The 57,671-nt window shown below is 38.4% G+C and carries 52 protein-coding genes and 2 riboswitches (2 of these 54 running past the window's edge); of the genes, 8 read left to right on the top strand and 44 right to left on the bottom strand.

Annotation, left to right across the window (positions count from 1 at the left end):
- The 4 genes from ZA05_RS12750 to gldB all read right to left on the bottom strand — a co-directional run.
- A protein-coding gene (locus ZA05_RS12750; RefSeq protein WP_053992069.1) for a TetR/AcrR family transcriptional regulator crosses the window boundary here: on the bottom strand, positions 1–30 show its beginning. The gene continues 543 nt to the left of window position 1, outside the view; only the first 30 of its 573 coding nucleotides appear in the window; it begins with the start codon at positions 28–30; the stop codon falls past the left edge of the window.
- Positions 31–63: 33 nt separating this feature from the next.
- Complete coding sequence (locus ZA05_RS12745; protein ID WP_053992068.1) at positions 64–684, bottom strand: DUF4230 domain-containing protein; 621 nt, start codon at positions 682–684, stop codon at positions 64–66.
- 158 nt (positions 685–842) lie between these two features.
- On the bottom strand, positions 843–1,181 hold the full coding sequence (gene gldC, locus ZA05_RS12740; protein ID WP_053978442.1) for a gliding motility protein GldC: 339 nt from the start codon (positions 1,179–1,181) through the stop codon (positions 843–845).
- Positions 1,181–2,140 (bottom strand): gliding motility lipoprotein GldB, encoded by a 960-nt coding sequence (gldB, locus tag ZA05_RS12735; protein WP_053992067.1) that lies wholly within the window; start codon positions 2,138–2,140, stop codon positions 1,181–1,183. The genes gldC and gldB overlap by 1 nt, the downstream gene beginning before the upstream one ends.
- 91 nt (positions 2,141–2,231) lie before the next feature.
- Here gldB and nadE point away from each other — a divergent pair, with 91 nt between their 5' ends.
- Positions 2,232–3,020 (top strand): NAD(+) synthase, encoded by a 789-nt coding sequence (gene nadE / locus ZA05_RS12730; RefSeq protein WP_053992066.1) that lies wholly within the window; start codon positions 2,232–2,234, stop codon positions 3,018–3,020.
- A 148-nt stretch (positions 3,021–3,168) separates the two neighbouring features.
- The gene (locus tag ZA05_RS12725) at positions 3,169–3,804 is read left to right on the top strand and encodes a response regulator transcription factor (protein ID WP_053992065.1); all 636 of its coding nucleotides are present in this window, start codon (positions 3,169–3,171) and stop codon (positions 3,802–3,804) included.
- Here ZA05_RS12725 and dnaG read toward each other — a convergent pair.
- From dnaG to ZA05_RS12630, 19 genes are all read right to left on the bottom strand, one after another.
- Positions 3,801–5,762, bottom strand: a complete 1,962-nt coding sequence (dnaG, locus tag ZA05_RS12720; RefSeq protein WP_053992112.1) for a DNA primase — start codon at positions 5,760–5,762, stop codon at positions 3,801–3,803. The two genes, ZA05_RS12725 and dnaG, sit on opposite strands and share 4 nt — an antisense overlap.
- 98 nt (positions 5,763–5,860) lie before the next feature.
- On the bottom strand, positions 5,861–6,955 hold the full coding sequence (locus tag ZA05_RS12715) for a hypothetical protein (protein ID WP_053992064.1): 1,095 nt from the start codon (positions 6,953–6,955) through the stop codon (positions 5,861–5,863).
- Between the two features lie 83 nt (positions 6,956–7,038).
- Entirely contained in the window at positions 7,039–7,842 is an 804-nt protein-coding gene (locus ZA05_RS12710) for a hypothetical protein (protein WP_053992063.1), read from the bottom strand.
- On the bottom strand, positions 7,829–8,392 hold the full coding sequence (locus tag ZA05_RS12705) for an RNA polymerase sigma factor (RefSeq protein WP_053992062.1): 564 nt from the start codon (positions 8,390–8,392) through the stop codon (positions 7,829–7,831). Before ZA05_RS12705 ends, ZA05_RS12710 begins: the two co-directional genes overlap by 14 nt.
- A 73-nt stretch (positions 8,393–8,465) precedes the next feature.
- A complete protein-coding gene (locus ZA05_RS12700; RefSeq protein WP_053992061.1) occupies positions 8,466–9,443 on the bottom strand; it encodes a polyprenyl synthetase family protein in 978 nt (325 codons plus the stop codon).
- Positions 9,444–9,530: 87 nt separating this feature from the next.
- Positions 9,531–10,571, bottom strand: coding sequence for a 23S rRNA (adenine(2503)-C(2))-methyltransferase RlmN (rlmN, locus tag ZA05_RS12695; protein ID WP_053992060.1), 1,041 nt, complete (start codon positions 10,569–10,571; stop codon positions 9,531–9,533).
- Between the two features lie 144 nt (positions 10,572–10,715).
- Positions 10,716–11,765 (bottom strand): tRNA preQ1(34) S-adenosylmethionine ribosyltransferase-isomerase QueA, encoded by a 1,050-nt coding sequence (queA, locus tag ZA05_RS12690; protein ID WP_053992059.1) that lies wholly within the window; start codon positions 11,763–11,765, stop codon positions 10,716–10,718.
- Positions 11,766–11,835: 70 nt separating this feature from the next.
- A complete protein-coding gene (locus tag ZA05_RS12685; protein ID WP_053992058.1) occupies positions 11,836–13,059 on the bottom strand; it encodes a 3-phosphoshikimate 1-carboxyvinyltransferase in 1,224 nt (407 codons plus the stop codon).
- 33 nt (positions 13,060–13,092) lie between these two features.
- Entirely contained in the window at positions 13,093–13,419 is a 327-nt protein-coding gene (locus ZA05_RS12680) for a nucleotide pyrophosphohydrolase (protein WP_053992057.1), read from the bottom strand.
- Positions 13,419–15,452 (bottom strand): DUF3857 domain-containing protein, encoded by a 2,034-nt coding sequence (locus tag ZA05_RS12675; RefSeq protein ID WP_082333771.1) that lies wholly within the window; start codon positions 15,450–15,452, stop codon positions 13,419–13,421. Before ZA05_RS12675 ends, ZA05_RS12680 begins: the two co-directional genes overlap by 1 nt.
- 117 nt (positions 15,453–15,569) lie before the next feature.
- Complete coding sequence (locus ZA05_RS12670; RefSeq protein ID WP_082333770.1) at positions 15,570–17,594, bottom strand: DUF3857 domain-containing protein; 2,025 nt, start codon at positions 17,592–17,594, stop codon at positions 15,570–15,572.
- 6 nt (positions 17,595–17,600) lie between these two features.
- The gene (locus tag ZA05_RS12665; RefSeq protein WP_082333769.1) at positions 17,601–19,502 is read right to left on the bottom strand and encodes a DUF3857 domain-containing protein; all 1,902 of its coding nucleotides are present in this window, start codon (positions 19,500–19,502) and stop codon (positions 17,601–17,603) included.
- Positions 19,503–19,645: 143 nt separating this feature from the next.
- A complete protein-coding gene (locus ZA05_RS12660; protein WP_231632495.1) occupies positions 19,646–20,080 on the bottom strand; it encodes a metal-dependent hydrolase in 435 nt (144 codons plus the stop codon).
- Positions 20,080–20,532, bottom strand: coding sequence for a D-aminoacyl-tRNA deacylase (gene dtd / locus ZA05_RS12655; protein WP_053992054.1), 453 nt, complete (start codon positions 20,530–20,532; stop codon positions 20,080–20,082). Before dtd ends, ZA05_RS12660 begins: the two co-directional genes overlap by 1 nt.
- An 11-nt stretch (positions 20,533–20,543) precedes the next feature.
- Positions 20,544–21,494, bottom strand: a complete 951-nt coding sequence (gene rsgA / locus ZA05_RS12650) for a ribosome small subunit-dependent GTPase A (RefSeq protein ID WP_053992053.1) — start codon at positions 21,492–21,494, stop codon at positions 20,544–20,546.
- Positions 21,495–21,596: 102 nt separating this feature from the next.
- Positions 21,597–22,679: a bifunctional 3-deoxy-7-phosphoheptulonate synthase/chorismate mutase type II gene (locus ZA05_RS12645; RefSeq protein WP_053992052.1), complete on the bottom strand. Its 1,083-nt coding sequence runs from the start codon at positions 22,677–22,679 to the stop codon at positions 21,597–21,599.
- An 11-nt stretch (positions 22,680–22,690) separates the two neighbouring features.
- Positions 22,691–23,542 (bottom strand): prephenate dehydrogenase, encoded by an 852-nt coding sequence (locus ZA05_RS12640; RefSeq protein WP_053992051.1) that lies wholly within the window; start codon positions 23,540–23,542, stop codon positions 22,691–22,693.
- Position 23,543: 1 nt separating this feature from the next.
- The gene (locus tag ZA05_RS12635; RefSeq protein ID WP_053992050.1) at positions 23,544–24,689 is read right to left on the bottom strand and encodes a pyridoxal phosphate-dependent aminotransferase; all 1,146 of its coding nucleotides are present in this window, start codon (positions 24,687–24,689) and stop codon (positions 23,544–23,546) included.
- Positions 24,686–25,513 (bottom strand): prephenate dehydratase, encoded by an 828-nt coding sequence (locus ZA05_RS12630; protein ID WP_053992049.1) that lies wholly within the window; start codon positions 25,511–25,513, stop codon positions 24,686–24,688. The genes ZA05_RS12635 and ZA05_RS12630 overlap by 4 nt, the downstream gene beginning before the upstream one ends.
- A gap of 285 nt (positions 25,514–25,798) precedes the next feature.
- On the opposite strand from ZA05_RS12630, the gene gldA reads away from it, so the two are divergent.
- A complete protein-coding gene (gldA, locus tag ZA05_RS12625; RefSeq protein ID WP_053992048.1) occupies positions 25,799–26,695 on the top strand; it encodes a gliding motility-associated ABC transporter ATP-binding subunit GldA in 897 nt (298 codons plus the stop codon).
- Positions 26,696–26,707: 12 nt separating this feature from the next.
- On the opposite strand, the gene ZA05_RS12620 is transcribed toward gldA, so the two are convergent.
- From ZA05_RS12620 to ZA05_RS12550, 15 genes are all read right to left on the bottom strand, one after another.
- Complete coding sequence (locus tag ZA05_RS12620) at positions 26,708–27,454, bottom strand: head GIN domain-containing protein (protein WP_053992047.1); 747 nt, start codon at positions 27,452–27,454, stop codon at positions 26,708–26,710.
- A 2-nt stretch (positions 27,455–27,456) separates the two neighbouring features.
- Positions 27,457–28,551 carry an acyloxyacyl hydrolase gene (locus ZA05_RS12615; protein WP_053992046.1) on the bottom strand — a complete coding sequence of 365 codons (1,095 nt, stop codon included), beginning with the start codon at positions 28,549–28,551 and terminating at the stop codon, positions 27,457–27,459.
- Between the two features lie 33 nt (positions 28,552–28,584).
- Complete coding sequence (gene metF, locus ZA05_RS12610; protein WP_053992045.1) at positions 28,585–29,538, bottom strand: methylenetetrahydrofolate reductase [NAD(P)H]; 954 nt, start codon at positions 29,536–29,538, stop codon at positions 28,585–28,587.
- Positions 29,539–29,603: 65 nt separating this feature from the next.
- The gene (gene metH / locus ZA05_RS12605) at positions 29,604–32,282 is read right to left on the bottom strand and encodes a methionine synthase (protein WP_053992044.1); all 2,679 of its coding nucleotides are present in this window, start codon (positions 32,280–32,282) and stop codon (positions 29,604–29,606) included.
- A gap of 22 nt (positions 32,283–32,304) precedes the next feature.
- Entirely contained in the window at positions 32,305–33,306 is a 1,002-nt protein-coding gene (locus tag ZA05_RS12600; protein ID WP_053992043.1) for a homocysteine S-methyltransferase family protein, read from the bottom strand.
- 51 nt (positions 33,307–33,357) lie between these two features.
- Positions 33,358–33,471: riboswitch (SAM riboswitch) on the bottom strand.
- Between the two features lie 58 nt (positions 33,472–33,529).
- Entirely contained in the window at positions 33,530–34,420 is an 891-nt protein-coding gene (cysM, locus tag ZA05_RS12595) for a cysteine synthase CysM (protein WP_369793860.1), read from the bottom strand.
- On the bottom strand, positions 34,417–35,148 hold the full coding sequence (gene epsC, locus ZA05_RS12590) for a serine O-acetyltransferase EpsC (RefSeq protein ID WP_231632494.1): 732 nt from the start codon (positions 35,146–35,148) through the stop codon (positions 34,417–34,419). The genes cysM and epsC overlap by 4 nt, the downstream gene beginning before the upstream one ends.
- Before the next feature lie 61 nt (positions 35,149–35,209).
- On the bottom strand, positions 35,210–36,259 hold the full coding sequence (locus tag ZA05_RS12585) for an NAD(P)/FAD-dependent oxidoreductase (RefSeq protein WP_053992041.1): 1,050 nt from the start codon (positions 36,257–36,259) through the stop codon (positions 35,210–35,212).
- Positions 36,260–36,338: 79 nt separating this feature from the next.
- Positions 36,339–37,103 (bottom strand): uroporphyrinogen-III C-methyltransferase, encoded by a 765-nt coding sequence (gene cobA / locus ZA05_RS12580; RefSeq protein WP_053992040.1) that lies wholly within the window; start codon positions 37,101–37,103, stop codon positions 36,339–36,341.
- 19 nt (positions 37,104–37,122) lie between these two features.
- Positions 37,123–39,216, bottom strand: a complete 2,094-nt coding sequence (locus ZA05_RS12575) for a HEPN domain-containing protein (RefSeq protein WP_053992039.1) — start codon at positions 39,214–39,216, stop codon at positions 37,123–37,125.
- 15 nt (positions 39,217–39,231) lie between these two features.
- Positions 39,232–39,858: a phosphoadenosine phosphosulfate reductase family protein gene (locus ZA05_RS12570; RefSeq protein ID WP_053992038.1), complete on the bottom strand. Its 627-nt coding sequence runs from the start codon at positions 39,856–39,858 to the stop codon at positions 39,232–39,234.
- A 100-nt stretch (positions 39,859–39,958) separates the two neighbouring features.
- Positions 39,959–40,366: an Rrf2 family transcriptional regulator gene (locus tag ZA05_RS12565; RefSeq protein WP_053978473.1), complete on the bottom strand. Its 408-nt coding sequence runs from the start codon at positions 40,364–40,366 to the stop codon at positions 39,959–39,961.
- Between the two features lie 26 nt (positions 40,367–40,392).
- Positions 40,393–41,559: an O-succinylhomoserine sulfhydrylase gene (locus ZA05_RS12560; RefSeq protein WP_053992037.1), complete on the bottom strand. Its 1,167-nt coding sequence runs from the start codon at positions 41,557–41,559 to the stop codon at positions 40,393–40,395.
- 51 nt (positions 41,560–41,610) lie between these two features.
- Positions 41,611–45,006 (bottom strand): bifunctional aspartate kinase/homoserine dehydrogenase I, encoded by a 3,396-nt coding sequence (thrA, locus tag ZA05_RS12555; protein WP_053992036.1) that lies wholly within the window; start codon positions 45,004–45,006, stop codon positions 41,611–41,613.
- A 105-nt stretch (positions 45,007–45,111) separates the two neighbouring features.
- Positions 45,112–45,222, bottom strand: a riboswitch (SAM riboswitch).
- Between the two features lie 97 nt (positions 45,223–45,319).
- Positions 45,320–46,864 carry a hypothetical protein gene (locus ZA05_RS12550; protein WP_053992035.1) on the bottom strand — a complete coding sequence of 515 codons (1,545 nt, stop codon included), beginning with the start codon at positions 46,862–46,864 and terminating at the stop codon, positions 45,320–45,322.
- A gap of 147 nt (positions 46,865–47,011) precedes the next feature.
- Here ZA05_RS12550 and ZA05_RS12545 point away from each other — a divergent pair, with 147 nt between their 5' ends.
- From ZA05_RS12545 to ppgK, 5 genes are all read left to right on the top strand, one after another.
- Entirely contained in the window at positions 47,012–48,187 is a 1,176-nt protein-coding gene (locus ZA05_RS12545) for a 2-isopropylmalate synthase (RefSeq protein WP_082333768.1), read from the top strand.
- The gene (gene leuC / locus ZA05_RS12540) at positions 48,187–49,596 is read left to right on the top strand and encodes a 3-isopropylmalate dehydratase large subunit (RefSeq protein ID WP_053992034.1); all 1,410 of its coding nucleotides are present in this window, start codon (positions 48,187–48,189) and stop codon (positions 49,594–49,596) included. Before ZA05_RS12545 ends, leuC begins: the two co-directional genes overlap by 1 nt.
- A gap of 25 nt (positions 49,597–49,621) precedes the next feature.
- Positions 49,622–50,212: a 3-isopropylmalate dehydratase small subunit gene (gene leuD / locus ZA05_RS12535; protein WP_053992033.1), complete on the top strand. Its 591-nt coding sequence runs from the start codon at positions 49,622–49,624 to the stop codon at positions 50,210–50,212.
- A 39-nt stretch (positions 50,213–50,251) separates the two neighbouring features.
- Positions 50,252–51,370, top strand: a complete 1,119-nt coding sequence (gene leuB / locus ZA05_RS12530) for a 3-isopropylmalate dehydrogenase (protein WP_053992032.1) — start codon at positions 50,252–50,254, stop codon at positions 51,368–51,370.
- A 162-nt stretch (positions 51,371–51,532) separates the two neighbouring features.
- Positions 51,533–52,285: a polyphosphate--glucose phosphotransferase gene (gene ppgK, locus ZA05_RS12525; protein WP_053992031.1), complete on the top strand. Its 753-nt coding sequence runs from the start codon at positions 51,533–51,535 to the stop codon at positions 52,283–52,285.
- Between the two features lies 1 nt (position 52,286).
- On the opposite strand, the gene argH is transcribed toward ppgK, so the two are convergent.
- The 6 genes in view from argH to proC are tightly spaced (each overlapping or abutting the next) and all read right to left on the bottom strand, a layout consistent with a single transcriptional unit that may run on beyond the window.
- The gene (gene argH / locus ZA05_RS12520) at positions 52,287–53,561 is read right to left on the bottom strand and encodes an argininosuccinate lyase (protein ID WP_053992030.1); all 1,275 of its coding nucleotides are present in this window, start codon (positions 53,559–53,561) and stop codon (positions 52,287–52,289) included.
- Entirely contained in the window at positions 53,558–54,619 is a 1,062-nt protein-coding gene (locus ZA05_RS12515; protein ID WP_053992029.1) for a M20 family metallo-hydrolase, read from the bottom strand. The genes argH and ZA05_RS12515 overlap by 4 nt, the downstream gene beginning before the upstream one ends.
- Entirely contained in the window at positions 54,616–55,392 is a 777-nt protein-coding gene (argB, locus tag ZA05_RS12510; RefSeq protein WP_053992028.1) for an acetylglutamate kinase, read from the bottom strand. Before argB ends, ZA05_RS12515 begins: the two co-directional genes overlap by 4 nt.
- Complete coding sequence (locus ZA05_RS12505; RefSeq protein ID WP_053992027.1) at positions 55,392–56,330, bottom strand: acetylornithine carbamoyltransferase; 939 nt, start codon at positions 56,328–56,330, stop codon at positions 55,392–55,394. The genes argB and ZA05_RS12505 overlap by 1 nt, the downstream gene beginning before the upstream one ends.
- On the bottom strand, positions 56,331–57,455 hold the full coding sequence (locus ZA05_RS12500) for an aspartate aminotransferase family protein (RefSeq protein ID WP_053992026.1): 1,125 nt from the start codon (positions 57,453–57,455) through the stop codon (positions 56,331–56,333).
- Positions 57,452–57,671, bottom strand: the end of a protein-coding gene (gene proC / locus ZA05_RS12495; protein ID WP_053992025.1) for a pyrroline-5-carboxylate reductase. It continues 581 nt past the right edge of the window; the window shows 220 of its 801 coding nt (coding positions 582–801); its start codon lies off the right edge, out of view; the stop codon is at positions 57,452–57,454. Before proC ends, ZA05_RS12500 begins: the two co-directional genes overlap by 4 nt.

The following is a 57,671-nucleotide window of genomic DNA, read 5'->3' as shown; positions in this document are numbered from 1 at the left end:
GTCTTTACGGGTATTTACAGGAGTACTCAATTTTTAGAAGTTTAAATTGCCTAGGGAAGGCTGTTAATTTTGAAGATTTATTTGTTGCAACTCGTCCAGCACATAAATAGGCGTTTCGTTGTATTCCAGAGTCCAACCCAATGAATTAGTGAGGATATAAAATTTAGACAGTTCACTAATCAAACGATCTTTGGCATTGGCCTTCATTTGAGAATCTTCCAACTTTTTTGCCAAGGAAGCTTTTACTTTTTGATTGATGATGTTGTAGTCTTTGGCTTCGAATGGGTTAAAGAAATCTGATTGTACATCGTAGTATTCCAAATCTGGACTTATCTTAATTTCTTCTTTGGGGATGCTTTTTATTCTCAGGATTTTGTTGGTTTCATCCACTTCGTATTCAATCTTACTTAAATCGTATGAAATGGTCACCTCTGCATTCACCACTACCAAAGCTTTTTTATCTGAAGTAAAGTAAGAACCGAAGAGCTCTTTGGAATTTTTATAGTTGAACACTTCGCTAAAATGTCCCTCGGTTACAACCAATTTTCCAACGTTCCGAATCTGCTCCTGAATCAATGCAGAACTCTCCAAAAGCACTGCTTCGTCTTTCTTTTGATCAGCACAATATTTGAAGACAAAAAGTGCCACAAGGGTTATTAAAATTCCTAAGAGGATTTTTCGCATAAGGCTAATTTAAACAAAAAAAACATTAGTTGCCTTCTCCTGTGAAAGCCTAACTAATGTTTTTAAATAATTGATTAATAGCCTTGTAAAAATAAAAATAACCCAGCCCAGATGTGTTACTAAAAAGTTACCTAATTATTAAGCTAAAAATCAGCCGATTATTTCTTTTTCAGCTCCAACTTCTCTGCAAAATAATCGCAGAAATCCTTCATTGTTGCCGTCATCTTTTCATCTTGGGTAGCACGGTGAAAAGTGTCGCTCATAGCCACTAAGGTTTGATGGAAAAATAATTTCATTTCATCAACCGGCATGTCTTTGGTCCATAAATCGATACGCAAAGTTTCCTGTGCCTTACTGTCCCAAACCGACAATAACATAGCCTTTGCCTCCTCATTTTCAATACCGCCATCCTGCGCCGTCCAACTTAAGTTTTCAGGAATGCGGTTTTCGTCCAATTCTACATTTAATGTAATTGTTGATTTTATATTCTCTGCCATTATTTACGTGGTTTATATTTTGAATTATTAAAAATTTCGGACGCTTCCATTTGAAGCATCTCCATAAAATCTACGTCGTTGTGCTCCATATAGGAACGCACAATTTGCCATCCGATAAATTGTCCCAATCGTCCAGGGGATTCCCTATCCAATTCCAAATAAAATTTTGAAAACGGTGCAGGCGCAATAAACCTACCTGCCATACCTGTATCGGTGCTGTACAGCATTTCTTTGTCTATAAAATACCTCCAGATATAGCTTTCGTTGTCTTGAGCCCAAGCCAATTGTTCCGGCAAATACCCAATTTTTTCAGCATCCGTTTTAAACGGAATCATCTTATCCTTAAAATACAGCAACTTCCCATAGTACACCATTTCATCCAACAAGGTTTTACGCTGCGATTGGAAGCTGTATTTTTCAGCATAACTGTTGGCCAAATCAGGTACAATTTGGGATTTGGTCATATTCTGGACAATGTATTTTTGAATTCCAGAATAGAACTCATGGTCTGCTCCCAAATAAGTATCCAAAGCAATTAATGCAATGGTGTCGGTTACAATGGTTTTGTTGCGGTAATCTACATCCGAAGTCAAGGTAATCACTCTTGGGGCAGTAAAGGTTTTATCGTAGTATTTTAAATGCTGAAACAATTTTTCGATATCCAATTCCACATCACCAAAATCGTGATACACCTTATCTACTTCTTCAAACAACTGTTGCTGCAAAGTGTCCTGCATACGATTGATCCAAACAGAATCACTAATTCTTTTTGAAAACAAGAAAGGATAGTTAGCTTTTAGTTTTGGCAAGTCTTCTGGAGTCGCTTTTGCAAATTCGGCATCAAACCGCTCCACCTTAAAAGGAATGTCGATCTTTGAAATTTCCTGCTCTTTTTTTGAGGTTTTATCGCATGATGACACCGCAATAAGAACTGCAAAAAGTAAAATTAGTTGCTTCATAAAACTTAAACTATGTTTATTTTTATTCCTAGCCCGTTTAGTTTATTTTTGTTTGCAAAGGTACTATTCTTAGATTTAAATCGTAATTAAAATGCAAACAGAAAAAATTGTTGACCACATCGTAAATTGGCTAAAAGATTACGCTACCAATGCTAAAGTAAAAGGTTTTGTTATAGGGGTTTCCGGAGGCATTGACTCTGCCGTAACTTCTACTCTATGTGCCATGACTGGATTGGAACTGCTTTGCTTGGAAATGCCCATACATCAGGCTCCTTCGCAGGTAAGTCGCGCCTTAAACCATATAAAATGGATGCAATCCAAATTTGAAAAGGTGAGCATGACCCAAGTCAACCTTACACCAGTTTTCGACAGTTTGGTGGCTGCCCTTCCTTCTGTAGACAATGAAGAAGAGCGTTTTATGTCTTTGGCCAATACCAGAGCAAGGTTAAGAATGACTTCCCTGTACTATTTTGCAGCACTGGATAAATTGCTCGTTGCCGGAACTGGGAACAAAGTAGAAGACTTCGGAGTTGGCTTTTATACCAAATACGGTGATGGAGGTGTTGATTTAAGTCCAATTGCTGATTTATTGAAAACCGAAGTTTATGAGCTTGCCAAATACCTGGGCATTAACCAAGAAATCATTGAAGCAGCTCCAACTGATGGCTTGTGGGGAGATGACAGAACAGACGAAGACCAAATAGGCGCCTCTTACCCTGAATTGGAATGGGCTATGACGATGAAAGACGAGGGAAAAACAGCTCATGATTTTGAAGGCCGAGAAAAGGAGGTTTTCGAAATCTTTATGCGCTTCAACAAAGCTAACCAACACAAGATGAACCCTATACCTGTCTGCACTATTCCGGATAATTTAAGATAATTCTTATTAATTTTCGAACACAAATCTTTAAACCTGTTATTTTTTTCATTACATTTACAAAAAGAACTACCCCATATACCTCTTAATCTTATCTGAGTTTCATCTCTGATTAATAGCATATTAACTTAATTACTAATTTTTTCCTATTATGATTAAAGTATTAGTCGTTGACAACCATCCGATTGTTCGAACAGGGTTACAGTTGCTATTTGAATCTAGTCCTGAAATACAGGTTATTGGCAGTGTAGGTAGCGGTATCGAAATCTTTGAATTCATTAGGCGACACTCTGTAGATGTCGTAGTTTCAGAAATTGATCTCCCAGAATTAAATGGAATTACCGCTTTAAGAGCCATCAAAAAAGAACATCAAAACTTAAAGGTGCTCTTTTTTAGTCACCATCCTGAAGAAATCTATGCCATTAGTGTTTTAAAGGCTGGTGCATCTGGTTACCTTTCCAAAACCGAAGATACGGACACTATCAAAGAAGCTATTTTAAAGGTGTACAATGGCGGCATTTACTTAAGCAATAACATGTCCAAACACCTTAACTATAACGACACTAAAAAGTCTCCTAGTAAGATGTACAAGCGTTTATCAACTAGAGAGGTTGAAGTGTTGAAACTGCTATCATCTGGCAAAAAGAACAAGGAAATTGCACAGGAATTGGATATCAACGAAAAAACTGTGAGCACCTATAAAGCAAGGTTATTCAAAAAATTACACGTTACCAATCTTGTAGATTTAATACATCAAGCAAAACACTTGGAGTTAACCAACGGTTAACCAACCACTTTTCCAAGTTTTCTAGATAACAGCATTTTTAGACCGAGGTAGTCTTTGACATCCTCTATGATAGCCATTTTATCGACATCTTCCCGCAAGGTGTCGTTTTTGTATTCCGCCACTTTTTTATCGATCAAAAAGCAGCGCAGACTTAAAATGGTTTGGTTTACCAACTGTGCAATCGATTCACTCTTTTGTTTAGGCACAATCAAATTGCGTTCCCAATCGTGAAGTGCGTAGCGCTCATCTTCCATAAGTATACTAGTAACTTCACTGGCCATTTCCTGATCCAATTTATTTACAAATTCCCTAGTGGAAAATGGTTTATCACTGTGAAGCTCTTCCATAATAGAATTGTAGATATTATGAAAATTAGGATTAGCAAACTGCATTTCGTCTTCCTGCAAATCAAGGAAAATTTTATCGAAAACTTTAGTAGTATTGATTACGGGTTCCAGTTTTAAGTCTCCTGTTTTTTCGTCCTCTTTCAACACCAAATCATCAAAATCTTCGGTTTCACTTCCGTATAGGAGCAAGATTTCAATGATTTTCCGCTCCAATTCATATTGCAAATCGATTTTCTGCTTAGGCTCTTCCTTTTTCACCACCTGAAAAGCCTTTTGCTCAGGACGCTCATTCTTGCCTGCGTCTTGAAGTTCCTTTTTACCCATTTGAGCCAAGGTGGTAAAAAGCACTTCCTCACTAATATCCATAATACGGGAACACTCCTGAATATACACTTCCCTCTTTATATTATCTGGGATTTTGGCAATACTGTTGACAATATCCCTAATAGTTTCCGCTTTTTTAATAGGATCATTATTGGCGTCTTCCACCAAAACAGAAGCCTTAAACTGGATAAAGTCCTTGGCATTGGCATCTAAATACTCCTTAAGTTCTTCAAGTGTATTTTGTCGCGCAAAACTATCTGGATCTTCTCCCTCAGGGAAGCTACACACCCTAACATTCATGCCCTGCTCAAGGATTAAGTCAATCCCCCGCAAAGAGGCTCTCATTCCTGCCGCATCACCATCAAATAGCACCGTAATATTTTTGGAGAGGCGATTGATCAGTCTAATCTGCTCAGAAGTTAAAGCGGTTCCCGACGAAGCCACCACATTTTTAATGCCTCTTTGGTGAAATTGAATCACATCGGTATACCCTTCTACCAAATAGCAATTATCTTCCTTGGCAATGCTTTGCTTGGCGTGGTAAATACCATAGAGAACCTTGCTTTTATGATAAACCTCACTCTCCGGGGAATTTAAGTATTTGGCAGCCTTTTTATCGGTCACTAAAATCCTTCCACCAAAACCAAGAACACGGCCACTCATACTTTGGATTGGGAACATTACCCGGCCTTTAAAACGATCGAAACGCTTGTCCTCCTTAACAATGGTTAACCCTGTTTTCTCCAAATAATCGATCTGATACCCTTTTTTCAAAGCCTCATCGGTAAAGGCTTGCCACTCATCAGGGGAGTACCCCAATTGAAAAGTTTTGATGGTCTCATTGGTAAAGCCACGCTCTTTAAAATAACTTAAACCAATGGCCTGACCTTTATCGCTTTTAAAAAGAATTTTCTGAAAATAATCTTTTGCAAACTCGTTGACCAAATACAAGCTCTCGCGCTCATTGGCTTCCTGTTTCTGCTCATTGGTTTGCTCGGTTTCTTCAATTTCAATATTGTATTTTTTCGCCAAATATTTAATGGCTTCAGGATAGGTAAAATGCTCGTGCTCCATTAAAAAAGTCACGGCATTCCCTCCTTTTCCACTAGAAAAATCCTTCCAAATTTGCTTTACGGGAGAGACCATAAAACTAGGCGAGCGCTCATCACTGAACGGACTCAACCCTTTATAATTGGTTCCAGATTTTTTTAATTGCACAAAATCTCCAATAACCTCCTCTACGCGAGCGGTTTCAAAGACTTGTTCTATAGAGGCTTTTGAAATCAAATCAATACATTTTTGAAAAGGTAAATTTAGGACATTATTGTATACAAAAAAAGCTCCGGCCAAAGCATCACCGAAGCTTTCAGGTATGTTTAATTTCTTTAATCCAAATCGAACCTAATCCCCAAGGAAATATTGTTTTGATCCATTGGTTGGTCTTTAAAAATTGGCGACAAATCATACTTTGCATATAACCCAACACTCCCAAAAGAAAGATAACCGCTCAAGCCATACACTAACTCGTTTACGTTGTAACCTTTATATTTATCCTTCTCTCGATCTCCATCAACTCTGTATTTCACTTTTTGTTTGGATTCTAAATTAAAACCTGCATAGCCTCCAATTCCAATTTTGAACTTTTTATAAGTAGAATATCTAAAATAAGTATCCCTTTCAATTTTTTTGGATGGCCCAAATTCAAAATGAACAGGAAACACCAAATTGGTCACTCTAAATTTTGATTTTCTAACATCTTCAGGAAACTCAGTTAACTCCACTACATCATTAGTTTCAGTGAAGTACATATTGTGTCTAATATTCAATTTGTTCCACTGAAATGAAAACCCGTATTTAAGCCTTAGCGCATTAGAGTTTTTAAAAACTCTAGTTTTCCAAGCGTACCCCAATTCGACAAATCGAGAGTATCCAAAATGATAAGGGGAATCCCAAAAGTTTTCACCTTCAATAACCGCATTGTTAAGCCCTGTAGCAAACACCAAATAACTAGTTGTGCGTTTATCATAAATAGTAGGCTTTAATTTGTAATCTGCCCTTTCTCCAATATAAATCACACCACGATCATATTCATCTGCCTCTTCCAATTTACCTATTTCAAATACAAAGCTAGAACCATCTTCTCCCAAATAAAACCACTCCTCATTTCGCTCTAAAAGAGCAATTTTATTGTCAATGATTGCTAATCGATTTTCAATATTTAAAGCATGCTTTTGCGCTGCTTTCTTCTTGAGTTGATTTGCTTCTTCCTGTGTAATTTCGCCCTTATCGAGACGCTGATTAATTCGTTCGACTTCGGCTTTCAAAAGTCCTTTTTCTTGGTTTTGAATTTCTACTTTTTCCTTCTTTAAAGCTTCTATCTTATCACTATTAATTTGCTTAGGAATTGAATCCTGTGCATAAACGTTGCCTAAACTTAGACATAGGATTAGCAGCACTACATGTTTTGTAATGGTATTCATAACTGTTTGTTTTTTAATTGATGTTTAATTTATGTAATCTCCATATGCTTGGCCTAGGCATATTTCAATTTCCTCACGGATATTTATTGATTACGTTGGGTGACTGCAGTTTTCACGGTAACGTAACTTTCTTTTAAGGCTTTAAATACTTTATCTCTAAAGGAGTGTTCTAAATCCATTTCCACACTCTCCAAGAGTGCATTGGCATCCACAGTTCTTGTGGATTCATTATATAATCTTTTTTGCTGAATTTCCATTTCCGCCAGTTGTAACAAAGAGTCTATTTCTCGATCGGTTACCTCTGTATTTTGAGCTACCAATTCGGTAATTTGAGTCACTACATCCTGAACCTTTAACTCTAGCGGCTCCAAATTTTCAGAACCTTCTTCATGGTCTTTTACGGCGACATTTTGTTCTATAGGCGATTCATTTAGAGGCAAGGAATTATCCAATTTACTCTTTTCATAAGAAGGCTCACTTTTCACAACCTTAGCCACAGTTTCTGATTTTGATATTTCAGATTTGATCAAATCTTTAATAGTCTCTTCTTCCCCATTGTTTACTGATACATTTTCATCCGCTTCAGGTTCCATGACAACAACCTTGGTTTCTTCTTTATGCTTCGGTGAGGTTTCTTGTTCAACCTCAACAACCGTAGGCGTATCAATTTTTATTCTATCCTTTTTAAAGAAAAGACTGCTTACCAAAAAGATCCCAACCAAACTGGCGGCAATGCCCATCCACCAAAATCTTTTGTTGCGATATTTATGTTTAGCTGTTTCTGCATCCAAACGATTGGACAGTTTGTCCCAAGACGCTGGCGACGGCTGAATGGCACGTTTCTCCAAGGTCTCCTTTATGTCATTTTCAAACTTAATTGGCGCCATAACTCGTGTTATTTAATCTGTTCAATTTTTCCTGAAGCATCTGTCTAGCCTTGAATAACTGCGATTTTGATGTACCTTCAGAAATCTCCAATTCCTTAGCTATTTCGTGGTGCTTATACCCTTCAATAGCATACATTACAAAGACCATTCTATACCCTTCCGGAAGTTCATCTATGAGCTGCTGAATGTCGTTTACCTCAAGTCCTGAAGTTGTATTGTACACATGTTCTTGAGGAATGCTTTGTTCCTCTGTAGGAAACTCCAAGGATTTTCGTTTTCTCAGGAAGGAAATTGCTTCCCTCACCATAATCCTCCGAAGCCACCCTTCAAAACTTCCTTCATTTTTAAAGGATTTAATGTTGGTGAAAGCTTTGAAAAATCCATTCAGCATGACCTCTTCCGCATCTTGTACATCCTTGATATAATACCGGCAAACACTTAACATTTTCGGCGCATGAATTTCATAAAGCACATGTTGCGCCTCGCGATTATCCTTCGTCGCTTTTGTGATAAGCTCTTTGGTATTCTTATGCAGTTGAATGACTTTCAAAATCTACAAGATGTTGGTCTTTATAAACAAAGACGCAATTATTGAACCAATGGTTGCCTGTAGGTTGAAAAAATTATTTTTTTCTATCAATAACATAGTTCACCATAAGCTCCAGTGAACTTTTAAATTCAGATTCGGGGTAAGTTTCAAGTAATTTAAGAGCTTCTTTTTGAAACTCTTTCATTTTATCGGTAGCGTAATCCAGACCGCCATGATCTTTAACAAAAGTAATGACTTCCTTAACCCGCTTTTTGTCTTTATTGTGATTTTTAATGGAGTTGATTAACCACTTTTTGTCCTTCTTATCACATTTATTGAGCACATGAATCAACGGAAGGGTCATTTTTTGTTCTTTGATATCGATACCTGTAGGTTTGCCTATAGCATCTTCTCCATAATCAAACAAATCATCCTTAATCTGGAAGGCCATCCCAATCAGTTCACCAAATTTGCGCATGGTTTCCACCTCTGGTGAATTTGGTTTTACCGAAGCTGCCCCCAAACTACAGCAGGCCGCAATTAAGGTTGCTGTTTTCTGACGGATGATTTCATAATACACGGCTTCGGTGATATCCAATCGGCGGGCTTTTTCAATTTGTAACAACTCTCCTTCACTCATCTCCCGAACGGCTACGGAAATAATTTTCAACAAATCGAAATCATTGTTATCGATGGAAAGCAACAAACCTTTAGATAACAGAAAATCCCCAATCAACACAGCAATCTTGTTTTTCCAAAGGGCATTTACGGAGAAAAATCCCCGTCGTCTGTTACTATCGTCCACCACATCATCATGAACCAAAGTTGCGGTATGGATCAATTCAATAACCGAAGCACCTCGATACGTACGTTCACTGATTTCGCCATTGTTGACCATTTTCGCCACCAAAAAGACAAACATTGGGCGCATTTGCTTCCCTTTTCTGTTAACGATGTAAGTAGTAATTCTGTTGAGCAATGCCACTTTTGAAGACATGGACAATTGAAACTTTTGTTCAAAAAGGTCCATTTCGTAAGCGATGGGCTGCTTTATTTGCTCTACTATTTTCAACAGAAAAATTTAGTCATTTAGGTAATGACAAACCTACTAAAAAAGCTTGTAAAATACTATTTCAAGTTTCTTTGGAAAGAAAAATCTTTAACTCTTATTTGCCAATTGTCCACAGGCTGCGTCAATATCCTTACCTCTAGAACGTCTCACAGTAACCGTTATATGATTAGCCTCCAATAGGGATACATACATATCAATAGCTTTAGGATTGGCCTGTTGGAACTCACCGTCATCGATAGGGTTATACTCTATGAGGTTGACCTTGCTTGGGGCGAATTTACAGAACTGCACCAAAGCCTCAGCATCCTTTCTAGTATCATTGATTCCTTCCCAAATTACATACTCATAGGTAATTCTGTTTTTGGTTTTGGAATACCAATATTCAAGGGCTTCACGTAAATCCTTTAAAGGAAATGTGGCGTTAAAGGGCATTATAGAAGTGCGTACTTCATCTATGGCGGAGTGCAGAGATACGGCCAATTTGAACTTCACCCCATCATCGGCCATTTTTTTGATCATTTTAGGCACTCCCGATGTAGAAACGGTAATCCGTTTTGGGGACATTCCCAATCCTTCTGGAGACGTGATTTTATCAATCGCCTTCAGCACGTTATTGTAATTCATGAGCGGTTCTCCCATTCCCATAAACACAATATTACTCAAAGGCCTATCAAAATAAAGCTTGCTTTCATTATCTATGGCTACTACCTGATCAAAAATCTCATCTGGATTCAAGTTACGCATACGCTTTAATCTTGCCGTAGCACAAAACCTGCAATCCAAACTACAACCCACTTGTGAAGAAACACAGGCCGTGGTTCTGGTTGCAGTAGGAATTAACACCGACTCTACTACCAAACTGTCATGCAGTCTTACTGCATTTTTTATGGTTCCATCCGAACTACGTTGCATTTGATCCACCTTCACATGGTTGATTACAAAATTTTCATGTAACATGGCACGGGTATCCCTGGAAATATTGGTCATATCCTCAAAGGTATGAGCGCCTTTATTCCACAGCCATTCATACACTTGGTTCCCTCTAAATGCCTTATCCCCATGCCCGACAAAAAAATCACGCAATTGTTCTTTGGTGAGTGCTCGTATGTCTTTCTTCTTTACTTCCATAGATGCTGCAAAAATAGTGAAAGGATTATCGAATTTCGATTTTTCGATTTAGTTTTATAGAATTCTTAGGATTTCCTAAAAAAACAAAGCCTTGTAGATTTACAAGGCTTTGTTAGAATAACTTTATTTGGATTTACTTTTTGATTACAAAATCAACATAGCATCTCCGTAGGTATAGAACTTGTATTCTTCTTTTACTGCCTCTTCATAAGCTTTCTTAATGAAATCATGACCCGCAAAGGCAGATACCATCATCAACAAGGTAGATTTTGGCGTATGGAAGTTAGTAATCATACAGTTGGCAATACTGAAATCGTATGGAGGAAATATGAATTTGTTAGTCCAGCCAGCAAATTCGTTTAAGGTTCCATTGGATGACACAGAACTTTCAATGGCTCTCATGGACGTAGTCCCAACAGCACATACACGTTTTTTGTCATGGATTCCCTTATTAATGATATCAACAGCAGTTTTATCAATAATCACCTCTTCGCTATCCATTTTATGCTTAGACAAGTCTTCTACCTCAACAGGGTTAAAAGTTCCCAAGCCGACGTGAAGTGTAATTTCTGGCAACTCTATACCTTTAATTTCTAGACGCTTCAACAAGTGCTTAGAGAAGTGTAATCCGGCCGTTGGAGCTGCTACAGCACCTTCATTTTTTGCGAAAATGGTTTGGTAACGCTCCTCATCTTCAGGTTCAACGTCTCTTTTGATGTATTTAGGAAGTGGTGTTTCTCCCAACTCGGTAAGCTTATTTCTAAATTCGGCATAGGATCCATCATAAAGGAAACGCAAGGTTCTACCTCTAGAGGTAGTATTGTCAATAACCTCTGCTACCAACGTTTCATCCTCACCAAAATACAGCTTGTTACCAATTCTTATTTTTCTTGCAGGGTCTACCAAAACATCCCAAAGACGTTGCTCTTCATTCAATTCCCTTAAAAGGAATACTTCAATTCTTGCTCCTGTTTTTTCTTTATTTCCATACAATCTAGCAGGGAACACTTTGGTATTATTAAGAATCATTACATCACCTTCATCGAAGTAATCAATAATATCCTTAAACAATTTGTGCTCAATGGTTTGTTCCTTCCTGTTCAAAACCATTAATCGTGCCTCGTCTCTAATGTCTGAAGGACGGTCTGCTAATAATTCATCTGGAAGTTTAAAGTTAAAATTTGATAATTTCATTTGTTATATTTTATGGAAAGTGGCAAATATACAATCTCAACATAGGGGTTGTCAAGTAAATGACAGATTATTATTGGTTTATTTGAAATCCAATAGCCGCCAAGTCCTCCCAAAAGGTTGGAAAGGACTTTGAAACCACCATAGCGTCTTCTACCTGCAACGCTGTTTTTAGGGCCAAAGGTGCAAAAGCCATGGCCATTCTATGATCATTATAAGTAGCCACTGTAGGGTTTGATTTTAAATTTGAAACTGGAACTAATTTCAAAGAATCATTAGTGATTTCCACCTCTGCGCCAAATTTTTTCATTTCGTTTTTAAGTGCTACCAAACGATCGGTTTCTTTTATTTTTAAGGTGTGAAGCCCGGTTAGCTCACATCCAATTCCTAAACCTAAACAGGTTACCGCAATAGTTTGTGCAATATCGGGTGCATTGACTAGATTGAATTGTTTTGGCTCTAGGTTTTCAGATTCTTTTTTTAGAATAATCTGGTTTTCTTCATAGGCCGTAGTTACTCCAAACTGAGAATAGATGTCTGCTAATACAGAATCCCCTTGAAGGGAATGGGCTTTATAGGAAGACAAACTAATTTCAGTGCCAATGCCACTCAAGGCCACAATGCTGTAAAAATAGGAGGCCGATGACCAATCGGATTCCACGGTCAACTTTGTTGTTTTTAAGGGTAATTTTTTAGGAGCAACAGAAATAAGGTTTCCTTCAAATTTGGTGTCTACCCCAATTTGATTTAGTAAGTCCAAGGTCATTTTTATGTAAGGCACCGAAGTAATGGTTCCTTCCAATGTCAACTCTAGACCGTTTTCCAATTGTGGGGCAATGAGCAATAAGGCCGAAATATATTGACTGCTGACATTGGCCTTTAAACTCACTTTGGATTTAGTTAGCTTTTGGCCTTTTATTTTTAAAGGAGGACAGCCCTCTGTTTCCAAATAAGTAATATCGGCACCAAGTGCATTCAAGGCTTCCACCAATACCTGAATGGGACGTTCCTTCATTCTTGAAGAACCCGTCAACACCACTTCACTGCCTTCCTTAATTGCAAAATATGCCGTGAGAAACCGCATGGCAGTACCGGCATGATGGATATCAATAATATTGGAATGAGATTCCAAGGCTTTTTGCATCACCTTGGAATCATCAGACTCCGATAAATTTTCAATGTTTATTTCAGGAAATAAGGCCTGCAATAACAGCAGCCTATTGGATTCGCTCTTGGACCCTGTAATTGTAACACTCGACGTTTGCTCAACAACCGATTTACGGAGTTGGATATTCATAGCAATGATTTGTAAATTACTTATTTGAGCAATTTACTTTAATTTTTCATTATTATGGTGCCTGTCGTGGTCGCGTTTGGTTTTTTTGTCCATTTTTTTGTCGAAAGCAGCCTGCAAGTCAATACCTGTTTGATTAGCTAAACACAGCACCACGAACACCACATCGGCCAACTCTTCACCCAAATCTTTGTCCTTGTCACTTTCCTTTTCACTCTGCTCCCCATAACGTCTTGCAATAATACGGGCCACTTCCCCTACTTCCTCGGTAAGCTGCGCCATATTGGTGAGCTCATTAAAATATCTTACCCCGTGCTCTTGGATCCAATTATCAACTGCCTTTTGGGCATTTTCAATATTCATTATATTATTTTTTTAAGTACAATCTTTTCATTATGCTTTTCTACATAAGCCCCAATAAAGTCCTTGAAATATTCATAATCTTCTGGAAGCACTAAAGTAGTATTTAAATCAAAATTTACAAGTAACTGAAGATAATTCCCCATACGATTTATTGCATAAACAAATTTTGCCTCCCCATTATTAAACTCACTTCCTCCGTTTCCAGGCATTGATTCAAGTTCATAGCCATCAGGAAGTAATATAGTGACCATATATTTACTTCTTATAGGGAAATCCAAAGTAATTGGATAGCTTCTCTCTTCTTGTTTAAATAGATTTTCCGATTCTGCAAAGAACAACAATGGATTAAGCAATATTGTTTCACCTATCACCTCAATTTCTCCTTGCGTTTGATAATTATAAGAAATTTGCAATGGCTTACCTGTGTTTGAGAGCTCTCTAAACTGTATATTTTCAATGACAACATCCCCCCTATCCATTTCAAACTCCTTCACCAACTCATCATCTTTTGAATCAGCAAATCTATCCCGATAATCCATAGCCATATAGTTGGTTAGAATTTGCCTCACCTCGCCTGAAATGCTTAAATCTGGTTGTATTTGAACTTTCATTGAAGTAGTCTCCTCCGACATCACTTTGCTTTTTAATTGCACCCAATTAGAACTTCCATTTTTCCTGACAATTCTTCCTTGCCAATGCAAAGCTCTAGATGGCAAAACATTAATAGCTCCATTAGAACTAGAAGCATCCATCAAAACCTTACCTTCATCATTTTCAACCACACAAATAACATAGTTGAACCCTTGTCGGGTTGGAAACAATGGGATACCGTTATTTTTAGTGCTTACCAATACTGGATTAGCCATAATACCTATTTCCCTTAACATGGCTACCAAAATTAAATTGATATCTGCAACATTACCTACTCCTTCTTTATAGGCTTTTCTAACTCCATTTTCTGCAGCAACACCATAATTGCCATTCCATTTCACTTTGGACTTAACGTAATTATAGATGAGATTGATTTTTTTAAATTCACTTGTTTCATCTTTAAGCAAATCGGCTATATCCTCTTTAAAATAGCCGCTTTTATTTAATTGCCCACCAAACTTATCAAGGTCATAGATATTTTTAGTTACATCTTCCCATGTAGAAGCAAAATACTCTATTGGTTCTCCAGGATATTCAATACTCTTTAGCTCCAAAATTAATTTTGCTCTATAATTATAAATATTATCGAGCATAGGCTCTTCTTTTAAGGCTGGAATATTTACCTCCCTTGCCATTATCACATTATTGATATAATCTAGTTTTGAGTATTGATAGTTGGTAAAAGCAGGCCTTGTACTCCACTTCCTGTTTCTATCATCCTTGCTATTAAGATTTAGCATGCCATTTGAGGTTGAATACTCTAACTCAGGAACGTATTTTGACTCGGGATTAAAACGTTTATTATAATTAAAATACTGAGGAGTGCTCACTTTTAAATCGTATTTTAACATTGGAATAGTGTACTGAAATTGAATATCTCCAATTTGCATATATGGCGACCTTATTCTATAGGTATACTCAATTACACTTCCTTCCTTTACATTGGGCATTGTAAAAGACTCATACTTCCAATATTCGTTGGCCAATTCTTGAAATACGCCTTCTTTTTTTAACTTGTCCCTAACTAACCTCCCATCAACTACATTAAATGTATAGCCTTTTAAAGACGTTAAAACCTCACTATTCTCGATTGATCTATTATATAATATGACTCTTCTCGTTGCCCAGTCATACCCTGCCTTATTATAAATCTTAATACGCTCATGTACTTCCCGTATTTGCACAAAGCCTTCTTCTTGAGAATAAGTAAACCAAATTTTTTCATTTTTGTACAAAATAGCTGCGTTTGCAGAAGAGTCTTGAGGGCAGATTTTTTCTTCAACTTGTTGTTTAGAAACCTTTCCAAAATCGTAATCCTGCTCCTGGGCCATCGAAATATGGCTGACTAGAAATATTAAAAAGATTGCAACAATAGCTTTCATTATATCTGCTCAATACAATTTATTATTAATAATTCAAACTAAAACACAGATTACAGGACACAATAGTACTTTAAACTCCCTCCTTAACCGAACTAATCAGCTCTTTAAAATTGAGCATTATAGTATTTTTTTTAACACAACCTTTTCATTATGTTTTTCTACACTGGATTTAAAAAAGCTTTTAAAATTTTCGTAGTCTTCAGGCAATACCAAAGTAGTATTTACATCCAGGTTCACAAGAAGCTGAAGATATTGACCATTTTTTCTTACTATATAAGTTAACTTTGCGGCTCCATTATTAAAATCAACTGCACTGTTTTCCGGAAGCGTTTCTACCTCGTACCCTTCAGGAATCATAACATTTACCATATACTTTGAAAAAACTGGAAAATCCATTGTAATGGGATAATTTCTTTTGGTTTGTTTAAAAGGATTTTCAGATGTTGCCAAAAATAACATTGGTGAAAAATAAAGCTTCCCTGCAATCTCCTCAATACCATCATTAGATTGAAAATCATAGGTGATTTGCAGTGGCTTCTCAACATCTTTCAAATTATTCAGCTCTAGATTTTCAATAACAATCTCACCTTTGTTTTTCTCGTACATCTTAATTAAATCGTCATGGTTTACATGCGCGTATCTGTCCCTGTGTTGCATAGCGACATAATGCGTGAGATTTTCTCGAACTTTCCCCTCCAATGTTAAATCTGGATTTATGGAAATGTTCAAAAGCACGGTTTCCTCTGATTTCTCCTTAGGTTGTAAATCAATCCAAGCGGAACTTCCATTTTCGCGGATTACTCTTCCCTGCCAATTCAGTGCTCTAACGGGCAAGATATTGGCCGTGCTATAGGTATTTGTAGCATCTAATAAAACATTAAAATTCACATCTTCTATCATGCAAACAACATAATTAAAGCCTTGACGTGTTGGAAAAAGAGGAATCCCATGATTCTTGGTGCTAAGCAAAACAGGATTGGCCTTAATGTTGGCACTACGGAGCATAGAAACTAACATTAAATTTATATCGCCTACATTACCTGAGCCTTCCTTATAAGCTTTACGAACACCATTGTCTGTCCTATAACCATAATACCCATTCCACTTTACTTTTCTTTTCACATAATCATAGATGAGACTGATCTTTTTTGCATCATTTGTTTCGCCTCCTATCAGAGCTTCAATATCCTGTTCAAAGTATCCTGTTTTATCCAATTGCACTCCAAACTCGTCACTATCATAAATCCTTTTGGTCACTTTCTCCCAAGTAGAGGAAAATGATTCCAATGGTTGATTTGGATATTTTATGGCCGTTAACTCTAGGATTAGCTTTGCCTTGTAATTATTAATATTATCCACCAGAGGTTCTCTCTTTAATGCAGGAATATTCTCTTCATTTGAAGTTATGACGTTATCCAAATAATCGGTCTTGGATTGACTGAATTCTGTTTTAGTCGCTGACCATCCTCCATTAGCCACCCGCTCTTTACTATGAATTGTAAAGCTATTATTGACGGTTGTCAAATTAAGTTTTGGAATGTAAGTAGACTTAGGGTTAAGTAATTTATTATATATATAATATTCTGGAGTACTAATTTTTAAATCATACTTTACAATTGGAATGGTATACTGAAAGTCAATGTCATCAATTTGCAAATAAGGTGATTTAATTTTGTATGTATATTCAACTACACAACCCTCCTTTACATTGGGCATGGAAAAGGATTCATACTTCCAATACTTGTTGGCCAGCTCTTCAAAAACACCGTCTTTTTTAAGCTTCTCTTTTTCAACCTTACCGCCAATAAGGTTAAAAGTATAGCCTTTTAAGGAGGATAATGATTCCGAATTGGCTGCAGACCTATTGTACAGCCTTACCTTCTTTGTTGCCCAATTAAAACCATCTTTATTATAAATTTTAATTCGCTCATGAACTTCCCTATTCTGCATAAATCCTTCCCCTTGGATATACTCAAAACTTATTTTTTCACTTTTATACAAAACTACAGCATTAGCTGAAGAATCTTGAGAGCAGATTTTGCTTTCAAGTTCTTGTTTTGAAACCTTTCCAAAATCATAATCTTGAGCATATTGCGTAGTACTCAACAATAAAATCATTAATGTTACAACGACTTTTTTCATAACCTTTTAGAGTTTTAAAGTTAATGCTAGTTTAGCTTTATCATTTTTTACCACAGAAGCCTTAAAGTCTCTGAATTTGTCATATTCTTCTTTAGGATAATTTCCTTTGTTCAAGCTATAGGTACGCTGATAGAGTATCTCATGATCATTGAGCTTTGTTATTGAAAATTGATAGAACCCGTACTTAGTATCGATTGTTACAGCTTCTGGTATAGCCTCAAAACTAAGGGATTCATCAATTTCAATTATAAACTCATCAGTATCGACAAAACCCCTTTCAATCTCAAAATCTAAAGTTCTATTTCTATATCGTGTGGGTATATGGGTTACTCTATTGAATATATTTGGATTAACCAACAGAAGATTTCCTGTTTTAGAAGCATAATTTTGTGCGGATACCTTAATGTTTTCAGTAAAGAGAATACTGTCCTTATCATTCTCAAATTCCATTTCATCTATTGATAAATTATTGACATAATCCCAATAATTTTTAAAATATAAATCCTGATCTCTAGGATCTTTATTCTGAACCCCTTCATGCAAAGCATACTGATACCCCTGAGTTTCAATAGCTACCTCACCCTTCAAAGATCCATCATTGAATATTTTCACTTTAGCATTGGTAACCTGTTTACTTTCTTCTTTAGAGTATGCTGTTGTATGGATTATCTCTCCTCCTTCTGGGGTTACAATCAAGGCATCTCTATCGTCAGTAAAACCAGCAATAAATCCAAAAGGATTTGTTTGACTGGTACATTCCAACCAAATTCCACTATCATTATTTGGAATGTATAGTACAGCGTGATTACCTTGTTGTGCAGAAAATTCCCTGTCTATATTTAATATACCTCTGCCTCCATAGATAAGAGCATAGTAAGATTCAACACCTACCTCTTTTAAAAGCGATCTAGTATAATTGGACAAGCCTTTACAATCGCCATACCCCAAACGATCTACATCACTGGCTAACATAGGTTTCCAGCCTCCAATACCAACTTGCACACTTATATAACGCGTTTTGTCCTGCACATATTTATACACAATCTTAGCCTTCTCTATCTTGTCATCCACTCCATTAGTTAATGCTTTTATTTCCTGTTTCACATTTTCCGGCAAGGGGTCTGTACCTGTTAGTAACTTATCGTAAGTCCATTTACCAAACTCTAACCAATTATTATTAACACCTTTCACCCCAACCATATCAAACTCAACTAAAGCAGCCTTTAATACTGGAGCAAACGTTTTAAACCCCGGACTATAAGCTTCAGGTTTTAAAGACATTAACCCACTTGCTTTGTAATGAAAATCATTTAGCTTTATAATATTATAATTTTCAAAATTTTCAGTCTTTATTTTAATTTCAACTTCCGAAGAATTTACAATTTCATACTCACTGTTTTCAGTACTTACATAGTATCCTTCAATGGGCCTCCAACCTGGTAAAAATGCAGTTGAGTTATACTCTATTTCAACATCCAAAAGCACTGTATATGGATAACTCACCGGAGTATAGTCTAAATATTTTATGCGACTATCTGAATACAAAGTTCCTCCACTAACAGCACTTACATCTTGAAAATCCTTCTCCTTAATTTTTTTCAATTCTTTTCCATAAGCATCAAAAATCTTCACTTCTAAATTTTTAATTTCAACACCTCTTTCATAGTGAAATATTGCATCAACATCAGAATTTCCGGCTTTACTTAAAACAGTTACAATTCTTTTTTGAGTAAATAAAATTTCATTATAGGCTTTAACCTCAATTTTTTGATCATTATACCTTACAACAGCATTTGCCTTAGATTTCAATTCGGAAGGAATGCTTAAGGCTGAATAAAGTTCTTGCTGTGAATACACAATAGAGGCTATGAAGAACACCCCTAAAAAGGATAGTATCTTGGTAGTCATGGGTTGGTTTTTGGTCTTTAAATCTAATAAAATTCTCCAAATTAAAGGAGAAATCTATAAAGATTACGCCCGTTTATTCTTTAACCAATTGAACATCAAAACAATAAAGCAAGGCACAAAAATATAAAGCAACTCGCTCATTATCACTTTAGCACCCCATTTGAAAAAAAGCGTTCCACACCAATTGGTGATACTTGGATGACCTTCCAAGGAAAGAAATATCGATGATTGTCGAATGGAATAAAAAAGCCCACACCTTTGCCTCCAGTAGTAAAAGCATCCAAAAGACCATGAGACGAAGTGCTCAATAAAATTATGATGGCATAAATAGGCTTCTGCTTTTTACCAAAAGCCAAGGTTAGAAACAAGGTCCAAATAACTGCAAATACAATGGAATGTGTAAAACCACGGTGTCCCCAAGGTGACTCATATAGAACCCCCAACATAAATCCCAACACATCAGCGTCTGGAATTATGGCTGACAAAACTGCCAGAAATATTAAAGATTTTGACACTTTTTTGGAGGCAACTTTACCAATAGTAAAGGCTAGCATTCCATGGCCAAAGAGTGAAGCCATTACACTTTGTCTTTTGTATCGATAATAATAGTTACGGGGCCATCATTTACCAAAACGACTTTCATATCGGCACCAAACTCTCCCGTTTCAACGGTTTTACCTAAATCGGCTTCAAATTTAGCCACAAAAGCTTCGTACAATGGAATGGCAATATCTGTTTTCGCAGCATTAATATAACTAGGACGGTTTCCTTTTTTTGTACTGGCATGCAAAGTAAACTGGCTTACAACAATGGCATCTCCATCCACATCAATCAAAGATTTGTTCATCACCTCATTCTCATCTGGAAAAATTCGAAGGTTGGCAATCTTCTTGGAAAGCCAGTCTATGTCCTCTCGAGTATCCTCATCTACAATTCCCAATAATATCAAAAGGCCAGTTTTAATATTAGCTACTTGCTCACCATCAATATTGACACTGGATTGCGATACTCTTTGAATGACTGCTTTCATTAATTTGAATATTATTCTTTGGAGTAGTTATCGGTACGGTAAGATTCGTCTTCGCCTTCCAAAATTTGAAGGTAACTTCTATATCGAGAATAGGCAATTTCATCATTTTCCAAGGCTTCCTTCACGGCGCACTTTGGCTCATCTACATGGATACAATTATTGAATTTACAATGCTGTTTTAATTCAAAAAACTCAGGAAAATAGTCTCCAACTTCTTCTTTATCCATATCTACCACTCCAAACCCTTTGATTCCTGGAGTATCAATTATTTTGGCTCCAAACTCCAAATCGAACATTTCGGCAAAAGTTGTGGTATGCTGCCCCTGCATGTGCTGCATGGAAATTTCCTTGGTCTTTAAATCTAAAGTCGGCTCTATAGCGTTTACCAAAGTAGATTTCCCTACTCCAGAATGGCCTGCAAACATGCATACTTTGTCCTTCATTAATGACTTTACCTTATCGATATTTTTCCCAGTCGCTGCCGAAATACCAATACATTCGTACCCAATTTTTCTGTACACATGGGCCAAATACCGTACCTCGTTCAAAGTGTCTTCATCGTAAGTATCAATTTTATTGAACAGAAGAACCGTAGGCACCGAATAAGCTTCCGCAGTCACCAAAAAGCGATCGATAAAACTCGTAAACGTTGGTGGATTATCAATGGTTACCAACAAAAATACCACATCAACATTGGCAGCAATGACATGTGTTTGTTTTGAAAGGTTTACCGATTTCCTAACAATATAGTTTTTGCGATCCTTGATATGATGAATGACCCCAGTAGTTTCATCATTGTTGGTCTCCAATTCAAAGTCCACCACATCACCCACGGCAATAGGATTGGTACTCTTAATTCCCTTAATTCTAAACTTCCCTTTCATCCTACATTGATAGGATGCACCGAGCTCTGTTTTAACGGTGTACCAACTTCCTGTAGATTTATATACGATTCCTGTCATGCGGTACAAAGATGTGAATTATTCGCTTGTCAAACAACAAAAAAGACCACCTTTGGTGGTCTTTATAATTCATATTAAAAGAAGTATTTCACACAAAATCACTTAAGAATTTATAATCTTCTCTTGATGGTTAATGGACTCTTGGTGAATGGCTTTAAATACACGCAAAATAAATTCTTCGCTTAAATTTTTCTCCTCACCTTGAAGAATCATTTTACCTAAAATCTCATTCCATCGTTTAGACTGCAATACAGCTACGTTTTTAGATTTTTTAAGTGCTCCAATATCATCGGCAACCTTCATGCGTTTCCCCAAAATTTCAATTAACTGATGATCAATAAGGTCAATTTGCGTACGCATCATGTTAATTTTATTATTAAATTCGGCAGCATCATCAAACTCCTTTCTAATCTTCAAATCTTTGGTTATCTGAATCAAGGTCTTTGGTGTGATTTGTTGCGCGGCATCGCTCCAAGCATTATCTGGATCGTAATGGGTTTCTATCATCAAACCATCATAATTTAAATCCAAGGCAGTTTGGCAAAGATCAAAAATGATATCTCGCCTTCCAGCAATATGTGAAGGATCTAAAATAAGTGGCAAATCTGGAAAACGGTTTTGTAAATCAACGGCTATTTGCCATTCAGGATTGTTTCTGTAGTTAGTTTTTTCATAGGTTGAAAATCCTCTGTGGATCACCCCCAGGTTTTTAATATCTGCCGTATAGAATCGTTCAACAGCTCCTAACCATAAAGACAAATCTGGGTTTACAGGATTTTTCACCAATACCGTTTTATCCGTTCCCTTAAGCGCATCGGCAATATCCTGAACTATAAACGGACTCACCGTAGTTCTGGCGCCAATCCATAAAATATCTACATCATGCTCCAAGGCCAAATCCACGTGATGGGCATTGGCAACCTCGGTAGTGGTCAACATTCCTGTTTCTTCCTTTGCTTTTTGCAGCCATTTAAGTCCTAAAGCTCCCACACCTTCAAAGTTGCCAGGTCTTGTTCTTGGCTTCCAAATTCCCGCTCGCAATACCGTAGCATCACTATCTTTTAATTCATGTGCAATTTTCAACAACTGCTCCTCTGTTTCCGCACTACATGGCCCTGCAATTACCAACGGATGCTCCAATCCGAAGTTGTCTAACCACGATCTAAGTTCTTTCTTGTTTTCCATAATGCTCTGTTTTAAACGATTCCTTTTAATATGACTTTAATATGGTTGGTACTCTTCATTTCATTGTAAATTTCATCAAACTCGTCGGCCTTCATAAACTCCTTGAATCTTGTGAGGTTGTCTATATACTCTTCCAAGGTTTCAATGACATTGACTTTGTTCTGCTTAAAAATTGGAGTCCACATTTCTGGTGAACTTTTAGCCAAACGCACCGTACTCTCAAATCCACTTCCTGCCAAGTCAAAAATATCACGCTCATTTTTTTCCTTTTCAATCACGGTTTTCCCCAACATAAAGGAACTGATATGCGACAAATGCGATACATAGGCAATGTGTTTGTCATGCGCCTCTGGATTCATATACCGAATTCGCATGCCCATAATTTTGAAAATATTTAATGCTAACTCCTGCAGTTTGAAGGCCGTTTTTTCCACCTCGCAAATAATGTTGGTTTTCCCAACAAACAAGCCTTCAATAGCAGCCGAAGGCCCTGAAAACTCAGTTCCCGCAATGGGATGGGTGGCCAAAAAATTTCTTCGTTTTGGATGATTTTCCACCACTTTACAAATGTCATTTTTGGTGGAACCGGCATCAATTACCAAGGCATCGTCATGTACCAAATCCAAGACTTCAGGTAAAAGTTTTACAGTAGCATCCACAGGGACAGTCACTATAACAATATCTGCTTTAGACAATGTTTCCATGGTGGACTTTTCATCTATAATTCCCAATTCCTTGGCCTGTTCCAAATGTTTTGGATTATGGTCAATACCATAAATCACCGAATCCGGAGTCAAACGCTTAATATCTTTGGCAATGCTTCCGCCAATCAATCCAATTCCTATGATGTAAATATTTTTCATACTACTTAACTCTAGCTATCGCTTCTTCTATATCTTCTATTGGGGCACACAATGAAAACCGAATATAGCCTTCTCCATTACTTCCAAACACAGTTCCCGGAGCAATAAAAATGGAATTGTTCTTCAATAATACATCTATAAATTCTTCGGCCTTTACAAAATCAGGCAACTTTGCCCAGACGAACATTCCCGTGGCAGTTCTATCAAAAGTACAGTTTAATGCTTCGGCCAATTTCCAAACCAACTCCCGACGCTTTTCATAGACACTGTTAAGGCTTACATACCACATTTCAGAACATTTTAAGGCTTCAATGCTACCTTTTTGTATACCGTAAAACATACCAGAATCCATATTGCTTTTTACCTTGACGATGGCATTGATATAATCTGATTTTCCCAAAACCATTCCTACTCGCCAACCGGCCATGTTAAACGTTTTACTCAACGAATTCAATTCCAAACAGCAATCCTTCGCGCCTTTGTATTTCAAGATGCTTCTAGGATGTTCATTCAAAATAAAACTATATGGGTTGTCATTCACCAATAGAATGTTATTACGTTTGGCAAAAGCAATCACATCATCATAAAACTTGTTTGGCGCTACAGCTCCAGTTGGCATGTGCGGATAGCTTAGCCACATCAACTTCACCTTACTCAAATCCTGCTTTTCCAGTTCGATCAAGTCCGGCAACCATTTACCTTCTTCATTTAAATCGTAGAACACAGGCACACCTCCCACCAATTTGGTCACAGAAGTATAGGTTGGATATCCCGGATTGGGAATCAACACCTCATCGCCTTCATTTAAAAAAGCCATGGAAATATGCATGATGCCTTCCTTACTTCCCATAAGCGGCAACACTTCTGTTGTCGGGCTTAAAGCCACTTCAAACCTCTCTCGGTAAAACACCGTAATGGCTTCCCGCAGCTCTGGCAAACCATAGTAGCTTTGATATTTATGCGCCGAAGGATCAGACAGACTATCTGTAATAGCTGCCAACACTTTCATGGGTGGCTCCAAATCTGGGCTTCCAATTCCTAAATTGATAATAGGCTTGCCATGTGCCTTTAGCAATGCCACTTCCTTCAGTTTTTTCGAGAAATAATATTCCTCCACTGTATGTAACCTGTCAGCTACTGTAATCATAGTTTAGCGTTTTTATATTCGCCCAATATTTTTAGGTCCTGAGACATGATTTTTAAAATAGACTTCGCCTTGTCATAATCGGCATAGGCTTCAAAAGTGACATCCACAAAAAAGGCATACTTCCATGGCGTCTCTATTTTTGGCAAGGACTGTATTTTGGTTAAGTTCAATTTACAATCACTCATCACATTAAGCACTGTAGCTAAGCTACCACGTTTATGGTCCAATTCAAACTTCAAGGACGCTTTATTGATTTCTTCTTTAGGAATTTCAGAATTTTGCTTTTTCACAATCACAAAACGAGTCTCGTTATGAGAAATGGTTTGGATACTTTCCGCCAAGATTTGAAGCTCGAATAATTCCGCCGCCAACCTACTGGCAATGGCTGCCACATTTTTAAGCCCCTTGGTTTTGATTCGCTCCGCTACCTCAGCTGTATCCTTGTCTTCAATCAACTTGATGTGTGGATATTCTTTAAAAAACTCCTTACACTGCAGCAAGGCCATAGGATGTGAATACACCTCATGAATCTCTTCGATGGATTGATTTGGCAAGGCCATTAAATGATGCTGAATATCCAAATAGTGCTCCCCAATAACATGCAAGTTATGAGTATCGATTAAGGCGTAATTAGGAATTATAGAACCCGCAATGGAGTTTTCTATGGCCATAATTACCGCATCACTTTTACCGCTAAGTAAACTGTTTACCGAATTATCAAAAGACAAGCATTCATCAATGATGACATCATCATTAAAATATTGTTGACAGACTATATGATGAAAAGACCCCTTTATTCCCTGTATTGCAACTGACTTTATCATGTAAAAAAAAAGTCCCGATTTTCATCGAGACTTATATATTAAATTTATGGCTATAAATTATACATACAGAGTCTCGTTCCTTTTGCTAAAAAAGAAATAAAACCAATTAAAATATGTATAATTATTTGTGTTCATTGTATTTACGAATTGCTAAAGTAATTAATATTTCCACAAATCAAAGTACTCGCCTCTATTTTTTTATTCATTTCCATTTTTTTTCACGAATTTACTCCCATTGAAGGTTTAAACTATATAATTACTATTTTTGAACAAACAATTCTCTATATGTCAATAGCAGTTGCACACATATCCAAGGTTTACGGCACACAAAAGGCCTTGAACGATGTTTCTTTCCAAGTGAACAAAGGTGAAATTGTTGGTTTTTTAGGCCCCAATGGTGCTGGAAAATCAACCATGATGAAAATCTTGACCACTTATATCGAAGCCAGCAGCGGGGAAGCTAAAGTGTGTGATTTTGATGTGAACTCCGCTTCTAAAGAGGTACAGAAACATGTTGGCTATTTACCAGAACACAATCCGCTTTATTTGGAAATGTATGTTAAGGAATACCTCCATTTTAATGCAGGTGTCTACAATGTAGCCAAAGAGAGAATTGCCGAAGTCATTGAACTTACTGGATTAACACCCGAAGCCCACAAAAAAATTGGTCAGCTCTCAAAAGGATATCGTCAACGTGTTGGATTGGCCAATGCTCTCCTTCACAACCCAGATGTGTTGATTTTGGACGAACCTACCACAGGATTGGATCCCAACCAATTGGTTGACATCAGGCAACTGATTAAAAATGTTGGAAAGGAAAAAACCGTATTTTTATCTACACATATCATGCAAGAAGTGGAAGCCATGTGCGACCGAGTAATCATTATCAACAAGGGTGAAATAGTGGCAGACAAACGCCTTTCTGAACTTAGGGAAGGGAAAGACCAAACCGTGATTGTTGAATTTGATTACCGTGTAGAAGAAGCCTTTTTACAAAAATTGCCTCATGTAAAATCGGTAGTTAATGTTCATGATTTTGTATATGAAATCACGTTTTCCACATCAAAGGACATGCGCTCTCATGTGTTTGATTTTGCCCATGATAACGAACTCAAAATCCTTCAACTGAACCAAAAGAATGAAAGTTTGGAAAGTTTGTTCAGGGAATTGACCAATAAATAAAGGAATGCTCTTCTAGTTCTGGAAAATTAAATTTCCGGTATACAAGGTTTCCAAGGTAACCTCTGAAGGTTCGTTTAGAGAAATCACATCTCCAGGCCCTAAAATTTCTCCAGATAAAGATTGTTGGGGATTTACAATCATATCATTGCTCCCGCGGTGATAAATATCCACATGCTGAGCAATCAGGGCTTCACCTTCAAAACGTCCTGCTCCAGCATAAAAACCAACAAATAAATTTTCGGTTTGCCCTGTAATGTAGAAAGACGCCATATTGTTGGCTACAATTTTCACTTCAGAAGCATTGACATCCAACCTAAAATCTCCTGTAGTAAAACTATCAGGTGCATTGTAATCTTCAGACAGCAATTGAAGGATCGGAAAATTTAAGGTCCCTTTCGAAGAAATATCGTATTGTGTAGAACTTCTTATGGTTTTAATATTCGGTGCCGTTACATACATTTTGGTCACACCATAGTCCCGCACATAGTTACAAGTATTATTGTCGGCTAATTGCAACTCTCCATCCACTACTTTTACAGATACATCATTGATAAGGTTCTCACCTGTTTCAACCAAAACCTGAAAATCACCTTCAGCTAGAATCACTTCTATATCCCTGTTCACCAAAATCCGTTCAAATTCTTGCACTTCAAATTCCTGCTGAATGATGCTTCCTGAAGTTTGAAAACAATCATTGGCGTTCTCACTGTCGCAAGCAACTATCAATAATAAAACGAAAATGTAAATTAACTTTCTCATACCTATAATCGAATTCCAACTCCTAGTTCAACGGCTTCTGCTTTAGCTCCATGCGACTTCAATGTTAAAGCAGCAAAAACTTTATCTCCAAAATAACGTTTTAAACCTACTCTAAAATAGGTGCGCCCCTCAAAATCGAAAGGATAATATACATAGTATCCTACTTGGGTTACCACCGACATTTTATTGATGAACAATTCGTGACCTGCAAAAATCCCAACCCGCTTCCAATCTTCATCCCCAGAAACATTTTCCTCTGGAAAAGCCACCGATTGGTAGTAAATCAATTCCTTTAGAAATTTTGAGAAAAACGCATCAGCCCCCAACTGAATGGCACTTATATGCCCCAAACGTTTATCTGCATAGGCAGACAACACATAAAAGGGAAACCTTCCACTGTCTATGACGTCGCTTTCATTGATTCCTGTTCTAAACACCAAATTATATTTGATGGGTTCAGTAAATTTCTCCTTTGTTAAATCGTCGACATACTCAGGATCACTTTCCTCCAAACTGTAAACCACCCCTACATTTAACGTCATGGAATTCACGCTAGTATTGGGCGCCTTTACATTGGCATTGGAATAATGAATCAAGCTCAAACCACCCTGAATTCCAAATCTATCAAAAATGCGTTCTTTTTTATAATTCAGCATCAAATAAGTACTGCTCAACACATGCGACCCAAAGGCCACATTTTTAAAGTTATCATACTTATCATAAGGATTTGTGGTATATGCCAATCCTTGACCAATACGCAGCATTAAATTACGCTTAAAAAAGTAGAAGTTGTAATGGGCATATAGAGAATAGTTGTTCCCCAAAACATCATTCTTTAAATTTTGATAGGCAAAGGACACACCATAATCTGGATAATTATAACGCTGTTCCCAATCGTTGAACCCAAAGGTTTTCTTGTTCCAACTAACAATAAAACCCTCGGGATGTCCCTTGATTAAATGTAGAATGCTGTTGTTATGAAGCGCTATGTTCCCTTTAAAATAATTGACTTCCACAGTAGAAGACTTGGACTCAGTTTCTTGAGAAAAAAGAACTCCGATCCATAAAAAAAATAGGCAGGAAAATAGATGCTTCATAGGCTGGATTATGGGGCAAAAATAGCAGAATAATTAAAACAAATGTTCTGCTATAGCCTTTATATTGTCACTTTTCCCCATAGAGTAATAGTGCAACACAGGCACTCCTGCCTCCAATAATTCCTTAGACTGTTGAATAGCCCATTCTATACCTACTTGGCGTACTGCTTTATTGTCTTTGCTGTTTTCTACAGCCGAAATCAATTCTTCTGGCAAATCAATTTTAAACACATGTGGCAACAACTGTAAATGGCGCTTTACTGCAATAGGTTTAATCCCCGGAATGATTGGCACATCAATCCCTGCTTCTTTAGCAGCCTTTACAAATTCGAAATAACGCTTGTTATCGAAGAACATTTGTGTCACCACATAATCAGCACCAGCATCCACCTTTTCCTTTAAACGCTTCAAATCCGTTTGAAGTGAAGGTGCTTCGATGTGCTTTTCTGGGTATCCCGCTACACCAATACAAAAGTCAGCTCTATCATCGGCTTCAATAACATCATGAAGGTATTTCCCCTCATTCAAATCCTGAATCTGTTTTACCAATTCACTGGCATAGGTATGCCCCCCTTTTGCTGGCTCAAAATACTTTTGGTGGCTCATGGCATCACCACGCAACGCCATAACATTTTCAATCCCTAGATAGTGACAGTCTACCAATACATATTCGGTTTCTTCCTTTGTAAACCCACCACACAATACGTGAGGCACCGTATCTACATTGTACTTATGTTTTATCGACGCACAGATTCCAACTGTTCCTGGGCGCATTCTTGTAATCTTTCTATCCAACAAACCATTTCTATCAATATACACGTACTCTTCACGAGACGTAGTGACATCAATAAATGGCGGTTTAAACTCCATTAAAGGATCAATATTGTTATATAGCTCCTGAATATTGCTCCCCTTTTTGGGAGGTATGATTTCAAATGAAAACAATGTTTTGCCCTTGGCCTGTTTGATATGATCTGTTACTTTCATAATATTTCCCTCAGTTGGAAAAGTGTTTAATTACTGTCTCTTTCTTACTAATTGCGGCTTCTAAATTAATCAGCCAAATTTGGATTCAGCCATTTTTCGGCCTCATCATTTGAAATCCCTCTACGCTTCGCATAATCCTTCAATTGGTCTTCGGTTATTTTACCCAACCCAAAATATTTGGCGTCTTTGTTGGCAAAATAGTAACCACTTACACTAGCCGCTGGCCACATGGCCAAACTATCGGTCAACTCTACCCCAATGTTTTCCTTTACCTGCAACAATTTCCAGATGGTTTTCTTTTCCAAGTGGTCTGGACAGGCTGGATATCCCGGAGCTGGACGTATACCTTTATAACTCTCTTTGATCAATTCTTCATTGGATAAATTCTCGCCTTGCGCATAGCCCCAAATATCCGTTCTAACTTCCTTATGCAAATATTCAGCGTAAGCTTCCGCTAAACGATCGGCAAGCGCTTTGATCATGATGGAATTATAATCGTCATGGTTATCCTCAAATTGCTTGGCCAATTCCGCCGTTCCAAAACCAGTACTCACACAAAAACAACCTATGTAATCCTGTTTTCCTATTTCTTTAGGTGCCACGAAATCCGACAAGGCAAAATTTGCCACGCCTTCACGCTTATCCAATTGCTGACGTAAGGTTAAGAACGTTGCTTCTACAGCTCCAGATTCATCATACACTTCAATATCATCATCATTCACCGTATTGCCAGGGAACAATCCAAAAACCGCTTTGACCCCCAATAACTTCTCATCAAAAATACGTTTTAGCAATACTTGTGCATCGGCATACAATTCGGACGCATGCTGTCCAACCACCTCATCTTTCAAGATTTCAGGATATTTCCCGTGTAAATCCCAACTTCTAAAAAACGGACTCCAATCAATATAAGCTTCCAATTTGGTGATATCGAAATCTTCTACCACCTGAACCCCCAGTTGCTTTGGCTTTACAATGTCTGCAGCATTCCAATCAATTTTGAATTTGCGCTTTCTAGCTTCCTCAATGTCTATATAATCCTTCTTTTTCCCGCGCTTTAAAAACTGTTCACGGAATTTTTCATACTCCTCACGAATTTGTTCTTTGTACACCGCATTGTCCTTCTGCAACAAATTCCCAACCACAGTTACCGCTCTGGAAGCATCATTCACATGTACCACAGCATGGGTATAATTTGGCGCAATTTTCACAGCAGAATGGGCTCTGGAAGTAGTTGCTCCTCCAATAAGCAATGGAATGGTAAACTTTTGTTTTTCCATTTCCTTAGACAGATACACCATTTCGTCCAAAGACGGTGTAATCAATCCGCTCAAACCAATGGCATCCACCTTTTCGGCTTTTGCCGTTTCTATAATTTTTTCTGGTGGCACCATTACTCCAAGGTCTACAATCTCATAATTGTTACACCCTAATACCACACTAACAATATTTTTACCAATATCGTGGACATCACCTTTTACAGTGGCCATCAAAATCTTTCCGGCATACTCTTGCTTTCCGTCCTTTTCTGCTTCAATAAATGGTTGCAAATAGGCCACTGCCTTTTTCATCACCCTAGCCGATTTCACCACCTGAGGCAAGAACATTTTCCCACTACCAAACAAATCTCCAACCACATTCATCCCAATCATTAAGTGGCCTTCAATAACCTCTATAGGTCTTTCGACCGTCAATCTTGCTTCCTCAACATCCTCGATGATGAACGTATCAATTCCCTTCACCAAACTATGAGTGATACGGTCTTGCAAGCTATCGCTTCGCCATTCCAAAACTTTGGCAACATCTTCCTTTTTATCTCCTTTTACGGTTTCTGCAAAATCCAATAAACGCTCCGTAGCATCATCTCTTCTATCCAACAACACATCTTCTACATGCTCCAATAAATCTTTTGGAATTTCGTCATATACCTCCAACATGGTTGGGTTCACAATTCCTAAATTCATTCCGTGCTTGATGGCATGGAATAAAAATGCTGAATTGATGGCTTCACGTACTACATTATTTCCTCTGAAAGAGAAGGACACATTACTCACCCCTCCTGAAACATTGGCGTAAGGCAAGTTTTCACGAATCCATTTTGTGGCATTGAAAAAATCCAATGCATTTAACCTGTGCTCTTCCATTCCCGTAGCCACAGGAAAAATATTAGGATCGAAAATAATATCTTCAGGAGGGAAATTCACCTCATTCACCAAAATATCATAAGAACGCTTACAGATATCGATACGTCTTTGGTAAGTATCGGCCTGACCTTCCTCATCAAATGCCATCACAATCACCGCAGCTCCATAGCGCTTTACCAATTTGGCGTGATGCACGAAAGTTTCTTTTCCTTCTTTTAAACTGATGGAATTCACCACCGATTTCCCTTGTACCACCTGCAAACCAGCTTCGATGATCTCCCATTTGGAACTATCAATCATTATTGGTACACGGGCAATATCCGGTTCCGAAGCAATCAAATTCAAGAAAGTTACCATGGCTTCTTTACCATCCAACATTCCTTCATCCATATTTACATCGATGATTTGGGCACCACCTTCCACCTGATCTCTAGCAACATCTAGGGCCTCCTCGTATTTTTCTTCCTTTATCAACCTTAAAAACTTGCGAGACCCGGTTACATTGGTTCGCTCCCCTACATTGATAAAATTACTTTCAGGAGTGACTATTAAAGGTTCTAAACCTGAAAGCTTTAAATATTTTGTATGTTTTTCTGACATTGTAATTCTTTTCTAACCGTCCCTATTCAGACACTTCAATTTTGCGTGGTTTATATTTGGCCGCCACCTCAGCAATAGCCGTAATATGCTCTGGAGTTGTACCACAACAACCTCCAATAATATTGATTAAACCATCCTTAAGATAGTTTTCAATAAGTACTTGCATTTGCGCCGGAGTTTGGTCGTATTCACCAAAGGCATTTGGAAGTCCCGCATTTGGATGGGCAGAGGTGAAAAATTCTGTTTCATTTGCCAAACGTCTCAAATAAGGTTGCAACTGATCGGCTCCAAGCGCGCAATTAAACCCAACACTTAGCAATGGAATATGCGAAATGGAAGTTAAAAATGCTTCCACAGTTTGCCCAGAAAGGGTTCTTCCTGAAGCATCCGTGATCGTTCCAGACACCATGACCGGGATATCGATACCTCTCTCCTCTTTTACTTCTTCAATAGCAAATAAGGCCGCCTTGGCATTCAAAGTATCAAATACAGTTTCCACCAATAATAAATCCACGCCACCATCAATTAATGCCTCAACCTGTTGCTTATAGGCCACACGCAATTCCTCAAAAGTTACGGCGCGAAATTCAGGACGGTTAACATCTGGAGATAAGCTAGCCGTTCTGTTTGTAGGACCAATACTTCCTGCAATAAAACGAGGTTTTTCAGGATTGGCAGCTGTAACTTCATCAGCTACTTTTTTGGCAATTTTAGCAGATTCAAAATTCAGTTCATACACCAAATCTTCCATATCATAATCAGCCATTCCAATGGTAGTTCCTGAAAACGTATTGGTTTCCACGATATCCGCACCAGCCTCGAAGTACTTACGGTGTACTTCAGCAATGGCTTGGGGCTGCGTAAGCGACAACAAGTCGTTGTTCCCCTTTAACGGAGACGGATAATCTTTAAAACGCTCCCCACGAAAATCCTCTTCAGAAAAATTATACCGTTGCAGCATGGTCCCCATGGCCCCATCCAGAACTAAAATTCGGTCTTGTAAAACCTGATTAATATTTGACATTTTATTGTGTTTATATTAAAATGTCATCAAGAAAGTAAAAGAAATTACTCTAGGTTATCTGTCCAATTGAGTAGTATTCAACTAGTAGAATTTAGCACCTTCTTTAAAGTTAAAGGGTTGCTAAGGCTTCAACGGGTCTATTCCCTCTGCCTTTCGTGATAACATTTTATATGTTTATGAACTAGGCTGCGAAATTACAGGATAAATAATTTATAACCAATTTTTATTGAAACAAATCTGAAGAAAGGTAACGATCTCCTATATCGCAAATTACGGCGACGATAAGGCCTTCTTCAATTTCATCGGCTATTTTTAAGGCCGTGGCTACACTTCCACCACTGCTCATACCACAAAACACCCCTTCTTCTTTGGCCAATCTGTTAGCCACAGTTCGGGCATCTTCTTCGCTTACCTCTATCACTCGATCTACTTTTGAACGATCGAAAATCTTGGGCAAATAGGCCTCTGGCCATTTTCTAATCCCTGGGATTTTTGCATCATCGGTTGGTTGGGCGCCTACAATGGTTATAGCTTTGTTTTGCTCTTTCAGATAAGTGGATACTCCCATGATAGTCCCTGTAGTGCCCATTGCCGAAACAAAATGCGTCACTTGCCCATCAGTATCTTTCCAAATTTCCGGACCTGTGGTTTTGTAGTGAGCTTTCCAGTTGTCGTCATTGGCGAATTGATTGAGCATGTAATAGCCTTTTTCTTTTTGAAGTTTTTCAGCCAAATCTCGCGAACCTTCTATGCCATCAGCAGCAGGTGTCAGAATAAGTTCCGCTCCATAAGCCCGCATGGTTTTGATACGTTCTTCAGTAGAATTTTCAGGCATGATCAATACCATGTTCAAACCTAATAACTGAGCTATAAAAGCCAAGGCAATCCCTGTATTTCCACTAGTAGCCTCAACCAAAGTGTCTCCTTTTGAAATATCACCACTTTTCAATGCCTCGGAAATCATATTGAAAGCGGCTCGATCCTTCACACTGCCTCCTGGATTTTTTCCTTCCAACTTCAAAAACAGCCGTACGTTTGGTTTGGAAATGATTCGTTTGACTTCAATAAGTGGTGTATTCCCGATTAAATCGGTTATGGATTTACTTTGAATCATTTGTTGCGTGTACTGATTTTTATTTCTGACTGATAGGTGACCAATGAATTTTCTGGAACCGATTGGGTAATCCAAACATTGGCTCCAATAATGCTGTTGGCACCAATCACGATATCTCCCCCCAAAATTGTAGCATTGGCATAAATGGTCACATTATCCTCAATGGTCGGGTGACGTTTGGTATTAGACAAACTCTTCTTCACCTGAATCCCTCCAAGCGTTACCCCTTGATAAATCTTTACATTATTTTTTATGATGGAAGTCTCCCCAATCACTATTCCTGTTCCGTGGTCTATAAAAAAGGAGTCTCCAATGGTCGCTCCTGGATGGATATCGATACCTGTTTTACCATGAACGCACTCACTCATCATTCTTGCCACGATAGGCACATTCAACTTAAAAAGTTCATGACTCAAACGATGAATGGCAATAGCGTGAAATCCTGGATAGGCCAAATAAATTTCTTCCAAACTTTTACAAGCAGGATCGTTTTTTTCGGTAGCCAAAGCATCCAATTCAATGCGTTTTTTAATGGATGGAATCTTGCTTGAAAAAGCCTCCCAAATTTCATTTCCATTTTGATCATTCAATTGCGATACCACATCCAAAAACACCTGTTTTAATACTTTCAATTCTTTTTGCTGAACTTCTTCCTCATCAAATAATGCATAGAAGAGCCGTTTTGTGAAAGTCGCAATATCGTCCTTTAAGCGAAGTTTATATGCCATAGTTGTTATTTCGAACATCTAAATTTAGGGATTACAATTTAAACCGTATTCTAAATAACCGTTAATTTATAGCTTGCACTACTGCTTTTGGAGCTTCTTTTCTCGTGCCGTCAAAACCATCAACACCACTTACGGTAGTATATTTCAGCACATACTTTTTCCCTGGATTAATGATTTTATAAGCAGATTGACACATTAAAGTCGCTTCATGAAAACCACAAAGTATCAACTTCAATTTGCCTTCGTAAGTGTTCACATCGCCTATGGCAAAGATTCCAGGAATATTGGTTTGATAATCCAAAGTATCCACTTTGATGGCATTTTTTTCAATTTCCAAGCCCCATTCTCCAATAGGTCCCAATTTTGGAGACAAACCAAACAGAGGAATAAAATGATCGGCTTCATGTAATATTTTTTCACCGTCCTTGATAATTGTAACACCCTCTAATTTCGAGTTGCCATGCAATGCCGTTACTTCTGCAGGAGTCACCAAATTGATTTTCCCCAACAGCTTTAACTCTTGAACCTTTTCTACGGAATCCAAGGCGCCACGGAATTCATTCCGTCTATGAACTAAAGTGACCTCTTCGGCTACATCTGCCAAGAAAATACTCCAATCCAAAGCAGAATCTCCTCCTCCTGAAATCACCACTTTTTTGTTGCGGTACACTTCTGGATCCTTGATAAAATACTCCACACCTTTATCTTCGTAATAAGAAATATTTTCAATCAATGGTTTTCTAGGCTCAAACGATCCCAAACCTCCCGCAATAGCAACCACAGGAGCATGGTGTTTAGTCCCCTTATTGGTAGTTACAATGAAACTTCCGTCTTCCAACTTTTCAATAGTTTCAGCCCTTTCTCCTAAGGTAAACCCAGGTTCAAACTGCTTGCCCTGTTCCAATAAATTATTGGTTAAATCTCCAGCCAATATCTCCGGAAATCCTGGAATATCGTAGATTGGTTTTTTAGGATATATCTCCGAGCATTGTCCTCCCGGTTGTGGCAATGCATCAATTAAATGACACTTCAATTTCAATAATCCGGCTTCAAAAACTGTGAATAACCCCGTTGGTCCTGCTCCAATAATCAATATATCTGTTTTTATCATGGTCTCTAATTTTAGTCGATTTTGGATATAGCTATCCCGTAAAATCAATGATTTTTAAAAAATTTTGTTTCTATTTATTCTATGAAAATTGTTGAATTTCTTGGCGTATCGAAGTCAAATGCACTCGGTCGTTGACCACTTCACCTACTATAATTATGGCTGGATTGGATAACTTTTCTTTCTCTACGACCTCACAAATGGAAGCAACTGTACCAATGCCTATTTTTTCATCTTTTGTCGTTCCATTTTGAATGATTGCTACCGGTGTTTCAGCTTTTCCTTCCTTTTGAAAAGCCTCCATGATTTGAGGCAGTTTGCTCATCCCCATCAAAATAACCACTGTTGCTGTAGATTTGGCCGCAATAGGGATATCATTGGACATTTTATGATCCTTGGTTGTACCTGTAATCACCCAAAAACTTTCGGAACTTCCTCGCTTCGTCAAAGGAATGCCTTGGTAAGCTGGCACTGCAATAGCCGAGGAAATTCCTGGCACCACATTGCCTTCCACACCAAACCTCTGGGCATATTCCAATTCTTCGGCTCCTCTACCAAATACAAATGGATCGCCTCCCTTTAACCGCACAACATGGCCATGACTTTTGGCTCGCGCTACAATCAACTCATTGATCTGTTCTTGTTGATAGGCATAGCAACCTTTTCGTTTTCCCACAAAAATGAGTTCAGCCTCTGATGATGCATATTCCAACAAAGCACTATTTATCAACGCATCGTACAAAATGACTTGAGCCGAACTAATAGCCTTTACTGCCTTTAGGGTGATTAATTCCGGATCTCCCGGACCTGCTCCCACAACTGTCAATCTTGATCTTAATCTTTCCATCCCCACTTGATTTGTTCATTTAACTGGCCACTTTTTGTGTTTCTGCCCTAAACACTTTCACATTGGACAAGAACACTTTGGCGCTTTCAATATAATTCTCTGCAAATTCTTTAGTTGGGGCATTATTTTTTATTTGATATACCAATTCCGAAAATGTCACTCCCAAACGCACTCGATTCGTTTCCACAAATTCAGCATCGAATTGAGAAATAATCCCTGCTTGGGTATTCACTGAAATATCTTCGGAAATTAAAATGGCTTTTGCCGAATTCACCATGGAACTATAAGCATGATACACCGCCGACGAATACACTTTATCCTCAAAGGACTGTTCTGCCAATTCAATTTTTTCCTCACTTTCCAAAAACAAGGTCGATACCAAATCGATGACCACACCAGCACATTCTCCAACCCCAATGGCTTTCACATACTTTTCATTGGTTCCCCAATCGATAAAATCTTCTTGGGTCAAATTGGAAACATCAGACAAATCAGTCAGAAAGTCGTAGAAATACTTCTGCCCCTGTTCCAAATAATAGTCCACAAAAGGCTTTCCTTTGGCATTGGCCTCATAATCATTCAAAATTCTACGTAAGGCCTCAGGCCCTCGTCTACTCGGAACTTTTACCACCTTATCAGCGAAAATCCCATTCCCATTTCCTTTGTTACCACCACCCAACAATACTTGCAACGCTGGTGCCACCAATTTATCAGGCGTACGAATGGACATCCCCTGAAACCCTATATTGGCCATAGTGTGCTGTCCACAAGCATTCATACAACCACTAATTTTGATGACCAAATCTTCATTATCCAAATACTGCGGATATTCAGCTTTGATGACCCGCTCCAACTCTTCGGCAATTCCCGTACTACTGGCAATTCCCAAATTACAGGTATCAGTTCCTGGACATGCAGTGATATCCACTGCTTTGTTATATCCCAATTCAGTAAAGCCTAATTTGCTCAACTCTTGATAAAAGAAAGGTAACAATTCTTCCTTAACAAAAGGAATCAAGATATTCTGACGCAAGGTCAACCTGATTTCACCGGCAGCATAGGTTTCTACCAAATCTGCCAACAATCTGGCTTTATCCGTATAAAAATCACCTAACAACACCTTTATGCCAATCGCTACATAACCTTCCTGCTTTTGAGGAATAATATTGGTTTCCTTCCATTTATTGAAGGGCTCCACATCAACCAATTCAACATTTGGGATAGCAACTTCTACAGGCACTGATATTGGATACGAATCTGCATCAATAGGAACCGATTTGTATTCTATAGCCGCTTGCTCCTCATCCACCAATTGCTTGAAAGCCTCCAAGCCAATATCCTTTACTAAGAATTTGACACGTGCCTTGGCGCGACTTTTACGTTCTCCATGGCGATCAAAAATTCTCAGAACACCTTCCATTACTGGAATAATTTTATCTGAAGGCAAGAACTCATATAGTACATCGGCATGACGTGGTTGGGAACCCAAACCACCTGCCAGCATTACCTTAAAACCTCTAGTGCCATTTTGAATTTTTGCAATAAAGCCCAAATCGTGCATATAAGACAAGCCTGTATCCGCATCGGAAGCCGAAAATGACACCTTAAACTTGCGCCCCATTTCCTGACAAATAGGATTTCTCAAAAAGAATTTGAACACAGCATCGGCATAAGGCGATACATCGAAAGGTTCGCTGATGTCAATTCCCGCTGTTTCACTCGCGGTGACATTTCTTACTGTATTTCCACAAGCTTCACGCAAGGTGACCTCATCACGCTCCAATTCGGCCCAAAGCTCTGGGGTTCTGTCCAAATCTACATAATGGATCTGGATATCCTGACGCGTAGTAATGTGTAATCTCCCTCTAGAATATTCATCCGATACATCTGCAATTCTTCGCAACTGCTTGCTTAATACTTTCCCGTAAGGCAATTTGATGCGAATCATTTGCACTCCATGTTGACGTTGCCCATAAACTCCACGAGCCAAACGCAGGCTTCGGAATTTCTCCTCATCGATCTTACCATTATGGAACAGCTCAATTTTATTGGCCAATTCAATAATGTCCCTCTCTACAACTGGATTTTCTATTTCTGTTCTAAAACTTTGCATAATGCCTGTTTGCTGTTATTGCAAGTGTATACCACACTCTCTGTTTTTCAATGCCTTTATAGGATCGAAATAATCATGGTTTTTGGGCAGTCCATGAACTTCCAAATAATTGTCTAAATCTGCATCCGTCCAATAATAAAAGGGGCTTACCTTTAAAATACCGTCCTTACTCAAACTCAAAATATCCTTCTTGCTTCTAAGTTCTGTTTGTCTTACTCTAATGTTGGTAAACCACAAGTCCGGCTGATGTTCTTTAAGCGCTCTTCTGAACGGCTCCAATTTCACAACTTCCGAAAATTCAGCATGATTATCATCTTCCAATCCGGGTAAACCAATAGTCGCATCAATTTCAGCCTTGCTTTTTAGGGACTGATACCTATAGATATTCAAATTGTATTGTCTAATCAAATTTGAGGCATGCTCATACGTACTGTTTTCATTATAAAGGGTATCACACCAAATCACCTTAATGCCCTTATCCTTCCTGACTATGGTGCTCAACAATACTGAAGAGTACACTCCAAAACTAGTCGTGACAATTCGGTTTTCTGATACAGTTAAAGCCCAGTCAATAATTTCATCTGGTGTTTTGTCTCGCAATACTTGATTCCAATATGCGATATCAATGGTATGTCCAATCATAATTCAAATTTTAATTCCCATTACCCTATCGGAATAGTAGGATTTAAAAACAAAAGTATATAAAATAATTTAAAGTGCTGTGAATTTTAATGTTAAATAATCAAATTATGTCCGCCAAGGACTTATTGTTGAAGATATTAAGCGTACTATCCCTTACTTCCATCATCAATTTGTGAACCGAGCAAGTTTTTTCATTCGGGCAGTCTTCGCACTTCTCATAGAAGTTCAAACTTACGCAAGGCACCATGGCAATGGGACCTTCCAAAATACGCATTACGGCAGACATTTTGATATCCTTGGGATCCCTAAGCAGGTAATAGCCTCCGCCCTTCCCTTTCTTGGATCCCAAGAAACCATTTTTCCGCAATGTTAACAGAATACTCTCCAAAAACTTTTGGGAAATATTTTCATGTTGGGAAATCACTCCTATTTGTACTGGACTAAAATTCTCCTGTCTGGCCAAGAATGTTAGTGCCTTTAGACCGTATTTGGTTTTCTTTGAAAGCATTGCTCAAATATAACCAAATTCTTATATCAATCTAAGGCCTGTTTTAAATCGGCAATAATATCTTCAAAATGTTCCAAACCCACAGAAACCCTTACCAATCCGTCTGTAATGCCTACTTCCAACCTATCGGCTTCACTTAATTTACTGTGTGTTGTTGAGGCTGGATGCGTTACAATAGTTCTCGTGTCTCCCAAATTAGCTGAGAGTGAGGCCATTTTTAGAGCATCCAAAAACTTACGCCCAGCTTCTACTCCTCCTTTAATTTCAAAAGCTACAATATTCCCGCCTTGTTTCATTTGCTTTTTGGCAATTTCATACTGCGGGTGCGATTTTAAAAATGGATATTTCACAAAGTTGACATTGTCATGGCTTTCTAAAAATTCTGCCACCTTCAAGGCATTTTCGCAATGTCTATCAACGCGAACAGGCAAGGTTTCCAAGCTTTTGGACAATACCCAAGCATTAAATGGCGACAAAGACGGCCCTGTATTTCTAGAAAACAAATAAATTTCTCTAATCAGCTCCTTACTTCCAACAGTCACTCCCCCTAACACGCGACCTTGTCCGTCGATTAACTTAGTTGCTGAATGAATTACCAAATCGGCACCAAACTTAATTGGGTTTTGCAAATAAGGTGTGGCAAAACAATTATCAATCACCAATAGGATGTTATGTTTCTTGGCAATCTTGCCCAATAACTCCAAATCCAGAATATCCACCGCTGGGTTAGTTGGTGTTTCGGCATATAGAATTTTGGTGTTAGGTTGAATCAATTCTTCAATTTTATCAACTTCGCTTTCCTTAAAATAGGTAGTTTCAATATTCCACTTTGGAAGATAGGTGGTAAACAAAGCGTGTGTAGAACCAAATACACTTCGACACGAAACCACATGGTCTCCTGCATTCAACAAAGCCGCGAAAGTTGAAAATACCGCCGACATTCCCGTAGCATAGGCATAACCTGCTTCAGCACCCTCCAATTTGCAGATTTTCTCCACAAACTCCGAAGTATTTGGGTTGGTAAAACGGCTGTAAATATTGCGCTCCTTTTCCTCTGCAAACGAGGCACGCATGTCCTCGGCATCATCAAATTTAAAACTTGAGGTGAGATACAAAGGAGCGGAATGCTCTGAATATTGCGAACGCTCCAACTGTGTTCTGATAGCTTCGGTTTCGAAATGTTTTTGACTCATGACAATAGGTATTTTGTGTTCCAAAATGAATTTTGGAATTTTGTTTTCTTATTAATTAATGTGTTTAGACAATCGTAAAATATCACCAAAGACACCTCTTGCGGTTACTTCGGCACCTGCGCCCGCCCCTTGGATCACAATTGGCTGCTCTCCATAGGATTCTGTGAAAATTTCAAAGATGGCATCAGAACCTTTTACATGTCCCAATGTACTGTCTTCTGGAATGGACACCAGTTTCACTTCCAAATTCCCTTTCTCCTGCGACAGGTCACCAAACAAATCTCCAACATATCTCAAAACATGGCCTGGCTCCTGTTGTTCTTTGATTTTTTGGAATTCCTCATCAAGCACATCCAATTGCCCCAAAAATTCCTGTACCGAAATATTTCTATAAGCTTCCGGAATTAAATTTTGAACCGACACATCCTCAAATTCGTTATGCAAATCCAACTCACGTGCCAAGATCAATAATTTACGTGCTACATCATTCCCAGAGAAATCTTCTCTTGGATCTGGCTCCGTAAATCCTTTATCGATAGTTTCCTGAACAATGGCACTGAAGGGTTTGTCCTGAACAGAAAAGTTATTGAACAGGTAACTTAAGGTTCCCGAAAACACCCCTCTAATTCTAGTAATGTTTTCACCAGATTCGTGCAATAACTTGATGGTGTCAATTAATGGCAATCCAGCACCTACCGTAGTTTCGTAAAGGTATTGTTTGTTGTGCTCTTTTAAATGTTCTCTCAAGTCGGTGTAAAAATCGTGGGAAATGGTGTTGGCAATTTTATTGGACGACACCAAATCAAATCCCGCTTCCACCAATGGCTTGTAATTTTCATGGAACATCCCGCTTGCAGTATTATCCACAGCTATCAAGTTTTCCAAATGGTGTTTTTTGGCAAAATCCACTATATCCTGAAGTTGATATCCTGAAGTTTCAGCTTTTAAGGCTTCTTTCCAATTTTCATCAACGCCATTTTTATCTAAAATCACCTGTTTTGAATTGGCTATAGCGAATACATTCAAACTAATTCCTTTACGCTTTTCAATCTCATCTTTCGATTTCAAAATCTGATTGATCAAAGCACCTCCAACCAATCCGTGGCCAAAAATGGCAATGTTGATTTTCTTGGAAATTCCAAAAATCTCCCCATGAATAACATTGACAGCCTTGTGCAATTGATGCTTTTTCACCACCAAACTCACATTTCGACCAGTTACCGTATTATTGAATAATAGTGGTGTAATTTGGTTTTTGATCAAGGCATTGAATGGCTTATGGAACGAACTCAACTCAATCCCAATAATAGAGATTACTGACACATCATCTACTACGCCAATTTTGTTAACGTCTTGAGTGTAAAAATCATTTTCAAACTCACGCTCCAATGCCACCACAGCTTGCGTTGCTTTTGAAGCATCAATGATCAAGCCAATTCCTCTTTCCGAAGATCCTTGCGACACAATGCTCACACTGATATTTTGGTCACTCAAGGCTTTAAAAATTCGGGCATCCACACCAACTTTACCCAAAAGGCCTCTTCCTTCAAAATTCAAAAGGGCCACATTATCCAAAACCGACAATGAAGTGACTTCTTTATTACTTGGTTTAGCCGTAATCAAGGTGCCTTCCCCATCGGAATTGAAGGTATTCAAGATTCTTAAATTGATATTTTTTTCCACCAATGGAATGATGGTTTTGGCATGCAGTACACTGGTTCCAAAGTTTGCCAATTCATTGGCTTCGCTAAAGGACAGCTCTCTAATTTTTTGAGCATCGGCAACCAAGTCCGGATTGGCCGTATAAATACCATTTACATGCGTATAATTTTGCAATTCTTCAGCATCCAAGAAATTGGCCAACAAAGATGCCGAATAGTTACTTCCGTTGCGTCCCAAAGTGGTAGTTTCTCCATCCAAATTCGATGCGATGAACCCCGTAACAATATTCACCGTAGAACCATTGAATTTCTTAAAATGTTCCACAACTTTCTCCTTGGAAATCTTTTGAATAGGTTGTGAATTTCCAAAATCACCTTCAGTTTTTATCAAGGTTCTAGAGTCCGTTGCATTGGCATTAATGCCCTTGCCTTTTAATATTACGGCTATAATTTTTGCAGACAATAATTCCCCGAAAGCCAATACCTGACTTTTGATTTTTTCACTGTAATCCCCAAGCAAAGCCACCCCTTCGAAAATATTTTCCAAAGCCGAAAACTCACCTGTAAAATCAATATTTGGCAATGGCTCCACCTGATAGGCTTTGAAAGCTTCAAAATCGGGTTTGTACACTTCCTTCTTAGAAGCTTTTTCAAGCAAAGCCTCTAATTCGTCCGTGGCATTCCCTCTAGCCGATACAACCACTGCTATTTTTTCACCATCATTAACCTTTTTCTCTATGATTTCAAGGGCTCTTGTAAGACCTTCTCCATTTCCTAAAGACTTCCCGCCAAACTTCAATATTTTCATTCTCTTGTGTTTTGTATCTGGGCTAAAAATGCCCTCTATAATTTTTTCTAACTGTTCAAATTCTATTAAAAATGCATCGTGACCATGATCTGAATGGATTTCGTGATAGGTCACATTTGGATGCGTTGCGGCCAGCTGTTTTTGGGTTTCCCTGTTTTCTTCCGCAGTAAAAAACAAATCGGAGTCCACACCTACAATGGCAATTTTGGAACTGATGATGTCCAAGATATTTTCGTTGGCTTCCCTTCCTTTGGTAACGTCGATGGTTTTCAGCAACTGATTCATCAATTTGTAAGCCGACAACTGAAAACGTTCTTGCAACTTATTACCATGATGCAGCAACCAACTTTCTACATTGAAAATTTCCAATTCATCGTTAACACTTCTTTGGAAACGTTCCTTAAACGACTTAGGCGTTCTGTAGCATAGCATGGCATGCATTCGGGCGTCGTGTACCGGGTTATTGGAATTCACCAAAAACTGCTCTTGAATTTGACAATTGGCAATCAACCAATCGGTCGATTTCCAGTCGGTTGCCACCGGAATTAAATATTCCGCTAGATTAGGTTTCAAAACGGCCATTTCCCAAGCAATCCCTCCCCCAAGTGAACCGCCTATCAAAGCAAACACCTGTGGAATATTTAATTCTTCCAAACCTTTTAAAAACAATTTCGCAACATCACGCGCTACAAAATCCTTATAGTTTTCAATTAGGAATCCGTCGTACCCATTACCTGGAATATTAAAGGCTAGAACCGTGAATTTTTTGGTATCGATAATTTTATCGTCTCCAATCAAGCTTCCCCACCAGCCATCGTCTCCGGCAACATTACTGTTCCCAGTTAGGGCATGATTTACCACTACTATTGGGGCTTCATGAAGTGGCAACCCAAAGGTTTGATAAGATAATTGTATTGGCAATTCTACTCCGCTTTCAAGAGTGAAACTGTCCAGTTGTATAAAATTAAGTGCTTTCATTTCAAAATTAAAAATTTAAAAACAAAAAGCTCAGGCCCAATGGGCGTACCTAAATAAAATATGTTAAAAAGAAATTATAGAAAATTACAGAATGTAATTCTTGTTGGGTTATCTATCTAAAAACTCTTGCTTTCAGTAGAATTTAGCACCTTCTTTATTGCTAAAGGGTTGCTAAGGCTTCGTTGGGTCTAATCCCTCCGCCTTTCTTGATAACATTTTCAATAAGTGAGTGAACTTCGTGAGTGCAAATATTCAGTTAGAAAAACTTAAAATCCAAATTTATTCTCCACTTTTTGAATTTTTTATGATTTTATCATGAAAATTCTGCCAAATACTTTTCCCTGATAATTTGCGCTACAGGCTTGTTGTAGATTTTACTTTCCAACCATGAAATAATGTCCAAATATAGGAACGCACGCCTCTCATAAGGATCGTTTTCGTAGGTTTTAAAGGTTTTATGAAGTTCAATAAAAGCCTTTTTTATATCCTGTGGATACACATCCTGAAGCCCTTTGATGAACTTGATCATTTCTTTTTGGACTTCGTATAGATCGTTGATCTTCAAAAGGAATTTATAGGTGCTTCTCAAGAGCTTTTCAATATGATAATCATACCCGCCTTCATAGTGCGCTACCAAGTTCAACACTCTTGAAAAACAGAGCAGATCTTCCCGCATGGAAAGTGATTTATTGGAGATAATTTTATCTAAATACGCAATACATTCCTTATTGTTCCCTGCTCCAAAATGCATACTCGCAAACTTGTAATAGAACACCATAGTGTGATGCTCGTCTATACGATCTTTGTACGACTGTAAATCTTTTTCGATGATCGGAATCAAATATAAGCCCTCTTGAAAACTACCATCTATAAAGTAATAGTTGAGTCTATTAACATTTAAATACAAGAACGAAAGGGCTTCTACATTTTCATCTTTTGGAAAGGATTTTGCCGCTACAATACTTTCAAATTTTCTTAAATAGTGGTCAAATTTCCGCTTGTTTTTTGTGTAGAACAAAGCTTCCAAAAGATAATTATTTCCTTTAATAAAAAACACAGGATTCAAGTCTACCATGTCTGGATGTTGCTCAAAAAGCTTTACCCAACGCAGGGCATACTTATAGCAATTCAAAAAATCCTGTAGCAAAAAGCTGTACCATAAATTGGCCTTGTAAAGCCATAACCGCTCCCTAAAACCTAATTCGTCAATATCATATTTAGGCAGTCTGGCTTGGAAATAATCCCTTATTTGCTTGGCTTCGGCTTCATTTTTAACGTAACCTATCTTTAGAAACAAGCCATAAAGCTGTAAGGATAAATTGGAAAGTTTACTGGCTATAACATTGGCCTTGCTCAGTTCTTTCGCCTGAATCGTCAACTCATCAGCTCGCCCACTGATACTTCTAGTAATGTATTGTGATTCGATGATTTTTTCGAGCTCCACAATTTCAAAAGCCAGATTCTTCTCTTCACTTTGAATTGCCAACTCTTTGGACTTGTCCAAAATTTTCAAGGCCTGTTTATAAAGTCCTTTATGGTATAAAATTGAAGCAAAATCCAATTGCTCCCTTAATTGCGACCTTGTGTTTTGATGTGAAGGGTTCAAGCGCAAACTAATCAGGATTTGCTTGTACAAATGAGCTTTGACATTCGCCAATTGCTGCTTTTTGACCACCCCACTTTTCAAAATAATGGACTCATCATACACCGTGAGCTTGTCCATAATGTTGAACAGGTTCAAAAATTTTGAATCCTCATTGACGCCCAATCGTCCCACATACAGCTTAAACTGGCGTTTCTCTGATTTGGTCATGGATTTAACCAACAGAAACAAATTGTCTTTCAAGTCCTTAGTCATCGAACAAAAATAAACTTTAAACTACTGATTTTTAAGTTTTTACCCAACAAAACAACGTTTGAACATCGTAATACTTTTTAAAACCCAAAGTGAATTGAATAACCAAAGTATAAATTCGTAAGACAATACAAAAATATATTTCTATAAATGTCTAAAGAGCACGTACAAATTTTTGACACCACCTTAAGAGATGGTGAACAGGTTCCTGGGTGTAAGCTAAATACCACCCAAAAGTTGATTATTGCCAAAAAATTGGACTACCTAGGAGTAGATGTTATTGAGGCCGGATTTCCGGTTTCCAGCCCTGGGGACTTTGAATCTGTTGAGGCCATTTCCAAATTAGTAAAGAATGCAACAGTGTGTGGTTTGACCAGAGCTGTTGAAAATGATATTAAAGTTGCAGCCGAAGCCCTAAGGTATGCCAAACGACCTAGAATTCATACAGGTATTGGCACCTCCGATTCTCATATAAAATTTAAATTCAACTCTACCAGAGAACAAGTTTTGGTACGTGCCTACGAAGCCGTAAAATATGCCAAATCTTTTGTAGAAGATGTGGAATTTTATGCCGAAGATGCCGGAAGAACAGACAATGAATATTTAGCTCGTGTGTGTGAAATGGCCATTAAAGCAGGTGCTACGGTTTTAAATATTCCTGACACCACAGGATATTGTTTGCCGAGTGAATACGGAGCAAAAATTAAATACCTAAAAGAAAACGTAAAAGGTATTGAAAAGGCCATCTTGTCTTGCCACTGCCATAACGATTTAGGATTGGCCACGGCCAATTCCATAGAAGGGGTCATTAACGGTGCTCGCCAAATTGAATGTACCATCAATGGTATTGGCGAACGTGCCGGTAATACAGCGCTGGAAGAAGTCGTCATGATTTTAAAACAACACCCGTACTTAAACTTGGATACCAACATTAAAACTCCAGAGTTATACGGCATCAGCCAATTGGTATCTGAACAAATGGGCGTTTACACCCAACCTAACAAAGCAATTGTTGGCTCCAATGCCTTTGCACACAGTTCAGGAATTCACCAAGATGGTGTCATTAAAAACAGAGAAACTTACGAAATCATCGATCCAAAAGACGTAGGCGTCACCGAATCTGCCATTGTTTTAACGGCTAGAAGCGGGAGAGCTGCCTTGGCATATAGAGCCAAAAACATCGGTTACGAATTGACCAAATTGCAATTGGACGAGATCTATGCTAGTTTCTTGAATTTTGCAGATAGTAAAAAAGAAGTCGATGATAGTGATATCCACCACATCATCGAGACAAGTAATGTATATCAACAAATAATTAGCGCGTAATGGGAAAGACCTTATTTGATAAAGTTTGGGATGCGCACGTTGTGGACTCCATTCAGGATGGACCACAAATATTATATATTGACAAACACTTAATTCATGAAGTTACCAGCCCACAGGCTTTTAACGAACTTGAAGAACGAGATATTCCAATATTTAGGCCAAACCAAATTGTGGCCACCGCAGACCATAACACACCCACAAAAAATCAACACTTACCGGTTGAGGATGAGCTGTCCAGAAATCAGTTAAAACAGCTCGCCGAGAACTGTCATAAAAATAATATTACACTCTACGATTTAGGGCATCAATACAATGGCATCGTCCATGTTATGGCTCCTGAACTAGGCATCACCCAACCAGGTATGACCATGGTTTGTGGTGATTCGCATACCTCTACCCATGGTGCTTTTGGTGCCATTGCCTTTGGTATTGGGACCAGTCAGGTAGCACAGGTATTCGCAAGTCAATGTTTGTTATTGACAAAGCCTAAAAGTTTACGTGTAACGGTTAATGGCAAGTTAAAGAATGGCGTCCTACCCAAAGATGTCATTCTTTATATCATCTCAAAATTGGGCACCAATTCAGGCACAGGCTATTTCTGTGAATATGCAGGAGACGTATTTGAAAACATGAGCATGGAAGGCCGGATGACTGTTTGTAATATGAGTATTGAAATGGGTGCTCGAGGCGGGATGATTGCCCCAGACCAAACCACTTTTGAATACATAAAAGACAGAGAATTTGCGCCTAAAGGCGAGGAATTCGAAAACAAAGTTGCCTATTGGAAAACCTTGCCTACGGACGCTGACGCTACGTTTGACAAAGAATACGTTTTTGATGCCCAAGATATTGAACCTATGATTACCTACGGAACGAATCCTGGTATGGGCATTAAAATTTCAGAACATATCCCCGTTTTGAATGATGCTTCTTTTGAAAAATCCTTGGGATATATGGATTTCAAAAAAGGGGAATCCTTAGTAGATAAACCTATCAATTATGTATTTATTGGTAGCTGCACCAATTCTAGAATTGAAGATTTTAGAGTGGCTGCCAACTACATTAAAGGCAAACATAAGGCCGACAACGTCACTGCGTGGTTAGTTCCTGGAAGTAAGCAAGTAGAAGCCCAAATTATAGACGAAGGCTTAAAAGACATTTTTGAAACTGCCGGTTTCGAATTGCGACAACCAGGTTGTTCTGCTTGTTTGGCCATGAACGATGATAAAATCCCGCAAGGCGAATACTGCGTTTCTACTTCCAATAGAAATTTTGAAGGACGACAAGGACAGGGCGCCAGAACCATTTTGGCAAGTCCTTTGGTAGCGGCCGCGACTGCTGTTGCAGGAAAAATAGTAGATGTATCAAAAGCCTTTGAAAATACTTTTGAAAAAGAATTAATGAGCTAAACCTTTCAGCGGAAAGGAAACAAATATGGAAAAGTTTACAACATTAAAATCAAGAGCCATTCCGTTGGCCATTGAAAATATAGATACCGATCAAATCATCCCTGCGCGTTTTTTAAAAGCAACAGACAAGCAGGGATTTGGCGACAACGCCTTTAGAGATTGGCGTTTTGACAAACATGGAAAACTCAATGCAGAATTCCCTTTAAACGATCAAAAATACACGGGAAGCATTTTGGTTGCTGGTGATAATTTTGGATGTGGTTCCAGTCGAGAGCATGCCGCCTGGGCTTTGGTAGGTTATGGATTTAAAGTAATCGTCTCAAGTTTTTTTGCTGATATCTTTAAAGGAAATGCCTTGAACAACGGGCTATTGCCGGTTCAAGTGAGCGAGACCTACCTAGAAACCTTATTGAGCACGATCAAGGCAAATCTCGAAACCGAACTCATCGTTGATTTAGAAAATCAAACCATTGGGATTAAAGACAGTGATCAACAAGAAAGCTTTGAAATTGACGCTTACAAAAAAACCTGTATGATCAATGGCTATGATGATATTGATTATTTATTAAGTAAAAAAGAAGCCATTGAGGCTTTTGAATTAAGTAGAACAAACTAACAATTAGAGAAGGCAACAAACGAGCCTTCACATAAAGAAATGAAATTAGATATTGCTGTTTTATCAGGAGATGGAATTGGTCCAGAAGTGACCGATCAGGCAATTAAGGTGTTAAAGGCAATTGCACAGGAGTTTGACCATAGCTTTAGGTTCAAACCTGCGCTTGTCGGTGCCATTGCAATAGACGAAACGGGGAATCCTTTACCAGATACCACTTTAGACATTTGCAAACATAGTGATGCCGTTTTATTTGGAGCCATTGGCGACCCAAAATACGACAATGATCCTTCTGCAAAAGTACGTCCGGAACAAGGCTTGCTTAAACTTAGAAAAGAACTTGGGTTGTTTGCCAATATTAGACCTGTAAAAGCTTATGACAGTCTCGTAGGAGCCTCTCCCCTAAAAGATGAAAAAATTAAAGGAACAGACATTAGCATATACCGAGAATTAACTGGGGGTATTTATTTCGGAGACAAATATTTAAGTGATGACGGCAACACTGCATCCGATCTTTGTTTGTATACACGTGAAGAAATTGAACGCATTGCCCATTTGGCCTTTAAGGCAGCCCAAACTAGAAATAAGAAACTCACCTTGGTAGACAAGGCCAATGTGTTGGAATCCTCCCGCCTATGGAGAAAAGTGGTGACTGAGCTCTCTGCTTCTTATCCAGATGTGACTTTAGACTTCTTGTTCGTCGATAATGCTGCCATGCAAATGATTCTGAATCCAAAACAGTTTGATGTTATTTTAACCGAAAATATGTTTGGCGACATCATCAGTGATGAGGCTAGTGTTATTGGAGGCTCCATTGGCCTTTTGGCCTCGGCCTCTGTAGGAAAAAAACATGCTATGTTTGAGCCAATCCATGGCTCATATCCTCAAGCTAAAGGAAAAAACATTGCCAACCCAGTTGCATCTATTTTGTCCGCTGCGATGTTATTGGATCATTTTGGATTGAATGACGAAGCAGAAATGATTAGAAATGCAGTTGAAAAATCGATTCAATTAGAAATAATGACCCCAGATTTGAACAGAAAATATAATAACATTACAACGTCTAAGGTTGGTGATTTTGTAGAAGATTTCATCAACAATCCTAAAGACAGTAATATTAATTTCACTAACATCCATTTGGGTCAGTCTACAATAATTTAAAAACGTTTACCTTCTTTAGGATTTAAAGGCACTCAATTCTTGAGTGCTTTTTTGTTTCCAAAAATTGACATAAAAAATCATTTCCACACAATTATGACACCATTTTGGCGAGGGGTTTTCTAATAGATTTAGTAATTTTAAGGATTCAGAAAAAATAATTCTATGGAAATTCTAGGAATCGATGTCGGCGGATCGGGCATCAAGGGAGCATTGGTTAATACCATAACGGGGGAGCTTGTGAGTAAAAGATATAGAATCCCCACCCCTACATCCCGAAAACCGGAAGATATGGCCAACGTGTTTGCACAAATTGTTAAGCATTTTGATTATTCCGGGCCTATTGGTTGTGGATTTCCCAGCATTATCAAACATGGTATTTGCAAAGCCTCCGGCAACCTTCATGAAGAATGGGACCACATAAATGTTGAGGAATTATTTTCTAAAAAAGTCCATTTACCTGTTACCGTCATCAACGATGCCGATGCCGCTGGATATGCCGTTATGAATTATGGCATTGGGCAGGGAAAACCCGGATTGGTGCTTACCATTACCATTGGCACAGGGCTGGGCAGCGGAGCCTTTTTCAATGGCGCCTTAATTCCAAATTTTGAAATGGGGCAAATCCCATATAAAAATTACAAAAAAATTGAAAGTTGGGCCGCAGCCTCCGTAAAGAAACAGAAGAATTTAAGCTTTAAAAAATGGGGTAAACGTTTCAATACTTTTCTTGGTCTGGTTGAAACTCTGGTATGTCCTGATTTGATCATTCTTGGCGGCGGCACTTCGGATGACTTCGACAAATTCAAAAAACACATTACCATTGAAACTCCAGTAGTTCCTGCTCATTTGGGTAACCATGCAGGTATTATTGGTGCCGCTTGTGCGGCCACACACCAAATCCCAAAAACGTATTAGACTACCTTGCGAATTTAGCCTTGATATCCTCCAAACGTAAATTCCCCATGCTTCCAACATGGGTATGTTGTTTGGAAGTGTCTGGTGTATAAGTTCCCTCCTGTACCTGCTTACCAATAACCTGGTAAGCTTCTCTAAAACTCATGCCGTTTTCAACCAAAGTATTCATATTGTCTACCGTAAAGAGGTAGCGATACTTGGAATCATTCAAATCAATATCCTTTACTTCTACCTGCTGAATAGCATAGTTAAAAATATCCAACAAATCCTTCACATCCTCTATTCCCGCTATGATAGATTCCTTCAACAATTGGTAATCTCTATGGTAACCACTGGGAAGGTTATTTGTAATCAAAGTCATTTCGGTTTGAAGCGCTTGAATTTTATTGCATTTGCCACGAAGCAATTCGAAAACATCGGGGTTTTTCTTATGAGGCATGATGCTGCTTCCTGTGGTCAATTCATCTGGAAATGAAATGAAACCAAAATTCTGGCTCATATACAAACAAATATCCATTGCAAAACGCGCCATGGTGTTACTTAAGCCTCCTAAAGCAGCCGCAATGGTTCGCTCACTCTTGCCTCGGCTCATTTGCGCTGCCACCACATTGTATTTTAGAGTTTCAAATTGAAGTTCTTTGGTTGTAAATTCCCTGTCAATTGCAAAGGAACTTCCATAACCAGCAGCCGAGCCCAACGGATTTTGATCCACTGTTTTTAAGGCCGCCTGCAACATATAACTGTCATCAACCAAAATCTCGGCATAGGCAGAAAACCACAATCCAAACGAAGATGGCATTGCCACCTGCAAATGCGTGTAACCAGGCAACAGTTTATCCTTATGGGTATTGGCCAAGTCCAAAAGTGACAAAAAGAACGCTTCTGTTTTTGATAGAATCTCCTGAATATTTTCCTTGTAATACAACTGTAAGGCTACTAAAACCTGATCGTTTCTAGAACGTGCTGTATGGATTTTTTTTCCTACTTCTCCATAAGTTTTGGTCAGTTCAAATTCTATTTTAGAATGCACATCTTCAAACTGGCCTTCAATTATAAATGTTCCCGCTTCTATTTGTTCCTTCAAATGTTGCAATCCTTCTTCCAACTGCTCAAGCTCTACCTCATTTAAAATTCCAATATGCTGCAACATTTTGGCATGTGCCAGAGATGCCAAAACATCATATTTTGCAATATGCAAATCTATTTCTCTATCGTTTCCTACGGTAAACTGTTCTATTTTTTTATCAATGGCCAAGCCTTTATCCCAGAGCTTCATAATACGTTATTTAGCAATTCAATATAAATCTTAATTCCTTCTTCAATTTCATGCAGATAAATAAATTCATCGGCAGAATGCGAGCGCGTACTGTCTCCAGGTCCCAATTTTAAAGATGGACAAGACAGCACAGCTTGGTCAGATAGCGTAGGTGACCCATAGGTTTCCCTTCCCAAAGCGATTCCAGCTTTCACCAAAGGATGCTCCACAGGTATGGAAGAAGAATTCAATCGTAAACTTCTCGGAACAATGCTATCGCATGGTGCTTCCTTCATCAAAATATCTGCAACTTCCTGATTGGTGTATTGGTCATTCACCCTCACATCCACAACTAAATCCACATTGGCAGGAATGGCATTGTGTTGTTTTCCACCATTAATTTGAGAAACGGTTAATTTCACTTCTCCTAAAGTTTCGGACACCTTTTCAAATTGAAACCTTTGAAACCATTCCAACACCTTAATGGTATTGTATATGGCATTATCATCATTTGGATGCGCGGCATGGCTTGGGGTTCCTTTTACCACGGCATCAAATACCACCAATCCCTTTTCTGCAACGGCTAAATTCATAAGTGTTGGTTCGCCTACAATAGCGACATCCACCTCCGGAATAATCTCCAGCATGCTATTCAAGCCATTAGGTCCGCTACTTTCTTCTTCCGCAGAAGCCACAATCACCAAGTTATATTTTAAATCTTCTTTCGCATAGAAATAGGTGAAGGTTGCCAAAAGTGATACCAAACAACCTCCTGCATCATTACTTCCCAAACCGTAAAGCTTACCATCCTCTACAATGGCCTCAAAAGGATTTTTGGTGTAACCGCTATTTGGTTTTACAGTATCGTGATGGGAATTGAGCAACAAGGTTGGTTTGCTCTCGTCAAAATATTTATTGATAGACCATACATTATTGTTATCTCTTTTATAAGGAATATCATACCCTTTGAACCAAGTCTCTATATGCGTTGCTGTTTGGTCCTCCTCTGAAGAATAAGAAGGAGAGGCAATGAGCTCTTTCAACAAAGTTATGGCATGCTGTGTCAGTTCTTGAATCATTTGGTAATTGTTGTAAATTTTGTGGTAGCTTGGGTTAACATGTTTGGTTTACCAATGCAAACCTTGGTTACATTCTTGTTAATTGCATGAAAACAATTATTTAATTTAGGCAGCATTCCATCGGCAATAATCCCTTCTGAAAGCAAGTTTTGATAAATTGGTTCGGTGATGGTTTCAATTACAGAATCATCATCATTCACATCACGTAATACACCATTTTTCTCAAAACAATAATATAGTTCTACATTGTACTTTTCAGCAAAACCGATTGCCAATTCCGAAGCAATGGTATCTGCATTGGTGTTGAGCAAACTCCCCTGTGAATCATGGGTAATGGCACAAAATATTGGAGCAATATCTTGCCCCATCAACAACTCCAAAATTTCGGTATTTACGGTTTCAACATCACCTACAAATCCGTAATCGATATCTTTTACAGGACGTTTTACAGAAACAATGGTGTTTCCGTCAGCACCTGTAAAACCAATGGCATTACAGCTAAGCGACTGAAGTTTTGCCACAATATTTTTATTGATTTTTCCTCCGTATACCATCGTGATGATGTCCAATGTTTCGGCATCCGTGATACGTCTACCTTGCACCATTTTCACTTCCACCTCCATCTTTTGAGCCAATTGAGAAGCTAATTTCCCTCCACCATGCACCAATAATTTTGGAGATTCCATCCTTGAAAATTGCTCTAAAAATGCATCTAAAGCCTTAGAATCGTCTATAATGTTTCCTCCTATTTTTACAATTTTAAGCGTTTCCATTAATTCAGATTTTCTAAAATTTGCTTCAATACTATTTGTGCGGCAAAAGTTCTGTTATTGGCCTGCTGCATCACGATGGATTGACCACCATCCAAAACTGCATCTTCAACCACCATATTTCTACGTACTGGTAGACAGTGCATAAACTTGGCCTTACCAAGTTTTTCAGCAGTCATCATCCAATTAGGGTCTGTATTCAACACTTTTCCGTAGTCATTAAAATTGCTCCAGTTTTTTACATATACAAAATCGGCTTCGGCTAAGGCTTCTTCCTGATTATAGATAATTGGCACATCTTTGGTGATATTGGAATCTAACTCATACCCTTCTGGATGCGTAATTTGAAAATCGACATCCATTCGCTGCATCATAGATGCAAATGAATTGGCCACCGCTTGAGGCAAAGCTTTGGGGTGCGGTGCCCAAGACAAGACCACTTTGGGCCGTTTTGTCTCTGTAAATTCCGAAATAGTCACGGCATCGGCCAAAGCCTGCAAGGGATGCGCCGTGGCGCTCTCCATATTGACAATTGGTACCGTGGCGTATTTTTCAAAACTTTTTAAGATATATTCCGACTGATCCTTTACTTTATTGGTCAAACTTGGAAATGCTCTTACCGCAATAATATCGGCGTATTGCGAAATCACTTGAGCCGCTTCCTTAACATGTTCTGAAGTATTGGCATCCATTACCGTTCCGTCCTCAAACTCCAACTGCCAAGCCTCATTAACATTAAGAGACATCACTTCCATACCAAGATTCCTGGCTGCCTTTTCCGTACTTAAACGCGTTCGCAAACTTGCATTAAAAAAGAGCATCACCAAGGTCTTGTGCTTTCCCAAACCATGATATTCGAAAGGTGTCATTTTCAACAAAATGGTTTCTCTTATCAAACTATCAAGATCAGTAATATCGCTTATGTCGGTATACTTTTTCATCTATAATTCGCTTTTCAAAGCTGTTAAAAACTGGTCGATATGTTGTTTTTGCACCGTTAGTGGTGGCAAAATCCTGATTAAGTTTGGATTATTGGCACTTCCAGTGAAAATTTTATATTTATGAATCAACTGTTTGCGCAAATCGGCCACCTTAAAATCGAACTCTAAACCAAGCATCAAGCCTCTCCCTTTGATATTCTTCAGACCTTTGAGAGATTGTGCTTGCTCTATAAAATAGTCTGAAACTTCCTTTACATTATTCATCAAATTTTCATGTTCCAAGACCTTTAATACTGCCAAAGAAGCCGCGCAAGCTAAGTGATTTCCACCAAAAGTAGTTCCCAACATTCCAAAAGATGCTTCAAATTTTGGGTGGATCAAAATCCCTCCAACAGGAAAACCATTCCCCATCCCCTTCGCCAATGAAATGACATCTGGAGTTATCCCGTGTTTTTGGAACGCGAAGAAATCCCCAGTTCTCCCAAAGCCACTTTGCACCTCATCGGCAATTAAAAGCGTATTGTATTGTTGACACAACTTTTCTAGGCCTTTGTAAAACTCCGTGGTGCTTTCGTCCAATCCCCCAACACCCTGAATGCATTCAACAATCACGGCACAGGTTTCATTTCTAGCTAGGATAGCTTCTACAGCTTCCAAATCTCTCAACTCGACAAAATCCACTTGCTGTTGCGCATTTAATGGCGCTACAATTTTAGGATTGTCTGTTGCTGCAACCGCTGCCGAAGTTCTTCCGTGGAAGGAATTTTTAAAAGCTAAAATTCGCTCCTTCCCGTTATGGAAAGAGGCCAACTTCAAAGCATTTTCATTAGCCTCAGCTCCTGAATTGCACATGAACAATTGGTAATCTGAACATCCAGACACCCTTGCTAATGTTTCCGCCAATTCCTCCTGCAATGGATTTTGAATGGCATTGCTATAAAAGCCCAATTGGGCCACTTGATTTGAAATAGCATTAACATATTCGGAGTGGGAATGCCCAATAGAAATTACAGCATGCCCGCCATAAAGATCTAAATATTCGGTTCCGTTGTCATCATATACAAGGACATCTTTCGCCTTAACTGGAGTGATATCAAACAACGGATAGACCTTAAACAAACTCATATTTGTTCTTTTTTAATATTGTTGATTTTGTTAAATGAGGCTACCATACCTTGAATTAAGGAGGAACTCAAACCTTTGTGTTCCATCTCGTTAAGACCTTCAATAGTACAACCTTTTGGCGTGGTTACTTTGTCGATTTCTTCCTCTGGATGATGTCCGTTGTTAATCAACAAACTAGCCGCTCCTTCAGACGTATACATAGCCAGTTCTTGAGCC

It is taken from the genome of Mangrovimonas sp. TPBH4 (assembly GCF_001280505.1).
Classification (GTDB): domain Bacteria; phylum Bacteroidota; class Bacteroidia; order Flavobacteriales; family Flavobacteriaceae; genus Mangrovimonas_A.
This window is presented reverse-complemented; position numbering and strand designations above follow the sequence as displayed.

Bases quoted from the DNA above. Each gene is read 5' to 3' on its own strand.
- argB (WP_053992028.1), bottom strand. From the start codon at position 55,392: ATGGAAACGCTTAAAATTGTAAAAATAGGAGGAAACATTATAGACGAT.
- ZA05_RS12570 (WP_053992038.1), bottom strand. From the start codon at position 39,858: ATGATTGGACATACCATTGATATCGCATATTGGAATCAAGTATTGCGA.
- rlmN (WP_053992060.1), bottom strand. From the start codon at position 10,571: ATGGAAGTAAAGAAGAAAGACATACGAGCACTCACCAAAGAACAATTG.
- ZA05_RS12515 (WP_053992029.1), bottom strand. From the start codon at position 54,619: ATGATTCAAGAACTGACACAGCATGCCATAACTTTGTTGAAAGAGCTC.
- ZA05_RS12645 (WP_053992052.1), bottom strand. From the start codon at position 22,679: ATGGAAAACAAGAAAGAACTTAGATCGTGGTTAGACAACTTCGGATTG.
- rsgA (WP_053992053.1), bottom strand. From the start codon at position 21,494: ATGACAGGAATCGTATATAAATCTACAGGAAGTTGGTACACCGTTAAA.
- ZA05_RS12680 (WP_053992057.1), bottom strand. From the start codon at position 13,419: ATGAATATTGAAAATGCCCAAAAGGCAGTTGATAATTGGATCCAAGAG.
- ZA05_RS12505 (WP_053992027.1), bottom strand. From the start codon at position 56,330: ATGAAAAAGTATACCGACATAAGCGATATTACTGATCTTGATAGTTTG.
- ZA05_RS12745 (WP_053992068.1), bottom strand. From the start codon at position 684: ATGCGAAAAATCCTCTTAGGAATTTTAATAACCCTTGTGGCACTTTTT.
- queA (WP_053992059.1), bottom strand. From the start codon at position 11,765: ATGAAATTATCAAATTTTAACTTTAAACTTCCAGATGAATTATTAGCA.
- gldA (WP_053992048.1), top strand. From the start codon at position 25,799: ATGTCAATAGCAGTTGCACACATATCCAAGGTTTACGGCACACAAAAG.
- dtd (WP_053992054.1), bottom strand. From the start codon at position 20,532: ATGAAAGCAGTCATTCAAAGAGTATCGCAATCCAGTGTCAATATTGAT.
- ZA05_RS12685 (WP_053992058.1), bottom strand. From the start codon at position 13,059: ATGAATATCCAACTCCGTAAATCGGTTGTTGAGCAAACGTCGAGTGTT.
- ZA05_RS12575 (WP_053992039.1), bottom strand. From the start codon at position 39,216: ATGCAAAGTTTTAGAACAGAAATAGAAAATCCAGTTGTAGAGAGGGAC.
- ZA05_RS12725 (WP_053992065.1), top strand. From the start codon at position 3,169: ATGATTAAAGTATTAGTCGTTGACAACCATCCGATTGTTCGAACAGGG.
- ZA05_RS12500 (WP_053992026.1), bottom strand. From the start codon at position 57,455: ATGAGTTTGTTTAAGGTCTATCCGTTGTTTGATATCACTCCAGTTAAG.
- argH (WP_053992030.1), bottom strand. From the start codon at position 53,561: ATGAAGCTCTGGGATAAAGGCTTGGCCATTGATAAAAAAATAGAACAG.
- thrA (WP_053992036.1), bottom strand. From the start codon at position 45,006: ATGAAAGCACTTAATTTTATACAACTGGACAGTTTCACTCTTGAAAGC.
- ppgK (WP_053992031.1), top strand. From the start codon at position 51,533: ATGGAAATTCTAGGAATCGATGTCGGCGGATCGGGCATCAAGGGAGCA.
- nadE (WP_053992066.1), top strand. From the start codon at position 2,232: ATGCAAACAGAAAAAATTGTTGACCACATCGTAAATTGGCTAAAAGAT.
- ZA05_RS12630 (WP_053992049.1), bottom strand. From the start codon at position 25,513: ATGATAAAGTCAGTTGCAATACAGGGAATAAAGGGGTCTTTTCATCAT.
- cobA (WP_053992040.1), bottom strand. From the start codon at position 37,103: ATGGAAAGATTAAGATCAAGATTGACAGTTGTGGGAGCAGGTCCGGGA.
- ZA05_RS12675 (WP_082333771.1), bottom strand. From the start codon at position 15,452: ATGAAAGCTATTGTTGCAATCTTTTTAATATTTCTAGTCAGCCATATT.
- leuD (WP_053992033.1), top strand. From the start codon at position 49,622: ATGGAAAAGTTTACAACATTAAAATCAAGAGCCATTCCGTTGGCCATT.
- ZA05_RS12585 (WP_053992041.1), bottom strand. From the start codon at position 36,259: ATGATAAAAACAGATATATTGATTATTGGAGCAGGACCAACGGGGTTA.
- leuC (WP_053992034.1), top strand. From the start codon at position 48,187: ATGGGAAAGACCTTATTTGATAAAGTTTGGGATGCGCACGTTGTGGAC.
- metF (WP_053992045.1), bottom strand. From the start codon at position 29,538: ATGAAAGTAACAGATCATATCAAACAGGCCAAGGGCAAAACATTGTTT.
- ZA05_RS12670 (WP_082333770.1), bottom strand. From the start codon at position 17,594: ATGAAAAAAGTCGTTGTAACATTAATGATTTTATTGTTGAGTACTACG.
- ZA05_RS12635 (WP_053992050.1), bottom strand. From the start codon at position 24,689: ATGATTACAGTAGCTGACAGGTTACATACAGTGGAGGAATATTATTTC.
- ZA05_RS12565 (WP_053978473.1), bottom strand. From the start codon at position 40,366: ATGCTTTCAAAGAAAACCAAATACGGTCTAAAGGCACTAACATTCTTG.
- gldB (WP_053992067.1), bottom strand. From the start codon at position 2,140: ATGAAGCAACTAATTTTACTTTTTGCAGTTCTTATTGCGGTGTCATCA.
- ZA05_RS12620 (WP_053992047.1), bottom strand. From the start codon at position 27,454: ATGAGAAAGTTAATTTACATTTTCGTTTTATTATTGATAGTTGCTTGC.
- ZA05_RS12560 (WP_053992037.1), bottom strand. From the start codon at position 41,559: ATGAGTCAAAAACATTTCGAAACCGAAGCTATCAGAACACAGTTGGAG.
- ZA05_RS12600 (WP_053992043.1), bottom strand. From the start codon at position 33,306: ATGTCAAATATTAATCAGGTTTTACAAGACCGAATTTTAGTTCTGGAT.
- ZA05_RS12545 (WP_082333768.1), top strand. From the start codon at position 47,012: ATGTCTAAAGAGCACGTACAAATTTTTGACACCACCTTAAGAGATGGT.
- ZA05_RS12550 (WP_053992035.1), bottom strand. From the start codon at position 46,864: ATGACTAAGGACTTGAAAGACAATTTGTTTCTGTTGGTTAAATCCATG.
- ZA05_RS12665 (WP_082333769.1), bottom strand. From the start codon at position 19,502: ATGACTACCAAGATACTATCCTTTTTAGGGGTGTTCTTCATAGCCTCT.
- gldC (WP_053978442.1), bottom strand. From the start codon at position 1,181: ATGGCAGAGAATATAAAATCAACAATTACATTAAATGTAGAATTGGAC.
- ZA05_RS12640 (WP_053992051.1), bottom strand. From the start codon at position 23,542: ATGAAAAATATTTACATCATAGGAATTGGATTGATTGGCGGAAGCATT.
- metH (WP_053992044.1), bottom strand. From the start codon at position 32,282: ATGTCAGAAAAACATACAAAATATTTAAAGCTTTCAGGTTTAGAACCT.
- ZA05_RS12710 (WP_053992063.1), bottom strand. From the start codon at position 7,842: ATGGCGCCAATTAAGTTTGAAAATGACATAAAGGAGACCTTGGAGAAA.
- cysM (WP_369793860.1), bottom strand. From the start codon at position 34,420: ATGATTCAAAGTAAATCCATAACCGATTTAATCGGGAATACACCACTT.
- ZA05_RS12715 (WP_053992064.1), bottom strand. From the start codon at position 6,955: ATGAATACCATTACAAAACATGTAGTGCTGCTAATCCTATGTCTAAGT.
- epsC (WP_231632494.1), bottom strand. From the start codon at position 35,148: ATGGCATATAAACTTCGCTTAAAGGACGATATTGCGACTTTCACAAAA.
- ZA05_RS12660 (WP_231632495.1), bottom strand. From the start codon at position 20,080: ATGGCTTCACTCTTTGGCCATGGAATGCTAGCCTTTACTATTGGTAAA.
- ZA05_RS12615 (WP_053992046.1), bottom strand. From the start codon at position 28,551: ATGAAGCATCTATTTTCCTGCCTATTTTTTTTATGGATCGGAGTTCTT.
- leuB (WP_053992032.1), top strand. From the start codon at position 50,252: ATGAAATTAGATATTGCTGTTTTATCAGGAGATGGAATTGGTCCAGAA.